This window comes from Rhodanobacter sp. Soil_C_14, from assembly GCF_057657335.1.
In genome coordinates, this window is the sequence record NZ_JBDGIQ010000005.1 from 1 (window position 1) to 55998 (window position 55998).

Annotated in this window: 55 protein-coding genes and 1 tRNA gene (1 of these 56 only partly in view); 35 read left to right on the forward strand and 21 right to left on the reverse strand. The window is 67.3% G+C overall.

Annotation, left to right across the window (positions count from 1 at the left end; translation table 11 throughout):
* The first annotated feature begins 263 nt into the window (after positions 1–263).
* Entirely contained in the window at positions 264–947 is a 684-nt protein-coding gene (locus AC3A56_RS12545; protein ID WP_056715871.1) for a rhomboid family intramembrane serine protease, read from the forward strand.
* A gap of 4 nt (positions 948–951) precedes the next feature.
* Here the strand turns inward: AC3A56_RS12545 and AC3A56_RS12550 are convergent, their stop codons facing one another.
* Together AC3A56_RS12550 and tfpB are read right to left on the reverse strand one after the other, a co-directional pair.
* The gene (locus AC3A56_RS12550) at positions 952–1680 is read right to left on the reverse strand and encodes a glutamine amidotransferase (protein ID WP_487770562.1); all 729 of its coding nucleotides are present in this window, start codon (positions 1678–1680) and stop codon (positions 952–954) included.
* A 24-nt stretch (positions 1681–1704) separates the two neighbouring features.
* Positions 1705–3525 (reverse strand): type IV pilus assembly ATPase TfpB, encoded by a 1821-nt coding sequence (tfpB, locus tag AC3A56_RS12555; RefSeq protein ID WP_056767897.1) that lies wholly within the window; start codon positions 3523–3525, stop codon positions 1705–1707.
* 93 nt (positions 3526–3618) lie between these two features.
* Here tfpB and glyQ point away from each other — a divergent pair, with 93 nt between their 5' ends.
* The gene (gene glyQ / locus AC3A56_RS12560; protein WP_056715876.1) at positions 3619–4542 is read left to right on the forward strand and encodes a glycine--tRNA ligase subunit alpha; all 924 of its coding nucleotides are present in this window, start codon (positions 3619–3621) and stop codon (positions 4540–4542) included.
* Positions 4539–6686, forward strand: a complete 2148-nt coding sequence (glyS, locus tag AC3A56_RS12565; RefSeq protein ID WP_056767900.1) for a glycine--tRNA ligase subunit beta — start codon at positions 4539–4541, stop codon at positions 6684–6686. The genes glyQ and glyS overlap by 4 nt, the downstream gene beginning before the upstream one ends.
* 56 nt (positions 6687–6742) lie before the next feature.
* Here the strand turns inward: glyS and AC3A56_RS12570 are convergent, their stop codons facing one another.
* A complete protein-coding gene (locus AC3A56_RS12570; RefSeq protein ID WP_487770563.1) occupies positions 6743–7318 on the reverse strand; it encodes a helix-turn-helix domain-containing protein in 576 nt (191 codons plus the stop codon).
* 317 nt (positions 7319–7635) lie between these two features.
* On the opposite strand from AC3A56_RS12570, the gene AC3A56_RS12575 reads away from it, so the two are divergent.
* Positions 7636–9510 carry an MFS transporter gene (locus tag AC3A56_RS12575; RefSeq protein WP_487770564.1) on the forward strand — a complete coding sequence of 625 codons (1875 nt, stop codon included), beginning with the start codon at positions 7636–7638 and terminating at the stop codon, positions 9508–9510.
* A 9-nt stretch (positions 9511–9519) separates the two neighbouring features.
* Here AC3A56_RS12575 and ampE read toward each other — a convergent pair whose 3' ends face one another.
* The 9 genes from ampE to AC3A56_RS12620 form a co-directional block, all read right to left on the reverse strand.
* Positions 9520–10389: a regulatory signaling modulator protein AmpE gene (ampE, locus tag AC3A56_RS12580; protein ID WP_056715894.1), complete on the reverse strand. Its 870-nt coding sequence runs from the start codon at positions 10387–10389 to the stop codon at positions 9520–9522.
* A gap of 72 nt (positions 10390–10461) precedes the next feature.
* Positions 10462–11154, reverse strand: coding sequence for a hypothetical protein (locus tag AC3A56_RS12585; protein WP_487770565.1), 693 nt, complete (start codon positions 11152–11154; stop codon positions 10462–10464).
* A 66-nt stretch (positions 11155–11220) separates the two neighbouring features.
* A complete protein-coding gene (gene nudC / locus AC3A56_RS12590) occupies positions 11221–12195 on the reverse strand; it encodes an NAD(+) diphosphatase (RefSeq protein WP_487770566.1) in 975 nt (324 codons plus the stop codon).
* A gap of 11 nt (positions 12196–12206) precedes the next feature.
* A complete protein-coding gene (gene erpA, locus AC3A56_RS12595; protein WP_007806944.1) occupies positions 12207–12575 on the reverse strand; it encodes an iron-sulfur cluster insertion protein ErpA in 369 nt (122 codons plus the stop codon).
* Between the two features lie 46 nt (positions 12576–12621).
* Entirely contained in the window at positions 12622–13059 is a 438-nt protein-coding gene (locus tag AC3A56_RS12600) for a bactofilin family protein (protein WP_056715899.1), read from the reverse strand.
* A complete protein-coding gene (locus AC3A56_RS12605) occupies positions 13046–13801 on the reverse strand; it encodes a DUF6776 family protein (RefSeq protein WP_056767913.1) in 756 nt (251 codons plus the stop codon). The genes AC3A56_RS12600 and AC3A56_RS12605 overlap by 14 nt, the downstream gene beginning before the upstream one ends.
* 101 nt (positions 13802–13902) lie before the next feature.
* Positions 13903–14373 (reverse strand): bacterioferritin, encoded by a 471-nt coding sequence (gene bfr, locus AC3A56_RS12610; protein WP_056715904.1) that lies wholly within the window; start codon positions 14371–14373, stop codon positions 13903–13905.
* Positions 14374–14506: 133 nt separating this feature from the next.
* Positions 14507–14692, reverse strand: coding sequence for a (2Fe-2S)-binding protein (locus AC3A56_RS12615; RefSeq protein ID WP_487770567.1), 186 nt, complete (start codon positions 14690–14692; stop codon positions 14507–14509).
* A gap of 102 nt (positions 14693–14794) precedes the next feature.
* Positions 14795–15352 (reverse strand): RNA pyrophosphohydrolase, encoded by a 558-nt coding sequence (locus tag AC3A56_RS12620; RefSeq protein WP_056715907.1) that lies wholly within the window; start codon positions 15350–15352, stop codon positions 14795–14797.
* A gap of 179 nt (positions 15353–15531) precedes the next feature.
* Between AC3A56_RS12620 and AC3A56_RS12625 the strand changes: the two genes are divergently transcribed.
* The 14 genes from AC3A56_RS12625 to glmU all read left to right on the forward strand — a co-directional run bounded on the left by AC3A56_RS12625 (position 15532) and on the right by glmU (position 26658).
* A tRNA-Met gene (locus AC3A56_RS12625) sits at positions 15532–15608 on the forward strand.
* 221 nt (positions 15609–15829) lie between these two features.
* The gene (queD, locus tag AC3A56_RS12630; protein ID WP_056767916.1) at positions 15830–16186 is read left to right on the forward strand and encodes a 6-carboxytetrahydropterin synthase QueD; all 357 of its coding nucleotides are present in this window, start codon (positions 15830–15832) and stop codon (positions 16184–16186) included.
* A 236-nt stretch (positions 16187–16422) separates the two neighbouring features.
* Positions 16423–16809 (forward strand): phasin family protein, encoded by a 387-nt coding sequence (locus AC3A56_RS12635; RefSeq protein ID WP_204109948.1) that lies wholly within the window; start codon positions 16423–16425, stop codon positions 16807–16809.
* A gap of 260 nt (positions 16810–17069) precedes the next feature.
* Entirely contained in the window at positions 17070–17435 is a 366-nt protein-coding gene (locus AC3A56_RS12640; protein WP_056715914.1) for an ATP synthase subunit I, read from the forward strand.
* Positions 17436–17438: 3 nt separating this feature from the next.
* On the forward strand, positions 17439–18257 hold the full coding sequence (gene atpB, locus AC3A56_RS12645; protein WP_056715915.1) for a F0F1 ATP synthase subunit A: 819 nt from the start codon (positions 17439–17441) through the stop codon (positions 18255–18257).
* 68 nt (positions 18258–18325) lie between these two features.
* On the forward strand, positions 18326–18619 hold the full coding sequence (atpE, locus tag AC3A56_RS12650) for a F0F1 ATP synthase subunit C (RefSeq protein WP_007807016.1): 294 nt from the start codon (positions 18326–18328) through the stop codon (positions 18617–18619).
* A 104-nt stretch (positions 18620–18723) separates the two neighbouring features.
* Positions 18724–19194: a F0F1 ATP synthase subunit B gene (locus tag AC3A56_RS12655; RefSeq protein WP_056715917.1), complete on the forward strand. Its 471-nt coding sequence runs from the start codon at positions 18724–18726 to the stop codon at positions 19192–19194.
* A gap of 3 nt (positions 19195–19197) precedes the next feature.
* Positions 19198–19731 (forward strand): F0F1 ATP synthase subunit delta, encoded by a 534-nt coding sequence (locus AC3A56_RS12660; RefSeq protein WP_056715920.1) that lies wholly within the window; start codon positions 19198–19200, stop codon positions 19729–19731.
* Positions 19732–19880: 149 nt separating this feature from the next.
* Positions 19881–21431 (forward strand): F0F1 ATP synthase subunit alpha, encoded by a 1551-nt coding sequence (atpA, locus tag AC3A56_RS12665; RefSeq protein WP_007807021.1) that lies wholly within the window; start codon positions 19881–19883, stop codon positions 21429–21431.
* Between the two features lie 127 nt (positions 21432–21558).
* A complete protein-coding gene (atpG, locus tag AC3A56_RS12670; protein WP_056715922.1) occupies positions 21559–22476 on the forward strand; it encodes a F0F1 ATP synthase subunit gamma in 918 nt (305 codons plus the stop codon).
* Positions 22477–22558: 82 nt separating this feature from the next.
* Entirely contained in the window at positions 22559–23971 is a 1413-nt protein-coding gene (gene atpD / locus AC3A56_RS12675; protein WP_056715925.1) for a F0F1 ATP synthase subunit beta, read from the forward strand.
* Positions 23972–24095: 124 nt separating this feature from the next.
* A complete protein-coding gene (locus tag AC3A56_RS12680; RefSeq protein WP_056715927.1) occupies positions 24096–24521 on the forward strand; it encodes a F0F1 ATP synthase subunit epsilon in 426 nt (141 codons plus the stop codon).
* Between the two features lie 167 nt (positions 24522–24688).
* Positions 24689–25219: a hypothetical protein gene (locus AC3A56_RS12685; RefSeq protein WP_487770568.1), complete on the forward strand. Its 531-nt coding sequence runs from the start codon at positions 24689–24691 to the stop codon at positions 25217–25219.
* A gap of 71 nt (positions 25220–25290) precedes the next feature.
* Positions 25291–26658: a bifunctional UDP-N-acetylglucosamine diphosphorylase/glucosamine-1-phosphate N-acetyltransferase GlmU gene (gene glmU, locus AC3A56_RS12690; protein WP_487770569.1), complete on the forward strand. Its 1368-nt coding sequence runs from the start codon at positions 25291–25293 to the stop codon at positions 26656–26658.
* 39 nt (positions 26659–26697) lie between these two features.
* Here the strand turns inward: glmU and AC3A56_RS12695 are convergent, their stop codons facing one another.
* On the reverse strand, positions 26698–27690 hold the full coding sequence (locus AC3A56_RS12695; protein ID WP_487770570.1) for a chorismate transformation FkbO/Hyg5 family protein: 993 nt from the start codon (positions 27688–27690) through the stop codon (positions 26698–26700).
* 92 nt (positions 27691–27782) lie between these two features.
* Between AC3A56_RS12695 and AC3A56_RS12700 the strand changes: the two genes are divergently transcribed.
* The 9 genes from AC3A56_RS12700 to fabG all read left to right on the forward strand — a co-directional run bounded on the left by AC3A56_RS12700 (position 27783) and on the right by fabG (position 41430).
* Entirely contained in the window at positions 27783–28052 is a 270-nt protein-coding gene (locus AC3A56_RS12700) for a phosphopantetheine-binding protein (protein ID WP_056715942.1), read from the forward strand.
* Between the two features lie 102 nt (positions 28053–28154).
* A complete protein-coding gene (locus tag AC3A56_RS12705) occupies positions 28155–28871 on the forward strand; it encodes a COG4648 family protein (RefSeq protein ID WP_487770571.1) in 717 nt (238 codons plus the stop codon).
* The gene (locus AC3A56_RS12710; RefSeq protein WP_487770572.1) at positions 28868–29173 is read left to right on the forward strand and encodes an ApeI family dehydratase; all 306 of its coding nucleotides are present in this window, start codon (positions 28868–28870) and stop codon (positions 29171–29173) included. Before AC3A56_RS12705 ends, AC3A56_RS12710 begins: the two co-directional genes overlap by 4 nt.
* A complete protein-coding gene (locus AC3A56_RS12715) occupies positions 29170–30126 on the forward strand; it encodes a lysophospholipid acyltransferase family protein (protein WP_056767934.1) in 957 nt (318 codons plus the stop codon). Before AC3A56_RS12710 ends, AC3A56_RS12715 begins: the two co-directional genes overlap by 4 nt.
* Entirely contained in the window at positions 30053–30709 is a 657-nt protein-coding gene (locus AC3A56_RS12720; protein WP_487770573.1) for a LolA-related protein, read from the forward strand. Before AC3A56_RS12715 ends, AC3A56_RS12720 begins: the two co-directional genes overlap by 74 nt.
* 2 nt (positions 30710–30711) lie before the next feature.
* Positions 30712–33030 carry an MMPL family transporter gene (locus tag AC3A56_RS12725; protein WP_487770574.1) on the forward strand — a complete coding sequence of 773 codons (2319 nt, stop codon included), beginning with the start codon at positions 30712–30714 and terminating at the stop codon, positions 33028–33030.
* Positions 33014–33490 carry a hotdog family protein gene (locus AC3A56_RS12730; RefSeq protein WP_487770575.1) on the forward strand — a complete coding sequence of 159 codons (477 nt, stop codon included), beginning with the start codon at positions 33014–33016 and terminating at the stop codon, positions 33488–33490. The genes AC3A56_RS12725 and AC3A56_RS12730 overlap by 17 nt, the downstream gene beginning before the upstream one ends.
* Positions 33491–33902: 412 nt before the next feature.
* Positions 33903–40643: an autotransporter-associated beta strand repeat-containing protein gene (locus AC3A56_RS12735; protein ID WP_487770576.1), complete on the forward strand. Its 6741-nt coding sequence runs from the start codon at positions 33903–33905 to the stop codon at positions 40641–40643.
* A gap of 49 nt (positions 40644–40692) precedes the next feature.
* A complete protein-coding gene (gene fabG, locus AC3A56_RS12740) occupies positions 40693–41430 on the forward strand; it encodes a 3-oxoacyl-ACP reductase FabG (RefSeq protein ID WP_056767948.1) in 738 nt (245 codons plus the stop codon).
* A gap of 4 nt (positions 41431–41434) precedes the next feature.
* Here fabG and AC3A56_RS12745 read toward each other — a convergent pair whose 3' ends face one another.
* Genes AC3A56_RS12745 through AC3A56_RS12760 form a run of 4 tightly spaced genes read right to left on the reverse strand, consistent with a single transcriptional unit; the run spans position 41435 to position 45780 of the window.
* Positions 41435–43015 carry an NAD(P)/FAD-dependent oxidoreductase gene (locus AC3A56_RS12745; protein ID WP_487770577.1) on the reverse strand — a complete coding sequence of 527 codons (1581 nt, stop codon included), beginning with the start codon at positions 43013–43015 and terminating at the stop codon, positions 41435–41437.
* A 28-nt stretch (positions 43016–43043) separates the two neighbouring features.
* Positions 43044–43802, reverse strand: a complete 759-nt coding sequence (locus AC3A56_RS12750) for a glycosyltransferase family 2 protein (protein WP_056767955.1) — start codon at positions 43800–43802, stop codon at positions 43044–43046.
* On the reverse strand, positions 43799–44590 hold the full coding sequence (locus tag AC3A56_RS12755; RefSeq protein WP_487770578.1) for a beta-ketoacyl synthase chain length factor: 792 nt from the start codon (positions 44588–44590) through the stop codon (positions 43799–43801). The genes AC3A56_RS12750 and AC3A56_RS12755 overlap by 4 nt, the downstream gene beginning before the upstream one ends.
* A complete protein-coding gene (locus tag AC3A56_RS12760; RefSeq protein ID WP_487770579.1) occupies positions 44587–45780 on the reverse strand; it encodes a beta-ketoacyl-[acyl-carrier-protein] synthase family protein in 1194 nt (397 codons plus the stop codon). Before AC3A56_RS12760 ends, AC3A56_RS12755 begins: the two co-directional genes overlap by 4 nt.
* Positions 45781–45928: 148 nt before the next feature.
* Here AC3A56_RS12760 and AC3A56_RS12765 point away from each other — a divergent pair, with 148 nt between their 5' ends.
* Positions 45929–46633, forward strand: a complete 705-nt coding sequence (locus tag AC3A56_RS12765; RefSeq protein ID WP_487770580.1) for an ElyC/SanA/YdcF family protein — start codon at positions 45929–45931, stop codon at positions 46631–46633.
* A 113-nt stretch (positions 46634–46746) separates the two neighbouring features.
* Positions 46747–47655, forward strand: coding sequence for an oxygen-dependent coproporphyrinogen oxidase (gene hemF, locus AC3A56_RS12770; protein ID WP_487770581.1), 909 nt, complete (start codon positions 46747–46749; stop codon positions 47653–47655).
* 89 nt (positions 47656–47744) lie between these two features.
* Here the strand turns inward: hemF and AC3A56_RS12775 are convergent, their stop codons facing one another.
* On the reverse strand, positions 47745–48404 hold the full coding sequence (locus tag AC3A56_RS12775) for a DUF4097 family beta strand repeat-containing protein (protein WP_487770582.1): 660 nt from the start codon (positions 48402–48404) through the stop codon (positions 47745–47747).
* A 146-nt stretch (positions 48405–48550) separates the two neighbouring features.
* Here AC3A56_RS12775 and gpmA point away from each other — a divergent pair, with 146 nt between their 5' ends.
* From gpmA to AC3A56_RS12790, 3 genes are all read left to right on the forward strand, one after another.
* A complete protein-coding gene (gpmA, locus tag AC3A56_RS12780) occupies positions 48551–49294 on the forward strand; it encodes a 2,3-diphosphoglycerate-dependent phosphoglycerate mutase (RefSeq protein ID WP_056767969.1) in 744 nt (247 codons plus the stop codon).
* 2 nt (positions 49295–49296) lie between these two features.
* A complete protein-coding gene (locus AC3A56_RS12785; protein ID WP_056714452.1) occupies positions 49297–49668 on the forward strand; it encodes a cupin domain-containing protein in 372 nt (123 codons plus the stop codon).
* Between the two features lie 96 nt (positions 49669–49764).
* The gene (locus tag AC3A56_RS12790) at positions 49765–50307 is read left to right on the forward strand and encodes a CcdC protein domain-containing protein (RefSeq protein ID WP_487770583.1); all 543 of its coding nucleotides are present in this window, start codon (positions 49765–49767) and stop codon (positions 50305–50307) included.
* A 15-nt stretch (positions 50308–50322) separates the two neighbouring features.
* Here AC3A56_RS12790 and zapE read toward each other — a convergent pair whose 3' ends face one another.
* Both zapE and AC3A56_RS12800 read right to left on the reverse strand, forming a co-directional pair.
* Positions 50323–51444 carry a cell division protein ZapE gene (zapE, locus tag AC3A56_RS12795; RefSeq protein WP_056714455.1) on the reverse strand — a complete coding sequence of 374 codons (1122 nt, stop codon included), beginning with the start codon at positions 51442–51444 and terminating at the stop codon, positions 50323–50325.
* Between the two features lie 34 nt (positions 51445–51478).
* Entirely contained in the window at positions 51479–52168 is a 690-nt protein-coding gene (locus AC3A56_RS12800; RefSeq protein WP_056767978.1) for an alpha/beta hydrolase, read from the reverse strand.
* A gap of 48 nt (positions 52169–52216) precedes the next feature.
* On the opposite strand from AC3A56_RS12800, the gene AC3A56_RS12805 reads away from it, so the two are divergent.
* Positions 52217–52807 carry an acyl carrier protein phosphodiesterase gene (locus AC3A56_RS12805; RefSeq protein WP_487770584.1) on the forward strand — a complete coding sequence of 197 codons (591 nt, stop codon included), beginning with the start codon at positions 52217–52219 and terminating at the stop codon, positions 52805–52807.
* A 283-nt stretch (positions 52808–53090) separates the two neighbouring features.
* Here AC3A56_RS12805 and AC3A56_RS12810 read toward each other — a convergent pair whose 3' ends face one another.
* Entirely contained in the window at positions 53091–53612 is a 522-nt protein-coding gene (locus AC3A56_RS12810) for a c-type cytochrome (RefSeq protein ID WP_056767984.1), read from the reverse strand.
* A 473-nt stretch (positions 53613–54085) separates the two neighbouring features.
* Here AC3A56_RS12810 and AC3A56_RS12815 point away from each other — a divergent pair, with 473 nt between their 5' ends.
* Together AC3A56_RS12815 and AC3A56_RS12820 are read left to right on the forward strand one after the other, a co-directional pair.
* Positions 54086–55339: an efflux RND transporter periplasmic adaptor subunit gene (locus tag AC3A56_RS12815; protein ID WP_056714487.1), complete on the forward strand. Its 1254-nt coding sequence runs from the start codon at positions 54086–54088 to the stop codon at positions 55337–55339.
* 101 nt (positions 55340–55440) lie between these two features.
* On the forward strand, positions 55441–55998 hold the start of the coding sequence (locus AC3A56_RS12820) for an efflux RND transporter permease subunit (protein ID WP_487770585.1). The gene runs 2682 nt beyond the window's last position; the window shows 558 of its 3240 coding nt (coding positions 1–558); the start codon lies at positions 55441–55443; its stop codon lies off the right edge, out of view.

Sequence of the window (55998 nt, forward strand, 5' to 3'; positions counted from 1 at the left end):
TGCAAGAGTAGGTCACCGCCAGGGGCTTTATCCTGAAACACCCTCACCGGAAACGGTGGGGGTTTTTCTTTGGTGCTATTGCAGTGGCGACCGCAACAGGTCACCGCCAAGGGCCTTATCCTAGAAGGCCTCCCCCATCGGGGAGGCCTTCGTCTTTGAGACGTTTGAAGGATGGTTTTGCCATTGGGGCCAACGTTGCCGGGCCACTCCATCGCCTATGATGAAGCCCTTCTCCAGTCAGCGCCTCACGCCAGGAGCGGCTTTTGTTCATTCATGTGGAAACGCGGCGCCGTCCCCGCTGGCATTGGGCCACTCTCCTGGTGGTTTCGTTTTGCGTCTTATGTTTTGTGGTTCTCGCGCTGACGCCGCCGGCGCAGCGGATCTCTCTGCTGCTTGAATGGGGCACGATTCCGGCGAACATCTTCGATCCCCACGAGGCGCTGCTGCCGCAGCTGACCGATCCGGCCCTGTTGCGGCTGTTCACCGCACTGTTCATTCACGTCACCTGGCTGCACTTGCTGAGCAACCTGCTCTTCCTGGTGATCTTCGGATTGCCTGGAGAGCGCGCACTGGGATCGTTTCGCTTCCTGCTTCTGTTCGTGGTGGGCGGCATCGTGGCGAATCTGATTGGCGCACTGTCGCTCGCCGGCGTGCGGCTGCCAATCATCGGCTGCAGCGGAGCCGTCTCGGCCGTGGTCGGCACCTACGTGGCACTGTTCCCGCGGGCGCGGCTGGGGCTGGTGCTGCCACTGGGTCTCTATCTGGAATTTGTCCGGGTCCCCGCCTTTCTGCTGATCGGCATCTGGGTGTTGCTGCAACTGCTGTTCAGCTATGCCGGACCCAGCTACGGCGCCTACGTGTGGTGGGCGCACATCGGCGGATTCCTGTTTGGCGTGATGTTCGCCCTGTTCGCACGCGAAGGCATAGCGCGTCGCCTGCGGGGCTGATGTTTCAGAACGCGCCGCCATTCTGCAGATGGGTGTTGGCGAACTGGCGCAACAGGCGCCGAGCGAGCGGCGTGGCGCCGACTTCGCCGAACACGCGTTTCGGATCGCTGCCTTCGCGATGCATGTCGGAGTGCTTGCGCCGGATGTAGGCGCGCATCACCTCGGCGTTGAACTCCGGATGGAACTGCACACTCAGCGCGTGCGGACCATAACGCAGCCACTGATGCGGGTCCCTGGCCGAGCGGGCGAGCACGGCTGCTTCCGCCGGTGCTTCAAGCACACTTTGTTCGTGCGTGGTATGCGCCCGAAAGTGTGGTGGAAGGCCGTGTGCCAGCGAGTCGCGCTTGCCGGCGTCGGTGAGCTCGATGAGCTGGGTACCTATTTCGCGCCCCCCTGGAAGGTAACCCACCGTGCCGCCCAAGGCATGGGCCATCAACTGATGGCCATAGCACACGCCGAACAGCGGCAGGCTGACATCCATGGCATCACGGATCCACTCCGCGGTGAGTTCGCTCCAGTGCGCCCGTTCGGTGACCATGGCTGCCGAACCGGTGATGATCGCCCCAGCGACTTCCTTCGGTGTTGGCAGGGCTTCGCCGTTGGCGACATCGACAACTTGCAGCTGCCGTGGCTGCAGGCCGGCGCTCAGGCGGAACCAGTGCGGAAAGTCGCCGTGGCGGGCACGGATGGGATCCGGGGCACGGCCGGTGCGGATGATCAGGACGGGTTTCATGCAGGGATGAGGCTCGGGCTGTAGTCAGGGCTGTCCGTCTTCGAACGCGTCGATCGGCGGCAGCACGGTGAGAATTTCCTGCACGGTGGTCAGGCCGGCCGCTACCTGGTCGGCGGCGGAGATGCGCAACGGGCGCATCCCCTCGGACAGGGCGGCCTGGCCGAACCCGCTCAGGTCGAATTGGGCCGAAATCATCCCGCGCAGGCGGGGCGACAGTTTCAGCATCTCGTAAATGCCGGTGCGGCCGAGGAAGCCGGTATTGCGACATTCCAGACATCCGACAGGCTGGAACACCTGCGCCGGCAGTGGCAAATCCCAGCCATGGACGAGTACGTTCCAGGCGTGGGGGTCCTGCACGCTGGCCCGTTTGCAATGCGGGCAGAGGGTGCGCACCAGTCGCTGCGCCACCACTCCGGTAAGGGTCGACTGGATCAGATAGTGAGGAACGCCCAGGTCGAGCAGGCGCGTGACCGCGCTCGGCGCATCGTTGGTATGCAGCGTGGACAGCACCAGATGCCCGGTCAGCGAGGCCTGCACGGCCATTTGGGCAGTCTCCAGGTCGCGGATCTCGCCGATCATGATGATGTCCGGGTCCTGTCGCAGCAGGGTCCTGACGCCGGCCGCGAAATCCAGGTCGATCGCCGCATGCACCTGCATCTGGTTGAACTCCGGCGAGACCATCTCGATCGGATCTTCCACGGTGCACACGTTGAGCTCGGGCGTGGCCAGATGCTTCAGCGTGGAATACAGCGTGGTGGTCTTGCCCGAGCCGGTCGGCCCGGTGACCAGCACGATGCCGTGCGGTCGTTCGACCATGCTTCGCCAGTTCGCACCCTCGACAGGCGAGAAGCCCAGTTGCGCGAAGTCCTTCACCACCAGGTCGGGATCGAAGATGCGCATCACCACCTTCTCGCCGAACGCGGTGGGCATGTTCGAAATGCGCAACTCGACTTCGCGTCCGGAGGAAGAGCGTGTCTTGATGCGGCCGTCCTGCGGGCGGCGCTTCTCGGCGACGTCCATGCGCGCCAGGATCTTGATTCGGGCGGTGACTGCGGTCATCACCGGCGAGGGCAGCTCGAAAACCTTCTGCATGATGCCGTCGATGCGGAAGCGGATATGGCCCGTTTCGCGGCGCGGCTCCAGGTGGATGTCGGAGGCCCGCTGCTCGAACGCGTACTGCAGCAGCCAGTCGACGATATGCACCACGTGGCGATCGTCCGCACCGACTTCGCCGCTCTTGCCCAGTTCGACCAGTTGCTCGAAGTTGAGGATGGCCGACGAGGCGTCGCTGCCGTTCTTGGCATCCTGCGCCAGCTGGATCGAGCGCTGGACGCCGTAGAACTCCTGCAGGTAGCGATTGATGTCGATGGGACTGGCCACCACCCGCCGGATGTCCCGGCGCAGCATCTGGCTCAGGTCCGGCGCCCAGCCCGACTCGAACGGTTCGCAGGTGGCGAACGTCACTTCGCCGGGTGCGGCCGCGATCGGCAGGATGCGATGCCGCTTGGCATAGGCCTGGCTGACCACCTGGGTCGCCGCCGCGACATTGATCTTCATCGGGTCGATCTTCAGATACGGCAGCCCGGCATGGCCGGCCAACCATTCGGTCAGGCCTTCCAGACTCAACGGACGGCCCGGATCGCGCTGGTTGATCAGTTTGGCGTTGGCGATCACCACCAGCGGATGCAGCTCCACCGTGCTGCGACCGGCCCGGTTACCGATGCGAACCTGCTTGGCGTCGTCGGCCAGCAGGTAGCCATCGACGACCAGGGCTGCCAGCAGTTCGTCCAGCTCCAATCGACCCCGGCGGCCAAGCAGTGAAGCGATTTGCGGTGAAGCGGCCATCCGGCGGTATCCCCCATGCATTTCCGGGCGCAGCCCAGTGCGAAAGCAAGCTGCAGCTATACTAACGCGCTTTAATCCAGGTCACGGAAAGCCATGTCCGCACGCACCTTCCAGGATGTGATCCAGACCCTCAACCGCTATTGGGCGGCGCAGGGCTGTGTGCTGTTGCAGCCGCTCGATACCGAGGTCGGCGCCGGCACCTTCCATCCCGCCACCTTCCTGCGGGCGCTGGGTCCGGAACCCTGGGCGGCCGCCTATGTGCAACCGTCGCGTCGCCCCACCGATGGTCGCTACGGCCAGAATCCCAATCGCCTGCAGCATTACTATCAGTATCAGGTGGTGATGAAGCCCAATCCCGAGAACATCCTGGAGTTGTACATCGGCTCGCTCAGGGAGCTGGGACTGGATCCGCTGGTGCATGACCTGCGCTTCGTCGAGGACAACTGGGAGTCGCCCACGCTCGGTGCCTGGGGGCTCGGCTGGGAAGTCTGGTTGAACGGCATGGAGGTGACCCAGTTCACCTACTTCCAGCAGGCCGGCGGCCTGGAGTGTCGTCCGGTCACCGGCGAGATCACCTACGGCCTGGAACGGCTGGCCATGTATCTGCAGAACGTGGACAACGTCTACGACCTGATCTGGACCGATGGCCCGCGCGGCACGGTGACCTATGGCGACGTGTTCCATCAGAACGAGGTCGAGCAGAGCACCTACAACTTCGAACACGCCAACGTGCCCGAGTTGTTGCGCTGGTTCGATGTCTGCGAGGCCACCGCCAATCAGCTGATCGCCGCCAACCTGCCCTTGCCGGCGTACGAGCAGGTGATGAAGGCCAGCCATACCTTCAATCTTCTCGATGCGCGCCGTGCGATCAGCGTCACCGAGCGCCAGCGCTACATCCTGCGCGTACGCACGTTGTCGCGCGGCGTCGCCGAAACCTATGTGGCGCAACGCGAGAAACTCGGCTTCCCGGGTCTGAAGCAGACTCCCATTGCGGGCCACAAGGAGCAGGCTGCATGAGCGCCGCCAAGTCACTGCTGATCGAGCTGGGTACGGAAGAATTGCCGCCGAAGGCGCTCGACGAATTGTCCGCCGCGTTCCAGCGCGGGATCTGCGACGGATTGGCCAGGCGCAGCATCGGCGCCGCGCTTGACCAGGCGCAAGCCTATGCCTCGCCACGTCGTTTGGCCGTCCATATCCCCGCTGTGGTCGTGGCCCAGCCGGAGCAGGCGATCGAGCGCCGGGGTCCTGCGCTGAGCGCCGCGCTGGATGCCGAAGGCCAGCCTTCGAAAGCCCTGCTGGGGTTTGCGCAGTCGTGCGGCGTCGGTGTGGACGAGCTGGAGAAACTTGAAACGGACAAGGGCAGCTGGTTTGTCTGGCGCAGCGTGAAGCCGGGCCAGCCGGTGGCGGCGTTGCTGCCGGAAATCGTCGACGAGGCGCTGAAGGCATTGCCGATCCCGCGCCCGATGCGCTGGGCCGATCACGATTACAGTTTCGTGCGACCAGCCCATTGGCTGGTGATCCTGCACGGGGCCGAGATCATCGATGGCGAAGTTCTGGGGCTGCGCAGCGGGCGCAAGTCACGCGGTCATCGCTTCATGCACCCGCAACCGGTGCACGTGGCCGATGCCGACGGCTGGCTGGATGCCATGCGTGCCTGCAACGTGCTGGCCGATCCTCGCGAGCGACGCCAGCGCATCCAGGACCAGATCCAACAGGTGGCGGGCGCCACCGGCGGGGTACCCCGACTGGACGACGCCCTGCTTGACGAACTGGCCAACCTCACCGAATGGCCGGTGGCGATCGCCTGCACCTTCGAACGCGAGTTCCTCGCCGTACCGCCCGAGGCGCTGGTCACCACCATGGTGGGGAACCAGAAGTTCGTTCCGGTGTTCGACGCCAGCGGCAACCTCACCGAGCATTTCATCGGCATCGCCAACGTCGAAAGCACGAACCCTTCCGAGATCCGCAAGGGTTACGAGCGCGTGATCCGGCCGCGCTTCGCCGACGCCAAGTTCTTCTGGGATGAAGACCTGAAGACTCCGCTGGCCAGCTACCAGGAGCAGCTCAAGGGAGTCACCTATCAGCAGGCGTTGGGCAGCCTGTGGGACAAGAGCGTGCGCGTGGCGGAACTGGCGCGGATCATCGCCAACCGGACCGGTGTCGACGCCGGCGCGGCCACGCGGGCGGCCAGCCTGGCCAAGTGCGACCTGCTGACCCGCATGGTCGGTGAGTTCCCCGAATTGCAGGGTGTGATGGGGCGCTACTACGCCAGCCACGACGGCGAACCCGCGGTCGTGGCCGAGGCGCTGGACAGCTATTACCAGCCACGCTTCGGCGGTGATCGCATTGCCGCGGACAAGCTGGGCCAGGTGCTGGCGGTGGCCGAACGGTTCGATACCCTGGCGGGCATCTTTGCCGTCGGCATGAAGCCCGGCGGCAACAAGGACCCGTTCGCCCTGCGCCGCGCCGCGCTGGGCCTGGCGCGCACCCTGATCGAAGGTGGCCTGGAGCTGGACTTGCGCGGAAGCTTCATCGAGGCACTGGAGCTGATCCCTGATGCAGCCCTCGCTGCAGGTCTCAAGCCAGGCAAGGACGGCAAGCCGCCGACACTCAACGCCGCCCAGCGGCGCGCCATCCTGCTCGATGAACTGTACGACTTCGTGCTCGATCGGCTGCGTGGCTATTACGCCGAGCAAGGCTTCGACCATAACCAGTTCGAGGCCGTGCTAGCGGTGCAGCCTGCCAGCCTGGCCGACTTCGATCGGCGCTTGCGGGCTGTTGCCGAGTTCGGTCGCCGCGCCGAGGCGATGAGTCTGGCTGCCGCCAACAAACGCGTTGGCAACATCCTGCGCAAGCAGGCCGAAGAGGCGGGCGCACCGTCGATCGGGCGGATCGTGGACCCGGCCCGCTTCGAAACCGACGCGGAACGCGAGTTGGCCGATGCCCTGGCCTCGGCGCAACGCGACAGCGCCGCTGCGCTGGATGCCGGAGACTATGCCGCTGTCCTGGCGCGCCTGTCCCATCTGCAGGCGCCCGTCGATGCATTCTTCGAGAGCGTGCTGGTGAATGCCGACGACCCCGCCGTGCGCGCCAACCGCCTGGCGCTGCTCAACCAGTTGAAGACGCAGTTCGGCGCGATCGCCGATATCGCGCTGCTTTGAAGGTGTTGTAAAAAAACATGGCAGCCAAGGGCTGGGCTGCCATGTTTTTGACTGGATCAGGCTGTCTGGCGGACCTTGCGGATACGTTCGGCAAGCTGCCGGTTGAACGCCACCATCGCCAAGGTATCCACATGCGAGCCGCTGGGCCCCAGGATGTCATAAAGCCTGGTTACCAGATCGGCATTCTCGGACAACGAGAGAGGGTTGTCGGCGAGGTCCAGCTCGGACTGCAGGATACGCACAGCGGTATTCAGGCGCTGTGTGTCGACCTTACCGTGGTCGAAACCCACTATTCCTGTCTCCGGTCGGGCGTGCGTCCGGTGCGGGCTCATCTCTTCCGAACTGACTTGCTCTTCGAAGCTTGGCTGGCCGGGATCGATCTGCAGCGAACCTTCACCGGCAACAAGCCACACCAGTGAGATTCCAAGAGTGCGCGCCAAGGTGACACAGCGTGCACGGGAAGGATCCGTGTTTCCGTCACGCCAGCTGCGTACGACTCCTTCCGAGAATCCGCACATTCTGGCGATTTCGGTCGCGCTGCCTACTCGCTGAATCAGCAATTTGATGCGGGAAGCAAACGTGCTTTCGGTCTGGATCTTGGGCGGGATTGTGGCGGAGATTTGCGTGTTCACGGACGGAACCGATTCAAGTGTGGTGGGAGGCATTGCGAACCCCAACAAGGTTGTGCGCTGGCCTGAATAATTTGCCGTACCGCAACAACTTACACCAAATCCATGGCTGGGAGTGAGCTGCGCGAATCGGGAGCTTTGGAATTGGAGGCGAAGTTCCGGGAAAAGTTCACTTGGTTCCGAGAGCGGCCCGCGGGTCGCCCGCAATCGGATGTTGGTATCCCGTCGGTTATTCATTGTCTGCGGCGCCCACGCCGGCAATAATCGTTTCGGCGACCGCGAGGTCAGGGCTGTTTCAAGATCTTCTTCCAAGGCATCGCATGAGCCAATTCGCATTGCTGGGCAAGCGCCGCTTCGCGCCGTTCTTCTGGACCCAGGCGCTGGGTGCCTTCAACGACAATGCGTTTCGCAATGCGCTGGTGATGCTGGTGGCCTACCAGATGGGCCTGAGCGATCGCGTCGCCTCGATCTACACGAATCTTGCGCCGGCGCTGTTCATCATTCCGTTCTTCCTGTTCTCCGCCACCGCCGGACAGCTGGCCGAAAAGTACGAGAAGACACGGATCATCCGCTACGTGAAGCTGTTCGAGATCGGCGCGATGGTGCTGGCCGCCTATGGCTTCTACACACACCACACTTCGTTGTTGCTGGTGGTGCTGTTCATGATGGGCATGCACTCGACCATGTTCGGGCCAATCAAGTACGCGATCCTTCCCCAGGCGCTGAAGCGCGACGAACTGGTCGGTGGCAATGGCCTGGTCGAGATGGGCACGCAGATGGCGATGCTGGTGGGCATGATCGCCGGCAACTCGCTGATGCTGGTGGCGGGTATCGGTCCGTTGCTGGCCTCGGGCGCGACCATCGCGGTGGCCGTGGCGGGCTATCTGGTCTGCCGCAGGATTCCGCCTGCGCCGGCGACCGCGCCGGAGCTGAAGTTCAACTGGAACATGTTCAGCGAAACGGCCCGCGTGCTGGCGATAACCCGGGCCGACCGTGCAGTGTTCAACGCGATACTGGGCATCTCCTGGTTCTGGTTTTTCGGCACGGTCCTGATCGCGCAGTTGCCGATCTATACGCGCGAGACGCTGGGTGGCGATGGTTCGGTCAATACACTGGTGCTGACCCTGTTCTCGATCGGCACTGGCGCCGGGGCGTTGCTGTGCGAGCGCATGTCGGGACGCCGGGTGGAAATCGGCTTGGTTCCACTGGGCGCTTTCGGGCTGACCGCGTTTGGTGTGGACCTGTACTTCGCGCGTCATGGCGTGGCCACGGTGCGCGGACTGGACTGGCTGGGCTTCCTGCATTCGGCCGGAAGCTGGCGGATCGCGCTGGACCTCACCCTGATCGGCGCGTTCGCGGGTTTCTACGTGGTGCCGCTGTTTGCCTACGTGCAGGCGCGCGCGCCGCGCGAGAAGCTGTCGCGGATCATCGCCGGCACCAACATCCTCAACGCCTTGCTGATCGTGCTGGCGTCCGGCTTCGGACTCGGCCTGGGCTTGCTGGGCTTCGGCGCGTCGCAGATCTTCCTGGCGGCCTCGCTGCTCAACGTGATGGTGGCCTGGTACATCTTCACCCTGGTGCCCGAGTTCGTGATGCGCTTCATCACCTGGGTGCTGGTGAACACCTTGTACCGGGTGCGCGTGGACGGCAGTGAAAGGATTCCCGAGGAGGGTCCCGTTCTGCTGGTGTGCAACCACGTCAGCTTCATGGATCCGCTGCTGCTGATGGCCAATCTGCGCCGTCCCATGCGTTTCGTGATGTATTACAAGATCTTCCGGATCCCCGTGCTCAGCTTCGTGTTCCGTACGGCCAAGGCGATCCCGATCGCCGGTCACCGGGAAGACTCTGCCGTGCTGCAAGAGGCCTACGATGCGATCGACACCGCGCTGGCCAATGGCGAGGTGGTCTGCATCTTCCCCGAGGGTGGACTCACCGGTGATGGCTCGATAGCGCCGTTCCGGGCGGGCGTCGAGAAGATTCTCGCCAGGCGGCCCGTGCCGGTGGTGCCGATGGCCCTGCGCGGCCTGTGGGGCAGCGTATGGAGCCGGCGTGACTCGATGCTGGGCCGTTCCCGCCTGCCTCGCCGTTTCCGCGCACGAGTGGAGCTGGTGGTCGATGCGCCACGGCAACCGGAGAACGCCGGCGTCGCGGCACTGGAGGCGCGGGTTCGTGAGTTGCGCGGCGACCTGGCCTGAACGAGTCGCTCAACCCACCCAGCTGCCGATCACCACCAGCGCCACCACGCTCAGCCACGCCAGCAACGCCCGCAACAGGGCGCCCTGTAGCCGCCGCAGTTCGCCCAGCGGATCGCTGTGTTCCTCGGCGTAACCGTCGCCCGCCTCGATGTCGGTGACCACGTCGGCCCTGGCTGCAGCGCCCAGAAAGCCGGGGCCGCTGCTGTACCAGCTGGTTGGCGCCGCCTGGCTGTGCCAGCGGCGCCACGCGTCGATCACGGCATCCCAATGGCCGACCACGGCCAGGGTGAAAGTCAGCAGCTGTGCCGGCAACCAGTCCAGCGCATTGGCGACCTGGTCGGCAACGCGCCGGGTGGTCGTGTCGAGATGCAGCGAGTCGTTGCGGCCCAGCGTCTGCCCCAAGCGGTAGAGCAGGGCGCCCACGGGCCCGAGCAGGAAAAACCAGAACAGCACCGCGAAACGCCGGCGCAACGCGGCGTAGGCCACGGCCTCGCCGAGCGCGGGAGCGTTCCAGGCGACCGGGTTGCCATCGTCGGCCAGAGCCTGTGCCGCTGCCTCGCGGCTGGCGTCGTCCGGGGCGCGCAGAATCGCCTCCAGATCCACTTCGAACTCGCGCGGACCGAAGCAGTACAGCAGCACGGCCAGCGCGAACAGCAAGCGCAACAGTTCGCCCAGCGGCGACCATCCCAGCATCCACACGACCAGCACGCACAGCGCCGCGGGCAGCAACAGAGCCACCGCCACCCGGGCCGCGCCGCTGGTGTCACCCAGCTGGGCTATCCAGCGGCGGAACCAGCCGTCACCGCGCCAGCGCGCCAGTTGCGGCGCGACGTGCAGCAGACCAAGGGCGATCAGGACGACAAGCAGACGAATGGCCATGGGGAAGCAGCTTCGCAGGGACTGGGGCCATTGTATGCGACTGCCCGTGCGCCTCGGTGCCTCGTCGTGCGTTCAATCGCCGAAGATGGCCTGATGCGAGATCGCTTCGACGGTGTGGTCGTCGGCCGTACGCGGAACCTGCGGGCCGCACCCATCAGCCTCCAGCGCGCGGTCCATCAACTGAGCGGTGACGAACTGGATGGTGCTGTGCTCCATCTTCATGCGGACGTACTTGCAACGGCTGGCTCCGGCCATCCTGCGCACCACCTGTTGCAGGCCTGGCTTGTCGTCGAGGGAAATGCCACGAATGCGTGCGATGTCCGTTCCGGGAAGGCGTACCTGGGTGGGCGGTGATCCCGTACCGCTGCGGCCACCCTGGATCGGCGACTGATAGTCGTCCGCAACCGGCGACGCCCCGATCATCCTGGCTGCCGGAGCCGGCTCCGCTGCCTGGACCGGCGTGGCCGTGGTGAGCGCAAGCGGTGGCGAGGCCGGCCGCGCCTGGCGCGAGCGCCGCGGCATCGGTCGCGCGGAGGTATGCGCGCGAATCTGCGTCACCAGCCGGATTCGCAGCACGTCCTGGTCTGAGGGCGGCGCGTGTGAATGGGGCGGGCGTGGCGCGACCGGCCCGAACAACAACGCCAGCAGACCAAGATGCAACGAGATCACCAGGCCGAGAATGCCTCCGCGCCGAAGCGCTGCCCACCAGTCAGGGCGATGGGCGGGCTTTTCCCGCACCTGCAGAGGGGTGCTTCCATGCGCCATGTCCGATTCCCTGATGAGGTGCGGCGAATCAGACCGCCAGCGCGTCACCAAGTTCTCGGCGGGGGCTCAAGGTGTCGCGGCCGCCTCCAGCAGCGCGGCCAGATCCAGGCCGGCACGACATTGCAGCCAGTACGTCAGCAACTGGTAGGACACCGACAGCGGCGTGGACGGGAGGAAACTGCCGTCGGAGATGCCATCGACGATCTGCTGCGGAGTGAACCAGCGGGCATCTTCCAGCTCGTGATCGCGCCGAGCGATGCGCCTTGAGCGCGCCGTGGCGATGAAGCCGACCATCAGCGAGGCAGGCATCGGCCACGGTTGCGAGGAGTGGTAGCGGACCTCGTCGACGATCACGCCGGCCTCCTCGGCCACTTCGCGGCGCACCGCATCCTCCAGCGCCTCGCCCGGCTCGACGAAACCGGCCAGCGTGGAATAGCGCCCCGCGGGCCAGCCCGCCTGGCGCCCGAGCAGGCAGGCGCCCTCGTGCTCGACCAGCATGATCACGGCCGCGTCGGTGCGCGGGAAATGCAGGCGCGCGCACTCGGCGTTGGTGCATTGCGCGCGATGCCCGGCGGCCACCAGCAGCAGCGCCGCGCCGCAGTGTGTACAGAATCGCGTCTCGCGTTGCCAGTGCGACAGACCCTTGGCGTAGGCAAACAGTCCGGCTTCGTCGGCATCCAGCAGCAGGCCGGCGCTGCGCAGGCTTTGGCGACGTGCGTCGAGGGCACGCTCCAGTTCATCGATGCGCCCGGGATCGTCCGCCACCAGCAGGAAATGCGGGCGCTCGTACGCCATGCCGAGCAGGCTGGCCCGCGTGTCCCCCAGCCAGCGCTCGCGTTCGTCGACGTCGAGCCAGCGCAGCCGGTCGCCATCGCGGCGCAGGAAGGCTTCGCCCGCGGCATCCAGCAACAGATAACGCGCCGCAGGCGAGCGGGCCTGCTCGACGATCCACGTCGATTCGTCGCGCGACTCGGCGACCCGGTCGAGCACCAGGCTGAGCCCGGCGAAGGTGTTGGTGGGGGCAAGCCAGGCCCGGTCCATCGGCAACTTCCTCAGGCGGAGAACGAGGAGCCGCAACCGCAGGTGGTTTTCGCGTTCGGGTTGCTGATCACGAACTGCGCGCCGCTGAGGTTCTCGGCGTAGTCGATCTGCGCGCCGCCCAGATACTGCAGCGACAGCGGATCGCACAGCAGGGTGACACCGTCACGCTCCACCGCCAGGTCGTCCTCGGCCTGGGCTTCGTCGAAGGTGAAGCCGTACTGGAAGCCCGAACAGCCGCCACCGGAGATGTAGACGCGCAGCTTCAACGCCGGATTGCCCTCTTCGGCAATCAACTCATGCACCTTGTGCGCGGCCGCTGCGGTGAAGATCAGCGGCGTGCCGCTGCTCTGGTAGTCAGGGATCGAGACGATGGTTTCCATGGCTTTCGAAGTGGGGGCGTGGCGGGGTCTGCGCAAGCATAGCGCGTCAGGCGGGCACTGCCTCGTCCACGCCGGCATCCTGGGCCGGCGCGGGCAGGTTGCGCTGGGCCTCCTCGGCCTGGCGCGTGATGCGTCCGTTGACCTGAGCGCCGGCGGCCATCTCCAGGGTGTGGTAACGCAGGTCGCCATCGATACGCGCCTGCGGCGCCAGTTCCAGTCGCACGCTGACGTTCACGTCGCCGGTCACGTGGCCGTTGATCACCGCCTGCGGCACGTGGATTTCGCCATGCACCTGGCCGTGCTCGCTGAGGGTGAACATGGTGTCCTCGCCTTCGCCGATCACGCTGCCTTCGATGCGCCCATCCAGGTGCAGTGCGCCACTGAAGCGCACATCGCCGCGAATCGACGTGCCACGGGCAATCAGGCTGGTTTCGTTGTGGCTGTTGTTGCGATCGTTGCGGTCGCTGCGTCTACGGTTGAGCATCGTGATCCCCTTGTGCGGTCGTGATATTGCCACTCAGCGCGTCGCCCCAGGCGACGGCGCGGTTCACCGTCTCCCCGTCGGCAGGCTTCACGCTGATGCGCAGTCGTGTCGGGCGGAAATCCGCGGGCAACACGATCGTGCCGTGCAGTTGCTGGAAATAGGTGAAGCGGAACGGCATGCCGTCCTTTTGCGCGGCGTCGCCCAGTGCGTTCCAGTCCAGCCGCGTCACCTTGTCGCCGCGCAGGCCTTCCACGCTGACCAGGGCATTGCCGGAAACCTCGTCGCCCCGCTTGGCGTTCTGGGTCAGGCTGAGGCTGAGGTTCCAGCCGCGTGAACCGACGATCGGCTGCAGCTTCACTTCCTGCAACTTCAGTCCCTGCCGCTGGGCATCGCCGCCGACCAGCCGCGAGTAGAAGCCGAGGTCGGCGCGCAGGCCGTTGAGTTCCTCTTCGCGCTGGGCCAGCGTGCCCCGCAGCGAACGCGTGGCCACTTCATTGACCTGGGCCGAGCGCTGCAGATTGGCCAGCTGCTGCTTCAGGTCGTCGATCTGACCGAGCAGGGCGCGTTGTTGCCGGTTGTCCACCACAGCCGGTGCGTTGGCGTGCCGGCCGAACAAGGCTACGACAAGGCCGACCACCAGCAGGCTGGCCAGCCATGCCAGGGCCAGCCACCACCAGCGTCGGCGATGGCCGGTATCGTCGTGGCGGCGCACGACGAAACGTGGTGGCGGTCGTGAACCCATGCGGCTGTTCCGGGGAAAACCCAAGGTATAGCCCCGGCGTGATGAAAGCGTCAAGGAACGGCAGCACGAATCGGGCGGCGGCTCGTCCCGGTGTGACGGCGTCAGCTGGTCATCTTGTTCTGTAGATAACGCTCCGCACCGATATCCCTGATCAGGCTGAACTGGGTCTCCAGCCAATCGATGTGCTCTTCCTCGTCGTGCAGGATGTCCTTGAACAGGTCGCGGCTGATGTAGTCGGCGATGCCTTCGCTGTAGGCGATGGCCTCGCGCAGGTCCTTCACAGCCGCCAGTTCCAGGTCCAGGTCGCCCTGCATCGACTCGATCGCGTTCTCGCCGATGCGCAGCTTGCCCAGGTGTTGCAGGTTCGGCAGACCATCGAGGAACAGGATGCGCTCGATCAGGTGATCGGCGTGCTTCATCTCCTCGATCGACTCCTTGTATTCATGCGCGGCCAGCTCGCCATAGCCCCAGTCCTTGAGCATGCGGTAATGCAGGAAATACTGGTTGATCGCGGTCAGCTCGTTGTAGAGCACCTTGTTGAGGAATTCGATGACCTTCGCATCACCCTTCATGGCTTCCACTCCTCTCGAAAATCAGTCCCGACTATACAAACTCCGCGTTGGCGGCGACGGAATGAGAATGGAACGCCTTTGCCCGGCGTGCGGAGCGGACTCCGGCCGGGTTGCGCATGAAACGAAGGGGGAATCAGGCCGTGACGAGCGGCAACTGGCAGATCACCTGCGAGCGCGCCTGGTCGAACGTGGCGCGTGCCTCGGCATTGCAGCAACCGCAGCAGTCCGAGCAGCCGGTACGCGCCTGCAACTCGGCGAACGTCTGTACGCCGGCAGCCGCCTCGCGGCGGATGTCGTGATCGGTGACGGCATTGCACATGCAGATATACATGACGCGTATGAGAACGCGAATGCGAACGATTGTCAACAAGTGGGCGGCCGCCGATTGCCCGGAATTCAGCCGAGCGTCCGTTCAACCGGTTCAGGCCACCGCGCGACCGCCCTGCGGCCTGGAGGGTGTGTCGGGCTCGTCGCGCGGCGGCAGGGTGCCCAGCTGCACGCTGAACAAGTCCTCCACCAGTGGCGCGAAATGGCGCAGCGCCCGTGCGTACACGTCGCGCTTGAAGTTCACCACGTGCGCCGCGGGGTACCAGAAATCCACCCAGCGCCAGATGTCGAACTCCGGCTTTTCGCAGGCATCCAGCTTCAACGCTTCCTCGCCGCCGACCAGCTTCAGCAGAAACCACACCTGCTTCTGACCGATGCAGGTCGGCCGCTGGTGGTGCCGCACGTAGCGACTCGGCAGGCGGTACTTCAGCCAGCCGTGGGTGGCGGTGATCACTTCCACGTGATGCGCCGCCAGCCCGGTCTCCTCTTCCAGTTCGCGATACATCGCCTCCAGCGGCGTCTCGTCCGAGCGCATGCCGCCCTGCGGGAACTGCCAGCCGTCACGATTGACCCGGCGCGCCCAGAACAACTGCCCGTCTGCATTCAGCAGCACGATGCCGACATTCGGGCGGTAGCCATCTACATCAATCATGTCGCCTCCTGGAGCCGAACGACGCAGTTTTCCTGCACGCCACGCCGAATTCCTGAAGCCGATTCAACCACAGCCCGCGAAGCAGCGGCAAGCCGCAGGCTTGAACCTTCGTCCCCGGCCCACTACACTTCCGCGCCCCGCCCGTGATCGTTCCGATCCAGCCTGGCGGAATTCCTCAAGGCTATGTAGCTCAGCTGGTTAGAGCACAGCACTCATAATGCTGGGGTCGGTGGTTCGAGTCCACCCATAGCCACCAAACACCTCTCTTTGCAAATCGCGGAAGTCGGTCGCAGACCTTGCACAGCCAAGGTGCCCGACTGCACCTGGCGCCTGCGTGTCCTACCTGCGTTCCGGCCAGTCATGCTGTTTGATGGAAGATGGTGCATGTTTGCAGGGTCATTGCAGCGCCAGGCGGGTTCGGAATGTCGTCCTTCTACTGATGCTGGGCGGCTTTCCCGAGGGCTGTACAATCCGCCGATGAACATCTTCAAAGTCTTCACCCTCGAAGCCGCTCACCGCCTGCCCAACGTGCCGGAGGGGCACAAGTGCGCGCGGCTGCATGGGCATTCGTTCCGGGTCGAGTTGCATCTGACCGGCGAGCTCGGGGTGGAGTCGGGGTGGGTGATGGATTTTGGCGACGTCAAAGCGGTGTTTCAGCCGATTTACGATCAGCTCGATCATCACTATCTCAATGACATCGAGGGGCTGGAGAATCCGACCAGCGAGCGGCTGGCGGTGTGGATCTGGGATCGGCTGAAGCCCGCACTGCCGCTGCTTTCCGAAGTGGTGGTGCATGAAACCTGCACGTCGGGATGTCGATACCGGGGCATGTGAGCCGGCCCCGTCACCGGGCCCGCGCCAAGCTCTGCAGTCTTCGGTCGGGGCGGAGTTGACTGGGCTCGGGATGATCGCTTTGACGCGGCGCGATGTGGTTCATGGCGACTCCAACAGATCGTTTTTCCAGAACATTTCCCCGCTGGTCTGGTCGTCGACCGGAAATATATATTGCACTGCACAAAATCTTTCGCTAGAATGGCTGCCACTACCCCATCCTCAACGAGGACCAAGCCATGACGCAGCAGTTCAACAACCAGCTTTTCGCTTTCACCAAGCAGTTCACCGACAGCGCGTTCAAGGCGCAGTCGCTGGCCTTGAAGGGCCTGGAGACGGTCGCCGAGCTGCAGCTCAAGGCGCTCGAGGAGCAGTCCAAGGTCTCCGCCCAGTTCGTCGCCGAGGCGATGGAAACCCGCGACATGGACGGCCTGCGCAGCCTGTGGGAAAAGGGCAGCAGCCTGAGCCGCGAGAATGCCGAGCGCGCCGTGGCCGTTTCGCAGGAAGTGATCGCCGTGACCCAGAAGACCGCCGAGTCGCTGAATGCCCTCGTGCAGGAACAGCGGCAGGCTGCCAATGACGCGGTCGCGGCGCCGGTGGCCGCCAAGAAGGCTTCGGCCAAGTAATCCAGCGGTATCGTTGCGCTTCACGCGGCGTGAGCAGGGCCGGACTTTTGTCCGGCCCTGCTCGTGTGTGGCTTCGAAAGATTTTGTGGCGTGGCCGGTGACGGCTCCACAATTCAATGCGTTAAGTGCGCCGCGGGACACGATGCCGCAGCTTCCACGGCTTGTCCCTGCAACTTTTCAACTGCTATACTTTTACGGATTGGATCGTGGCCCGCAGCTGTATCGGTGCCGCCTGCTGCAGGCCGCGCGGAGAAGCTACGTTGCTCAACAGTCTTGCCTCCGGTCGACGCATCGCGCTGCGCATTGTCCTGCTGCAGTTGCTGGTGGCGTTGCTGGTCGGCCTCGTGTTTCTCGCATTGGGACCGCGTGAAGCGGTTTCGGCTGCTGCGGGCGCGACGATGGTGGCGCTGGGTACCGCGCTGATGTCGGCGCGATTCTTCAGCGGCGTGACGGGCGCGGGTCAGGCGTTGGGCCGGTTGCTGACGGGCGTGTTCCTGAAATGGATCGTGATCGTCGGAGGGCTGATCGTGATCCTGTTCCAACTCAAGTTGCCACCGCTGGCCGCCATCACGGGGTTGGCGGCGGCTTACGCGGTTTATCTGCTGGCGTTCAGATTCAAGGGTTGATCCATGGCAAGCGAGCCGACTGGCGGTCTTACCGAATACATCCAGCACCATCTCAAGCACCTGACCCCGCATACCAGCGAGGGCGGGTTCTGGGCGGTGCACGTCGACTCGGTCACCGTGTCGCTGGTGCTGGGCGTGTTGTTCTGTCTGTGGTTCTGGCTGAAGGCGCGCAAGGCGACGGCCGGAGTGCCGGGCAAGGGCCAGGCGTTCGTCGAGATCATCCTCGAGTTCGTCGATGGCCAGGTCAAGGACGTGTTCCATGGTGATCGCCGCGTGCTGGGGCCGCTGGCGCTGACCGTGTTCGTCTGGGTCTTCCTGATGAACGCGATGGACCTGCTGCCGGTCGACCTGCTGCCGTGGATCACCGAGAAGTTCGGCATCGGCCACTTCCGCGCCGTGCCCACCGCCGACATCAACATGACGTTCGCGATGTCGCTGACGGTGTTCGTGCTGATCATCTTCTACAGCTTCAAGGCCAAGGGCGCCGGCGGCTACATGAGCGAGCTGTTCACCGCACCGTTCGGCAAGCACCCGCTGCTGTGGATTCCCAATTTCGCGCTGAACCTGGTCGAGCTCGCCTCCAAGCCGGTGAGCCTGGCGATGCGACTGTTCGGCAACATGTATGCAGGCGAGCTGGTGTTCATGCTGATCGCCGGCCTGTTCAGCGCCGGTGCCGGCCTGGCGGGCTGGGCGCTGTATGGTGCGGGCATCATCGGCTACACGGTGTGGGGCATCTTCCACATCCTGATCATCTCGATCCAGGCGTTCATCTTCATGGTGCTGACGATCGTGTACATCTCGATGGCGCACGATCACCACTGATCGGCGTTCTCGAATCATCTGCTGCAACCGCTTTGTCTATTCCAGTTTGAATTTCTCAGGAGACTACCGTGGAACATCTCGTCCAGTTTGCACAAATCCAGGGCTTCACCGCCATCGCGCTCGGCCTGATCATCGGTTTTGGTGCGCTCGGCGCCTGTATCGGTATCGGCATCATGGGTTCGAAGTTCCTTGAAGCCGCCGCGCGTCAGCCGGAGCTGGTGCCGCTGCTGCAGGGCCGCATGTTCCTGCTGGCTGGTCTGATCGACGCCGCGTTCCTGATCGGCGTGGCGCTGGCGATGTACTTCGCCGTGGCCAACCCGCTGTTGGGCAAGGTGCTGTCCGCCGCCGGCGCGGGTCAGTAAGAAGCACCCTCGCGATGGCGCCCATCGAGGCGCCATCGCGTATCTGGCGCGGGTTTCCCTGATTCCCGCGTTTGTCTTGTTCCGTATTTACAGGTAACGCAGCGATGGATTTCAACGCGACCTTGATTGGCGAAATGATTTCGTTCGCCATCCTGATCTGGTTCAGCGTCCACTTCATCTGGCCGCACATCAACAAGGCCATCGAAGATCGCCAGGTCAAGATCGCCGAAGGCCTGAATGCCGCCGAGCGCGCCCATGCCGAGCTGAAGAGCGCGGACGTGAAGGTGGCTGGCGAGATCAAGCAGGCCCGCCTGCAGGCGTCGGAGATCATCGACAAGGCCCAGCAGCAGGCCAATCAGATCATCGACAAGGCCCGTGGCGAAGCGATCAGCGAGATCAACCGTCTGAAGGCCGCGGCGCAGGATGACATTGCGTCGATGGCGCAGCGTGCGCGCGACCAACTGCGTGAGCAGGTCGGTGCGCTCGCGGTGCAGGGTGCCAGCAAGATCGTGCAGCGCGAGGTGGATGCCTCGACGCACAAGGCCCTGCTCGACCAGCTTGCGGCCGAGATCTGATCGATGGCCCAGGCAATCACCCTCGCCCGTCCGTACGCCCGCGCCGCCTTTGAGGTGGCGCACGCGTCCGGCACGCTGGCTTCGTGGTCGCAGTCGCTGGCGTTTGCTGCGGCGGTGGCGGGCGATGCGCTCGTGGCCGGCCTCGGCAATGATCCGCGGGTGCTGCCGGCTCAGCTGGTGGCGCTGCATCTGCCGGCCGGCATGGCGGTCGATGCGCCGTTCGGCCAGTTCCTGACCGAGATGGCCGAGCAGCGCCGCCTGGTTCTGCTGCCCGAAGTGGCCGAGTTGTTCGAGATGCTGAAGCGCGAGTCCGAATCGCAGCTGCTGGTCAAGGTGACCAGCGCGATGAGCCTGGACGCCGCGCAGTCCGAACAGCTCAAGGCGTCGCTGAAGCGCCGCTTCAAGCGCGAGATCGAACTGGAAACCTCGGTCGATGCCTCGCTGCTGGCCGGCGTGGTGATCGATACCGGCACGGAAGTGATCGACGGTTCGGCGCGTGGACGTCTCGCGCAGCTGGCCGGTGCGTTGAGCCAATAAGTTTCACGCGAAGTCCGTTTCGCGAAGAGCAAAACCGGCCATCCATGGCCGGACAAATTGATTAAACGCGAAGTCCATTTCGCGAAGGGCAAAACCGGCCATCCATGGCCGGACTCTTCAACAAAGCTTTCGATTTTGGGATAACAACCATGTCCAGCAGCACACTGAATCCGTCCGAGATCAGCGAACTGATCAAGAGCCGCATCGAGCAGTTCAAGCTCGGCGCGGAAGCGCGCAACGAGGGCACGATCATCAGCGTGTCCGACGGCATCGTGCGCATCCACGGCCTGGCCGACGTGATGCAGGGCGAAATGATCGAACTGCCGGGCAACGCGTTTGCGCTGGCGCTGAACCTCGAGCGCGACTCGGTCGGCGCGGTGGTGCTGGGCGAATACCAGCACCTGCGCGAAGGCGACACCGCCAAGACCACCGGCCGCATCCTCGAAGTGCCGGTTGGCCCGGAACTGCTCGGCCGCGTCGTCGACGCGCTGGGCAACCCGATCGACGGCAAGGGCCCGATCAACGCCAAGCTCAACGCCGAAGTCGAGAAGGTCGCGCCGGGCGTGATCTGGCGCAAGTCGGTCGACCAGCCGCTGCAGACCGGCTACAAGTCGGTCGACGCGATGATCCCGGTCGGTCGTGGCCAGCGCGAGCTGATCATCGGCGACCGCCAGACCGGCAAGACCGCGCTGGCGATCGACGCGATCATCGCGCAGAAGGGTTCGGGCATTAAGTGCATCTACGTGGCGATCGGCCAGAAGCGCTCGTCGGTGGCCAACGTGGTGCGCAAGCTGGAAGCGCACGGCGCGCTGGCGCACACCATCGTGGTGGTCGCCTCGGCCTCCGAGTCGGCTGCGCTGCAGTACGTGGCGCCGTATTCGGGTTGCGCGATGGGCGAATACTTCCGTGATCGCGGCGAAGATGCGCTGATCGTGTACGACGATCTTTCCAAGCAGGCCGTGGCGTATCGCCAGATCTCGCTGCTGCTGAAGCGTCCGCCGGGCCGCGAAGCGTATCCGGGCGACGTGTTCTATCTCCACTCGCGTCTGCTCGAGCGCGCATCGCGCGTGTCCGAGGAATACGTCGAGAAGTTCACCAACGGTGAAGTGAAGGGCAAGACCGGTTCGCTGACCGCGCTGCCGATCATCGAGACCCAGGGCGGCGACGTTTCGGCGTTCGTGCCGACCAACGTGATCTCGATCACCGACGGCCAGATCTTCCTGGAAACCGACCTGTTCAACGCCGGTATCCGTCCGGCCGTGAACGCCGGTATCTCGGTGTCCCGCGTCGGCGGTGCCGCGCAGACCAAGATCGTCAAGAAGCTGTCCGGCGGCGTGAAGCTGGCGCTGGCGCAGTTCCGCGAGCTGGCCGCGTTTGCACAGTTTGCTTCGGATCTTGACCCGGCCACCCGCGCCCAGCTGGACCGTGGTCAGCGCGTGACCGAGCTGATGAAGCAGGCGCAGTACGCGCCGCTGTCGATCGCCGAGCTGGCGCTGTCGGTGTACGCGGCCGAGAAGGGCTACCTCGACGACCTGCCGGTGAACAAGGTGCTGGCGTTCGAGAAGGGCCTGCACGCCTTCATGCACCAGAACCACGAAGAGCTGATGAAGAAGATCGTGGCCACCGGCGACTGGAACGGCGACATCGAAGCCACCTTCAAGGCCTCGCTGGACGAGTACAAGAAGACCGGTAGCTGGTAAGAGGAGCCGGGAACAGGGAATAGAGAATCGGGAATAGGAAGAGCCACGGCGCATCGCGCTCCGCTTTGAACCATTCCCCATTCCCCATTCCCCATTCCCCCGAGTGAGCAAAGCGAGCGAGTAAAGCATGGCCAGCGGACGCGAAATCAAAACCAAGATCAAGAGCACGCAGAACATGCGCAAGGTGACGCGCGCGCTCGAAATGGTCTCTGCCGCGAAGATCCGTCGTGCGCAGGACCTGATGAAGGCTTCGCGTCCGTACGCCCGCTCGATGCGCAAGGTGATCGCGCACGTGGCCCAGGCCAGCACGGATTTCAGCCATCCGTTCCTGACCCAGCGCGACAACGTGGCGCGGGTCGGTTTCATCGTGGTGTCGACCGACCGCGGCCTGTGCGGCGGCCTCAACTCCAACCTGTTCCGTCGCCTGCTGCCGGCGATCGTCGAGTGGCAGAAGCAGGGCGTGCAGGTCGACGTGGTCGCGGTGGGCCAGAAGGCGGTGGCGTTCTTCCGTCGGCTCAAGGGCGTGAACCTGATCGGCAGCGTGACCCATCTGGGCGAGAAGCCCAAGCTGGAGCAGCTGGTCGGCGTGATCAAGGTGATGATGGACGCCTATACGTCCAACGGTCTGGATCGCGTGTTCCTCGCCTACAACGACTTCGTCAACACCATGACGCAGAAGCCGACCATCGACGCGCTGCTGCCGCTGCCGCTGGTGGCCACGGAAATGGAAGCCCATCAGGCGGCCGGCGAGTCGGCTTACGCCGGCGTGAAGCTGGAAGCGAGCCACGACTGGGACTACATCTACGAGCCCGACGCGCAGACCGTGCTGGAGCACGTGCTGGGTCGCTACATCGAGTCCGTGGTGTACCAGGCGGCCCTGGAGAACCTGGCCAGCGAGCACGCCGCCCGCATGGTCGCGATGAAGAGCGCGTCGGACAACGCGAACAAGGTGATCGGCGAATTGACGCTGGTCTACAACAAGGCCCGCCAGGCCGCGATCACCCAGGAAATTTCCGAAATCGTTGGAGGAGCTGCTGCGGTGTAACCGCGGCAGCTCTTGAAAAAATTCATGGCGACGCGAAGCGGCGCCGCAACAAACCTAAAGAGATTCATCCGGAGCTATCAGCATGAGCCAGGGCAAAGTTGTTCAGATCATCGGCGCGGTCGTCGACGTGGAATTCCCCCGCGATCAGGTGCCGCAGGTGTATGACGCACTGAAGATCGACGGCACCGAGATCACGCTGGAAGTCCAGCAGCAGCTCGGCGACGGCATCGTGCGCACGATCGCGCTCGGTTCCACCGAAGGCCTGAAGCGCGGCCTGCAGGCGCGCAACACCGGCGAAGGCATCAAGGTGCCGGTCGGCAAGGCGACCCTCGGCCGCATCATGGACGTGCTCGGCAACCCGATCGACGAAGCCGGCCCGATCGGCGAGCAGGACCAGTGGGTCATCCACCGCGAAGCGCCCAGCTATGACGAGCAGGCGGCGGCGACCGACCTGCTGGAAACCGGCATCAAGGTCATCGACCTGGTCTGCCCGTTCGCCAAGGGCGGCAAGGTCGGCCTGTTCGGCGGCGCCGGCGTCGGCAAGACCGTCAACATGATGGAGCTGATCAACAACATCGCCAAGGCGCACTCGGGTCTGTCCGTGTTCGCCGGCGTGGGCGAGCGTACCCGCGAGGGCAACGACTTCTACCACGAGATGAAGGACTCCAACGTCCTGGACAAGGTCGCGATGGTGTACGGCCAGATGAACGAGCCGCCGGGCAACCGCCTGCGCGTCGCGCTGACCGGCCTGACCATGGCCGAGTACTTCCGCGACGAGAAGGACGAGACCGGCAAGGGCAAGGACGTGCTGCTGTTCGTCGACAACATCTACCGCTACACGCTGGCCGGTACCGAAGTGTCCGCGCTGCTGGGCCGCATGCCGTCCGCCGTGGGTTACCAGCCGACCCTGGCCGAGGAAATGGGCGTGCTGCAGGAGCGCATCACCTCGACCAAGACCGGCTCGATCACCTCGATCCAGGCCGTCTACGTGCCCGCCGATGACTACACCGATCCGTCCCCGGCCACCACCTTCGTGCATCTGGACTCCACCGTGGCGCTGTCGCGCGACATCGCCAGCCTGGGCATCTACCCGGCGGTGGATCCGCTGGCCTCGACCAGCCGCCAGCTCGATCCGCTGGTGATCGGCGAAGAGCACTACAACGTCGCCCGCCGCGTGCAGGGCACGCTGCAGCGCTACAAGGAACTGAAGGACATCATCGCGATCCTCGGCATGGACGAGCTGAGCGAAGAGGACAAGCAGGCGGTGTCGCGCGCGCGCAAGTGCGAGCGCTTCTTCTCGCAGCCGTTCCACGTGGCCGAAGTGTTCACCGGCTCGCCGGGCAAGTACGTGTCGCTGAAGGAAACCATCCGCGGCTTCAAGATGATCGTGGACGGCGACGTCGACCACCTGCCGGAGCAGGCGTTCTACATGGTCGGCGGCATCGACGAGGCGATCAAGAAGGCCGAGGACATGGGCGCCAAGAAAGCCGCCTGAGGCGGCTTTCGGGAATCGGGAACAGAGAATGGGGAATCGGCAAAGCAAAAGCGCCGGTTCCTACCGCTCCTGACCATTCCCCATTCCCGATCCCCCATTCCCTTCGAGCGTAGCGAGAAAAGCCATGACCCAAACCATTCGCGTCGACATCGTCAGTGCCGAAGCCGAGATCTTCTCCGGCGACGCGACGATGGTCGTTGCCACCGGTGAGCTCGGTGAGCTCGGCATCACGCCGCGCCACGCACCGCTGATCACCCGCCTGAAACCCGGTCACGTCGACGTGCTGCTGGACGGCGGCGAGCGCCAGCAGTTCTGGGTCTCCGGCGGCATTCTGGAAGTGCAGCCGCAGGTGGTCACCGTGCTGACCGACAGCGCGGCCCGCGCCGCCGATCTGGACGAGGCCTCCGCGCAGCGCGCCAAGCAGGAAGCCGAGGCGGCCCTGGCCAATCGCACCGACGCGATGGAAATTGCCGAGGCGCAGGCCAAGCTGGCCGAAGCGATGACCCAGCTGCAGGCACTGGAACGTCTGCGCAAGAATCTGAAGCACTAGCCGTCTGATTGACGCGGGCTACCGAAGCGACAGAAAGCGCCGGCCTCGTGCCGGCGCTTTCGTGTGTGGAACAGATGAATCCGGGGCAGCCATGCCGTGTGGCGGCAGTATATATTACACGTGTAATCTGATAGCTTCCGAAGCCTTGTCCATGGCAGGAGCCCATCATGATCCGATTCGCGCGCAGGTTGTCACTGGCCGTTCTGGCCGCATGGCTGGCCGGCTGTGCCAGCACGTCCCGGATTGCGTCGCCGCCGCCCAGTGGCGATGCCTCATGGCGGATGGTGGCGCCGCCCGGCACGGTGCGCTACCAGTTGGCGATGGGCGAGGTGTCCAGCGGCGCGACGCCGCTCCGGCGCGTGAAGCCGGCGTATCCGCCGGGCTTGCTGGCCATCTGCCCGCCGCCGCAGGAGGTGCCGGCGCTGTTGATCATCGATGACCAGGGCGCGGTGGCCGAGGTGCGCGTGAGCGCCGAGCAGCAGGCCGATGCAAGCCGGCACGCCTTCATCGATGCGGTGCGTGCCGCCGCGCGGCAGTGGCAGTTCCAGCCGCTGAGCATCAGCCGCTGGGCCGCGGACGCCGACGGCAACAGCCATGTGGTGGACAGCGGCACCCGGCCATTCAGCCTCACCTATGTCTTCCGCTTCGAATGCCACGCGGGCCAGTCCTCGGTTTCGGCCGCGGCGGCGCAGCCCTGAGTCATGCCTGCCGGCAACGGCGCCGAACCGGCTGCTATGCTTTTCGATCGAAACACGTCAGGGCCGACAGCATGAATCACGCACCACTCCACGTCATCATCCTCGCGGCAGGCGCCGGCACGCGGATGAAATCCAGCCGCCCCAAGGTACTGATGCCGTTGGCCGGCAGGCCGTTGCTGGCGCATGTCATCGAGGCCGCGCGGGCGTTGCAGCCGGCAGCGTTGCACATCGTCTACGGCCATTGCGGCGAGCAGGTGCAGGCGGCGTTCGCCGACCAGGCCGACCTGCGCTGGGCACTGCAGGCCGAACGCCTGGGCACCGGCCACGCGGTGGAGCAGGCGCTGGGCGAGGTGCCGGACGACGCGCGCGTGCTGGTGCTGTATGGCGATGTGCCGATGACCCGCGTCGAGACGCTGCGGCAACTGGTGGAAGCCGAGGGCGGCTTCAGCCTGCTGACCATGCGGCTGGCCGAGCCGCGCGGCTACGGCCGGGTGCTGTGCGACGGCAATGCCCGCGTGCGGGCGGTGGTCGAGGAAAAGGATGCCGACGACGTGCAGCGTGCGGTGAACCTGGTCAACACCGGCATCCTGATCGCCGGGGCCGGCGCCTTGCGCGGCTGGATCGGGCGGCTCGATCGCAACAACGCGCAGGGCGAGTATTACCTCACCGACATCTTCCGCATGGCGGCCGAGGAGAACCATCCCGCGTTGAGCGTGGAGTGCGCCGATCCGGTCGAGGCCGCCGGCGCCAACAATCCGCTGCAGCTGACCGAACTGGAGGCGGCTTTCCGCCAGCGCGCCGCGCACGCCCTGCTTGGCGACGGCGTGCGGCTGGCCGACCCGCTGCGCATCGACGTTCGTGGCGTGGTCACGGCCGGACGCGACGTGGAGCTGGACATCGACGTGATCCTGGAAGGCGACGTTGCGCTGGGCGATGACGTGCGCATCGGCGCCTTCACCCGCTTGCGCAACGTGCAGCTGGCGGCCGGCACCGTGGTGCAGTCGCACTGCGACCTCGATGGCGTGGTCACCCGCGGTCCCTGCACGATCGGCCCGTTTGCGCGGCTGCGCCCGGGCACCGAGCTGGATGTCGGCGTGCATGTGGGCAATTTCGTCGAGACCAAGAAAACCCGTCTCGGCGAAGGCAGCAAGGCCAACCACCTCACCTATCTCGGCGACACCGAGGTGGGCCGTGGCGTCAACATCGGCGCTGGTACCATCACCTGCAACTACGACGGCGTGAACAAACACCTCACGCGGATCGGGGACGGCGCCTTTATCGGCTCGAACAGCTCGCTGGTCGCGCCGGTGTCGATCGGCGCCCAGGCCACCATCGGCGCCGGCTCGGTGATCACCCGCGACGCGCCCGATGGCGAGCTGACCGTGGCGCGCGGCAAGCAGCAGACTTATGAGGGCTGGAAGCGGCCGGTGAAACGGTAGTCGGTCGGAACGGGGATATGCTGGCCGTTCCTCCGTTCCTCAGACATACCGCCAGCCGTCGATCTCGAACAGCAGTTCGCTGCGGCAGATGTCGCCGTGCAACAGCAGCACCGGCACGCCGGGCAGCCGACTGCCGAGAAACTCGCGCACCCGCGCGGCGTCGCCGCGATGGCGAACATACGCCTTCAGCGGCGAGTGGCTGTCGAACCCGCTGGCCAAGCCGGCATTGGCCAGCAAGGCGTCGAGATTGACCATGGTTTCGGCGAGCTGGGCGTCCAGGTCGTGCTGGTGCGCCGACGCATGGCCGACCACGGCGGCCGTGCCGGAAATGGCCAGCACATCGCCGGCCGGCAGGCTCATCGCGCGGGCGAAACTGGGCGGGGTCCGGCCGTACTGGCGGGGGTAGCGCCAGGCGCTGACCTGGCGCGGGTTCTCGACTTTCTGGCCGGGGCGATCGCAGGCCAGCAGGTAGACCTGCAAGCGATGCGCGTCGCCGTGGTGACCGATCGCCGTGGCGGCCGGAAAACCTTCGCTGAAGAAATCGCCCATGCCGCTGGCGCGGCCATCGCAGAAATGCTTGTAGTGCTCGGCGTCGCCATCACCGTGGTTGATGGCCCCGAGGTAGTTCCACACGCGCTGCACGTGATGCTCCGCCCGCGCGGCTACCAGCTGGTGCAGCTGCCGATAGGCCAGCTCCGCGGTGGCTGTGGCGCCGCCATGCTCGCGCTCGTCCAGCTCGATCGAGGCAAACAGCCAGCCACCGCCGGCCGCCCAGTGCATCGCACCGTCGCGACCGCTGCTCACCGACGCATCGACCTGCCACAGCTCCAGCGGTGCCGGGCCATCGAACGCTTCCAGCGGTACCTGCAGATAACGCGGATCCCCGCTGCGCGGGGCGTGTTCGCCGAAGCCGAACACCGCCAGCGTGCCGGGTTCGGCAAGCACCGCGGCGGGTTCGGCCATGCGATAGGAAACCCGCGGCGCGCGGCGCGCCAGCGAGTCGATTTGCGGGTTTTCACTTCCCTGAACCATTCTCGACAACCGGGGACGACAAGGGCGCTATGTTACACTCCGCGCCCACTGCCACCGGGGGGAGGCAATGAAAACACCGTACGGAATCGAGCATGGCAGAGCAGACCGCAGCGCAACACGAATTGGCCACCCTGGTGGTGGAATGCCTGAACCTCGAGTCCGTCACGGCGGAGCAGATCGAGCCGGATGCACCGCTGTTCGGCGGCGAACTGGGGCTGGATTCGATCGACGCGCTGGAGATCGCCCTGGCCGTGTCCAAGCACTACGGTTTTCAGTTGCGCTCGGACAACCCGGAGAACCGGCAGATCTTCACCAGTCTGCGCAGCCTGTCCGACCACGTCGAGCAGCATCGCGCCGGCTGAGGTTGGCCGACGTTCGCAGTTGCTCCGCCATGGTTTCGTCACGCGGTCTTCCCGTGGGGATGGCAGGGTGGCCATCCGGATGAAGCTCACGCGGAACCTGGCATGACGGCATCCCCTCCATCGTCCGACCATGCGCGGCGCCTTGCGCTGTGCCTGTTGCCGGCGTATCCCCTGCTGGCGATCGCCGGTGCGGTGAGCCATCGACAGATTTTCGCGCTGCTGGCGCTGGCGCTGCTGCTTACCGTCCTGCTGCTGCCCGCCATGCTGGCGCGACGAGGTGCGGCATGGCTGTCGTGGTGCGCCGTGCTGGCCGGCCTGCTGCTGGTCTGGATGGGCGGATTCGCCGGCCTGCTGCTGGAAGCGGTGCCGGTGCTGATCAATGTGCTGCTGGCGATCTGGTTCGGCCGCACCCTGGCCACCGCCGAGCCGCTGGTGGAACGCTTCATCATCGCCATCGAAGGGGCCGAGCGATTGCGGCAGCCGGGTGTCGCGGCCTATGCTCGACAGCTCACCTGGTTCTGGACCCTGTTGCTCGGCGCGCAGGCGCTGGTGCTGACCGTGTTGCTGCTGTGTGCCGATCACGGCGGCCTGCTGCAGCGCTTCGGCGTCGCCTCGCCGCTGCAGGTGCCCGAGCGCTGGGCGGCCGCATGGCTGCACCTGGGTTGCTACGCGCTGCTGGGCGTGGCGTTCCTGCTGGAGTATCTCTACCGGCGCTGGCGCCTGCGCCATCTCAGCCATCCGGGCCTGCACGACATGATGCTGCAACTGGCGCTGCACTGGCCGCAACTGGTGCGCGGCAAACGGGTGATGCCGTCATGAGCGAGCGCTTCGAACAATGTGTGCGGATCGACGCGGCGCATCCTGCACTGCCGGGGCACTTCCCCGGCCATCCGCTGGTTCCCGGCGTGGTCTTGCTGGAACAGGTTGCGCTGGCGCTGGGCCGCTGGCGGGGGCAGCGTCTGGCGCGGGTGCTCGAGGCGAAATTCGTGGCACCGCTGCTGCCCGATGAAACGGCCATGTTGTGTCTGACCGGGGGCGCGACGGAAGGCTCGCGGGCCCGCTTCGAAATCCGTCGCGACGGTTGCTTGCTGGCGCGCGGCGTGGTCGAGGGATCTCCATGAGCAACGACGAACACTGGCAAAGCCGGCCCGAGGGCGGCGGCCGCTTCGCGATCTGGCTGATCCGCAGCATCGCCCTGTACGGCGGCCGCCGGCTGGGCCGGTTGTGCCTGTATCCGATCACGCTGTATTTCTACCTGCGTCGCGGGCCCGAGCGGCTGGCCTCGCGGCAGTACCTGGAACGCGCGCTGGGCGGCCCGGTGTCATCGTGGCAGGTGCTGAAACACATCCATTGCTTCGCCGCCACGATCCTGGACCGGATCTTCCTGCTCGCGCATGGCGAGCAGCCGTTCGAGATCGAGACCGAAGGCCTGGAGTTGCTCGACGAGCGCTACGCGCGCGGTCATGGCGTGCTGCTGTTCGGTTCGCACCAGGGCAGTTTCGAAGCCCTGCGCGCTGTGGGTGCGCGCAGACCCGACATGCCGCTGCGGGTGGTGCTGGACAAGCAGAAGACGCCGGCGATGACCGAGCTGCTGGAAGAGCTGGCGCCGGAAGTGGGCAAGTGCGTGATCGATGCGGCGCAGGATGGCACCAGCATCGCGCTGGCGATGGCCGAAGCCTGCCGCAGCGGTGCGCTGGTGGCGATGCTGGCCGATCGTGGTCGCGGCCATGAGGTGCTGCGTCGTACCGAGTTCCTCGGTTCGTCGGCGCCGTTCCCGATCAGCCCGTGGCTGCTGGCGCATACGCTGCAGGTGCCGGTGGTACTGTGCTTTGGCCTGTATCTGGGCGGCAACCGCTATCGGCTGGTGTTCGAGCCATTCAGCGAACGGGTGGAGATTCCGCGGCATGATCGAGGCCCGGCGCTCGATGCGCTGATTGCCCGCTACGCGAAACGACTGGAGCACTACATTCACGTCGCTCCCTACAACTGGTTCAATTTCTATGATTTCTGGCAAGACGCACCTCCTGCTGCCGAGCCTGCTGCTGACGCTGTGCGCGAGCGCGTCGGCGTCTGAGCAGGCGCCTGCGTCTTCCCCGGCGCATGCGCTGATCGCCGCGCTGGGCCAGCCGGCGCCCGCGCATACGGCGTTCGCCGAGGCGCGTTTCCTGCAGGTGTTGCAGCAGCCGCTGGTGGTGTCCGGCGAGTTGTCGTGGCTGGGCGGCGACCAGTTGCAGCGGCGCGTCGACCAGCCGCAACGCGAGACTTCCACCATCGCCGACGGCGAGGTCACCCAGCAGCGCGAGGGCAGGAGTGCGCGGCACTTTTCGCTGAAGCGCGCGCCGCAGCTGCAAGTGTTGCTGGACAGCTTCGTGGCCCTGCTCAGCGGCGACGCGGCGCGTCTGCAGAAGTCCTTCGAAATTACCCAGACGGGCAAGGCCGACGGCGCCTGGACGCTGACCCTGGTGCCGCGCGACGCGCGCGTGGCGAAGACTGTGGCCAGCATCCGCATCGACGGCGTCGGCAAGCAGTCGCGCTGCATGCACATGCAGGAGGCCGACGGTGATCTCGCCGTCGACCTGCTCGGTCCGCTGGCCGCGAAGATGCCCGCCGATCCGACCCGCGAGGCGCTGCAGGCGCTGTGCCAGGGCGCGCCCTGAGCATGCGCCGCGGTGCCCGTGCGACCTTGCTGGTCGTGTGGTTGCTGGCGCTGGCCGCGCTGGGCTGGATGGTGGCGCAGCGGCTGAAGATCAGCACCGACCTGCGCAGCTTCATGCCCGCGCCGACCACGCCCGACCAGCGCCTGCTGATGGAGCAGGTCGGCGAGGGCCCGGGTTCGCGACTGCTGCTGCTGTCGATCAGCGGCGCCTCCGACGAAAAACTGGCCGCGTTGAGCCAGGGTCTGCTCGCTGCGCTGAAGAAGGACCCGCGCTACAGCCAGGTGGTCAACGGCGGATTCGATCTCGGCGCGCTGGACAGCAGCCTGTTGCCGTACCGCTTCCTGCTCTCGCCCACGCTGGACACGCAGCCGCTGGACGAGGCCTACCTGGCCGATCAGCTGCAACAGCGCCTGGACGATCTGTCCTCGCCCGCCGCCAGTCTGCTGAAGGGCCTGCTGCCTCGCGATCCCACGCTGGAAGTGCTGAAGCTGGCCGAGTCGTGGGCGCCGGCGAAGTCGCCCGAAGTGCGTGAAGGCGTGTGGTTCTCGCCGCAGGACGAGGCGCTGCTGCTGGTGCAGACGGTGGCCGCGGGCTTCGATCCGGGTGCACAGGAACAATCCATCGACGGCATCCGCCAGGCCTTCGCCGCGCTGCCGGGCAGCGCGGCGGCGAAGCTCGATCTCAGCGGTCCGGGCTATTTCAGCGTGGTCGTGGGCGCGCAGACGCGGCACCAGGCCGACTGGATCGGACGCATCTCCACCGTGGGTTTCATCGCGCTGCTGCTGCTGGCCTATCGCAGTTTCAGTTCGCTGCTGCTGGGCGCGCTGCCGATCGCCAGCGCGGCGCTGGCCGGCATCGCGGCGCTGACCCTGGCGTTTCCCGACGTGCACGGCATCACCCTGGCGTTCGGCTTCACCCTGCTCGGCGTGGCGCAGGAGTACCCGATCCGCGTGCTCAGCCATCGCCGCGCCGGTGAGGATGCGGTGCAGAGCGTGCGCGCGTTGTGGCCGCTGCTGCTTACCGCGATTGCGTCGGCGTGCATCGCCTACCTCGCGTTCTACGCGTCCGGCGTGAACGGCCTGAAACAGCTGGCGGTGTTCACCATCGTCGGCCTGCTGGTGGCCGGCTTCAGCACGCGCTACTTGCTGCCGCACCTGCTGCCTCGGCGTGTGCGCGACGTGGCCGGTATGGCCTGGCTGACGCGGGCGCGGCGCTTCGTCGACCAGCTGCCGCGGCCGCGCTGGATCCCGTTGCTGGTCGCCGTCGCGATCGTGGCGATGCTGGCCCTGGCGCGTGGTTCGTTCTGGCAGAACAACCTGGCCGCGCTGACCCCGCTGCCGCAGGACCTGCTGCAGCACGACGCACGCCTGCGCGAGGCGCTGGGCGCGCCCGACGTGCGCTACCTGCTGGTGCTGCAGGCGCCGACCGAGCAGGGCGTGCTGGCGTTGTCGGAGCAGCTGCAGCCCCAAGTCGACGCGCTGGTGGCAAAGCATGCCGCCGATGCGCTGGAACTGCCGTCGCGCTACCTGCCCAGCGTCGCGGTGCAACGCGAGCGGCAGGCGAAGCTGCCTGATCGCGCCACGCTGCAGCGTGCACTGGATGAAGCGCTGCATGGCCTGCCCTTCCGCGCCGACCTGTTCCAGCCCTTCGTCGACGACGTGGAAACCGCACGCAGCCTGCCGCCGCTGACGCCCGAGCGCTACGCGCAGACCCCGCTGGGCCAGCGCCTGGCCGCGATGCTGGTCGAGCGCGACGGTCACTGGCTGGGCCTGGGCACGGTCAGCGGCGTGCACGACGTGGCCGCGCTGCGGTCGCTGGGCGCCGGCAGCCAGGGCAGCGTGCGTCTGCTGGATCTGAAGGCCGCCTCCGAATCGCTGGTGGTCGACTACCGCACGCGCATCCTGCAGGCACTGCTGGCGGCCAGCCTGCTGCTGGTGCTGACGATCAGCTTCGCGCTGCGCAGCGTGCGCCGCGCCTGGCATGTGCTGGCGCCGATGACCCTGGCCACCTTCCTGGTGCTGGCGGTTGAGCGGGTGATCGGCATCGAGATCTCGCTGTTCCACTTGGTGGCGCTGATCCTGGCCGGCGGGCTGGGCCTGCACTACGCGCTGTTCTTCGAGCGCGATACCGGCGACCCCGCCGAACAGCGGCGTACCCTGCACGCCACCATCGTCTGCGTGCTGTCCGCGCTGCTGGTGTTCGGCATGCTGGCATGGGCCACGATCCCGGTGCTGCGCGCGATCGGCCTCACCGTGAGCCTGGGCGTGGCCTTCCACTTTTGCCTGTCGATCCTGATGGCACCGCATGCTGCCGAAGAGTGATTGGGAAAAGCTGATTCCACATGCGGGCACGATGTGCCTGCTCGACGCCGTGCTCGCGTGGGACGCACGCACGATCCACGCGACCAGCGCCGGCCATGCGCGCGCCGACAATCCGCTGCGTGGCGAACACGGCCTGCATGCGGTGCACCTGGCCGAATACGGCGCGCAGGCGATGGCCGTGCACGGCGCGCTGCTGGCCCGCGCGCGTGGCGACGAACAGGTGCGGCCGGGCATGCTGGTCAGCCTGCGCGACGTGCAGTTGTTCGAGGAGTACGTCGATCAGCTGGACGGTCATCTGGACGTCCATGCCGAATGCCTCTACGCGGACGATGGCGGTGCGCAGTATGTGTTCCGTGTCGAGCATCGCGGTCGCATGCTGGCCCATGGGCGCGCGGCCGTCATCCATCCGTCGATCGCGCCGTCGATCGCGGATGCGGGAGCCGCCGGCCCGCTGGCGTGACCCGGGTCGGCGTCACCCGGCGGAGTCCGCACCGCGCGTGATCGAAACGCAATACGGCGATGATCAGGTTGCCCGGCGAGCCGGTTGACCGCCATCGCGATTGAACATCGCAAGCCATCTTCGCTTATGCTTTGCGGTGCGCCCGGCGTCACGCTGCCCGCGGTGCCGAGTGACCAAGGGAGATCCTGCGCAATGGACATGCTGACGGGCGACTGCCGGACGAAAACCGCAAGCGCCGCGACCCCGCAGCGCCCGCCCTTGCGTCACGCACATCCGATCGACTCTTTCCGGGCCGGGCCACGCCGACCTGTACGCCCGCCGTCGCCCCGTCGCGGCGTTATCCCCGTTTCTTTCTTCCGGTGACCGCATTGATGCGACCGCCGCCCCGTTCTCTTGCCAAGGACCTCGCGCCATGAACCATACCTACCGTCTGATCTGGAACCGCGCCCTGCGCGTGATGCAGGTGGCTTCGGAACTGGCTGTCACGCCACATCGGAGTGGAGCCACCGCCGCGGCCACGCGCGCCCGCACGCCGCACCGCCTGCTGGCGGTGGCTTGCGCCGCGGCGCTGTCGGTCAGCCTGGTTCCGCTGCCGGCATGGGCCACCGTGGGCGGCAGTCTGGGCGGTGCGGGTGGCGCGGGCGGCGGTGCCTACGGCGGCAGCGGCGGCAACGGCAACGGCACGGGTGGCCAGGGTGGCAGCGGTCTGGCGGGCGATGCCGGCAGCAACGGCAACGGCGGTGATGGTGGCCACGGCGGCTCGGCCATCAGCGCCGGCGGTGCCGGCGGCAGCGTGGGCGCCACCGCCATCGGCAACACCTCGATCAGCGGCGGCGACGGCGCGGACGGCCAGACCGATCCGGGCGTCACCTTCATGAGCGGTGGCGGCGGCGGTGGCGGCGACGGCGTGTACGCCGCAGGCACCAGCCTCGCTCTCGGTGTCGGCCTGGGCATCACCGGCGGCAATGGCGGCAACGGCGGCGACGGTGACCGCATCGGCGGCGGCGGTGGTGGTGGCGGCGCCGGCCTGGTCGTGTTGAGCGATGGCAGCACGTTGGGCAACGCCGGCAGCATCACCGGCGGCAACGGCGGTAATGGCGCCACCGGCCAATGGAGCGGCGGCGGTGGCGGTGGCGGCGACGGCATCCTGGTGGCGGGCGCGAACGGCAACCTGACCAACAGCGGCCAGATCACCGGCGGTGCGGGCGGCGCTTCGGGCGGTCCGGGCAGCTTCAGCGGCGCCGCTGGCGAAGGCGGCGCCGGTGTCGACCTGGCCGCTGACGGCAGCGAGGTCACCAACAGCGGCGACATCGCCGGCGGCGACGCCTTCACCATCGCCGGCGCCGGCATCGTGGGTGGCAACGGCAGCCAGGTCACCAACCAGGCCAGCGGCAACATCATGGGTGGCGCTACCCTCAACAGCGGCACCACTGGTGGCCACGGCATCACGGCCACCACCAGCGGTGCGGCGAGCTTCGTCATCGACAACGCGGGCAGCGTGAGCGGCGGCGTGGGCGCCCAGGCCGCTCCCGGTTTCAGCGGCAACGGCGTCGGTGGCAGCGGTATCCAGGCCACCGGCAACGTGACCATCGGCAACAGCGGCCGGATCGCAGGCGGCACCGGCGGCTCCGGTGGCGGTGGCGGCACCGGTGGCATCGGCATCGCGGCCACCGCTGCCAGCGGCGAGCAGATCGGCATCACCAACCGCACCGGCGGCATCATCGAAGGCGGCTACGGCGGCGTGTTCCATCTCGGCAACATCGGCGGCCAGGGCATTCATGCCAGTGGCAACGTGAGCATCGTCAACCAGTCGGGCGCCTCGATCCTCGGCGACGAAGGCGGCCTCAGCGACATCAGCACCACCGGCGGCACCGCGATCGTCGCCGTCGACGGCGTCAGCATCGACAACAGCGGCACCATCGCGGGCACTGGCGGCATCATCGCCGGAACCGCCGTGATCGCGAACGCGACCAGCATCGTCAACCGCGCGGGCGGCACGATCCAGGGCGGCAACGGCCAGGGTGCCAACGCCGGCGCCGCGGCCATCGTCGCCAACGGGCAGACATCGATCGACAACAGCGGCAGCCTGGTGGGCGGCGTCAGCTCCGACGATGGCACCCAGGGCATCGCGGTGCTGCTGTCCGGCGGCGGCAATTCCCTGCTGCTGCGCGCGGGCTCCAGCATCACCGGCGCCGTGATCAGCAGCAGCGGCACCGGCGTGGGCGGCGACAGCCTCATCCTCGGCGGCGACGTCGATGCCGTTGGCGGCAACACCTTCGACATCGGCTCCGTCTTCGGCTTTGCCAGCCACCGGAAGAGCGGCGCCAGCACCTGGACGCTCAGCGGCAACGGCTCTGTGGCGCAAACGTGGTCGATCACCGGAGGTACCCTGGTCGGCGACAGCAGCAGTCTGGTCGGCAATATCGACGACGGCGCGGCGCTGGTCTTCGACCAGGCCAGTGACGGCAACTACGCGGGCCTCGTCAGCGGCGCCGGCAGCCTGACCAAGACCGGCACCGGCACGCTCACGCTGAGTGGTGCAAACAGCTACAGCGGCGGCACCTTCATCAACGCCGGCACGCTGTCCGTTGCCGCCGACGGCAACCTGGGCGACAGCGGCGGCGCGGTGAGCATCGGAAATGCCACGCTGCAGGCCGGCGCCTCGTTCAGCTCGTCGCGTGCCATCGAGATCACCAATTCCGCCCACATCGACAGCCAGGGTTTCGACGTCACCCTGGCCGGTCCGATCACCACGGCCAGTTACGGCAACCTCATCAAGGACGGCGCGGGGACGCTGACCCTCACCGGCCACGCCAATTCGTACCAGGGCACCGGCATCGAGGCAGGCACGCTGGCGCTGTCCGGCGACGGTGCGATCAGCGGCACCCTGAACATCGCCAGCGGCGCCTTCTTCGACCTGTCGCAGACGAACGCGGGAACCCAGGTCGCGACCCTGTACGGCGACGGCACCGTGGCGCTGGGCGCGCAGACGCTCACCATCAGCCTGGGCGCCTCCAACTGGAGCTTCGGCGGTGTGCTGGCAGATGGCGGCATCGCCGGTGGCACTGGCGGCAGCGTGGTGTTTGCCGACGACCGCGGCAGCGCCACCTTCAGCGGCATCAGCACCTATACCGGCAGCACCACCATCGCGGCCGGCACCTGGGCACTGACCGGCGCAGGCAGCATCGCCGCATCCAGCGGGCTGACCGACAACGGCATCTTCGACATTGCCGGCACCAGCGCCGGCGCCAGCATCGCCAGCCTGGGCGGCGGTGGCGCGGTGACCCTGGGCAGCCAGACGCTGACCCTGAGCGATGCCCACGACAGCTTCGCCGGGATCATCGGGGGCAATGGCGGCCTGGTGCTGGCCGACGGCCGCCAGGTGCTGAACGGCGTCAACACCTACGCCGGCCTCACCGAGCTGCGCGGTGGCACCCTGCTGGTGGGCGACGCCGCGCACGCTTCCGCCGCGATTGTCAGCGATACCCAGGTGGACAGCGGCGCCACGCTGGGCGGCCACGGCCGCATCGACGGTGATGTCGCGCTGCAGTCCGGCGGACACCTGGCCCCGGGCGGTTCCATCGGCACGCTCAGCATCGGCGGCAATCTCGGCGCCGCATCCGGCAGCGTGCTGGATTACGAGTTCGGCGCCCCCGGCGCGGACCTGCATACCTTCGGCGCGGGCGACAGCGTGCAGGTCGACGGCGACCTCACGCTGAACGGTGCCGTGCTCAACGTCGTCGACGCCGGCGGCATGGGCGCCGGCCTCTACAACGTGTTCCGCTGGGGCGGCGCCCTGGTCGAGAGCAACGGCGGTCTTGCCTTCGGCACCACGCCGGCCGGCAGCATCCTGCAACTGCAGACGCTCCTCGCCAGCAAGCAGATCAACCTGCTCAACACCGCCGGCCTGACGCTGAACTTCTGGAACGCCAACGGCCAGGCCACGGCCACCCGGATGGGCGGCGGCAGCGGTACATGGTCGACGACCGCGCCGTTGTGGACCGATGCCATCGGCTCCGTCGACGCGGCGATGCAGCCGCAGCCGGGCTTTGCCATCTTCGGCGGCGATGCAGGCACGGTGACGGTGGATGGCGGCAACGGCGCCGTCACCGCCAGCGGCCTGCAGTTCGCCAGCGATGGCTATGTGCTCGGCGGCGACACGTTGACCCTGGTCGGCGGCCAGGGCGCGACGCCGGTGATCCGGGTCGGCGACGGCAGCAGCGCCGGCGCGGACTGGACGGCCACGATCAACAACGTGATCGCCGGCAGCGACGGCCTGGACAAGGCCGACGCCGGCACCCTGATCCTGGCCGGCAACAACACCTACACCGGTGGCACCACGGTCAGCGGCGGCACGCTGTCGGTGTCCGCCGATGCCAACCTCGGTGACGCCGGCGGCGCCCTGGTGCTCGATGGCGGCGTGCTGCAGGTGACCGGCAGCAGCTTCGCCAGCACCACGCGCGCATTGTCGATGACCGCCGCTGGCGGCGGCTTCGACATCGTCGATGCCGGCCACACCTTCACCGTGGCGCAGGCATTGGACGGCAGCGGCAGCCTGCGCAAGCTCGGTGCCGGCAGCCTGCTGCTGGGCGGCGCCAACAGTTACAGCGGCGGCACCGTCATCGAGGCCGGAACCCTGCAGGTCGGCGACGGCGGCACCAGCGGATCGCTGGGCAGCGGTGCGGTGACCAACAACGGCACGCTGGTGTTCGACCGGAGCGATGACGTGGGCGTTGCCGGCGCGATCTCCGGCAGCGGCGCACTGGTCAAGGATGGCGCCGGCGTGCTCACCCTGACCGGCGCCAACAGCTACGCCGGCGGCACCACGATCCGTGCCGGCATCCTGCAGGTCGGCGATGGCGGCACCGGCGGTTCGCTGGGTAGCGGCGCCGTGACGAACGACGGCACGCTGGTGTTCGACCGGAGCGACGCCGTGGGCTTTGCCGGGGTGATCTCCGGCAGCGGCGCGCTGGTCAAGGATGGCGCCGGCGTGCTCACCCTGACCGGCGCCAACAGCTACGCCGGCGGCACCACGATCCATGCCGGCACGCTGCGCGGCGACACGGTCAGCCTGCAGGGCGACATCGTCGATCATGGCGTGCTGGTGTTCGACCAGGCGACCGATGGCAGCTACGCGGGCCAGCTTTCCGGCAGCGGCAGCCTGCACAAGCTGGGTGGCGGCAGCCTGCTGCTGGGCGGCGCCAACAGTTACAGCGGCGGCACCGTCATCGAGGCCGGAACCCTGCAGGTCGGCGACGGCGGCACCAGCGGTTCGCTGGGCAGCGGTGCGGTGACGAACAACGGCACCCTGGTGTTCGATCGGAGCGATGCCGTGGCGTTTGCCGGCGCGATCTCCGGCAGCGGCGCGCTGGTCAAGGATGGCGCCGGCGTGCTCACCCTGACCGGTGCCAACAGCTACGCCGGCGGCACCACGATCGGTGCCGGCACGCTGCGCGGCGACACCGCCAGCGTGCAGGGCGACATCGTCGATCACGGCGCGCTGGTATTCGACCAGGCGGTCGATGGCAGCTATGCCGCTGCCCTTTCCGGTGGCGGCAGCCTGGGCAAGACCGGTGCCGGCACCCTGACCCTGAGCGGCGACAACCATGGCTTCAGCGGCGACGCCGAGGTCCTGGCCGGTGGCCTGGCGGTGGACGGAACGCTGGGCGGTTCGCTGGCCATGGACGCCGGCACGCGCCTGTCGGGCAGCGGCACGCTGGGCAACCTGGACCTGGCCGGCACGCTGGCACCGGGTCATTCAATCGGCACGCTTTCGGCCAGTGGTGACGTGACGATCCGCAGCGGCGCGTCCTATGAAGTGGAGACCAACGCAGCCGGTAACAGCGATCTGCTTGCCGTGACCGGACACGCCACGCTGCAGGGCGGTTCCGTGCTGAACCTGGCCAGCGACGGCAGCTACACGACGCAGACCACCTACACCATCCTCACCGCCGCCGGCGGTGTCGAGGGCCAGTTCGGCGCGGTCACCACCACGCTGGCCTTCCTCGATCCCAGGCTCGACTACCTGGCCAACGCGGTGCAGCTGACGCTGAGCCGCAACGACGTCGACTTCTGCGCGGTGACGGTCACCGCCAACCAGTGCGCCACCGGCAATGCGGTGGAACACCAGGGTGGCGGCGGGCTGTACGACGGCTTGCTGAGCCAGGACGTGACCACCACCCGCGCGGCACTCGGCCAGTGGTCGGGCGAATCGCTGGCCTCGACCCGCACCGCGCTGCTGCAGGACAGCCGCTTCGTGCGCGAGGCGATGGGCGACCGCCTGCATCGCGCGGACACCGCGCAGGATCATGCCCGCGCCGTCGGCGCCAGCGCGGGTTCGATCTGGATGCACGGCTGGAATCATTCCGGCCACGCCGATGGCGACGGCAATGCATCATCGATGCAGGGCCATGGCAGCGGCATCCTGCTCGGCGTGGATGCGCCGATCGGCGACTGGCTGCGTGCCGGCATCACCGCCGGCGAAGGCCAGGATGCGCTGGACGTCACCGCGCTCGACAGCTCGGCCTACGTGAAGAACCGGCACCTGGGCATGTACGCCGGCGGCCGCTGGAACGGCTGGTCGCTGGATGGCGGCGTGGCCGAAAGCTGGCACGACATCCGCAGCACGCGCCACGTCGATGCCGTGTTGCCGGGGACCTTGCGCGCCGACTACCACGGGCGTACCCGCCAGGCGTATCTCGAAGGCGGCTACCGCTACACCGGCGCGCACGGCAGCGTGCAGCCGTTCGTGAACCTGGCGCACGTGGCGGCATACACCGGCCAGGTCGATGAGCGAGGCAGCGTCACCGCCTTGCGCAGCGCGGGCGAAACCACCGAGGTCAGCCTCGGCACGCTCGGCGTGCGTGGCCTGTGGCAACTGGCGGACGGCGCCGCGACGCCGGTGTCGCTGTACGCCACACTCGGCTGGCGACACGCATTCGGCGACCTGGTGCCGCTGGCGCAGCAGCGTTTCGCCGATGGCGAACGCTTCACCGTCAGCGGCGTGCCGCTGCGGGCGAATGCCGCGTTGGTGCAGCTCGGCATCGACGCCGGCTTGTCCCGGCACACCAGCCTGCGTGCCGGATATGACGGCGTGCTGGCCGGTCGTGAAAGCGACCATGCGGTGCGGATGACCCTGCAAGTGACGTTCTGAAGGGGGCCACGCGCTGCGCTAGACTCGCGCTTTTGAGCGGACGAAAGTCATGAGCGAACCTGCGAGTCTGCGCCGCGCGCTGGTCACCGGCGGCAGCGGCGAACTCGGTGGCGCGATCTGCCAGGCGCTGGCCGCGGCCGGCTGGCAGGTGATCGTGCACGGCCACCACAGTCTGACCCGCGCCGAGGGCATCGCGGCCGCGATCGTCGCCGCGGGCGGCCGTGCGCAGGCGCTGGCATTCAACGTCGCCGACGCCGAGGTGACCCGCGCCGCGCTCGACACGCTGCTGGCCGAAGGACCGATCCACGCGGTGATCAACAACGCCGGCATCCATGACGACGCGCCGATGGCCGGCATGAGCGACGAGCAGTGGCATCGGGTGATCGATGTCTCGCTGCACGGCTTCTTCCACGTGACCCAGCCGCTGCTGCTGCCGATGGCGCGGCAGCGCTTCGGCCGCATCGTATCGGTCAGCTCGGTGGCCGCCCAGCTGGGCAATCGGGGACAGACCAACTACGCGGCCGCGAAAGCCGCGCTGCACGGCGCCAGCAAGTCGCTGGCGCGCGAGATGGCTTCGCGCGGCATCACCGTCAACGTGGTGGCGCCCGGCGTGATCGAAGGGCGTATGGCCGACGCGGCGTTTCCGCCCGAGCGCATCCGCGAGGTGGTGCCGGCGCAGCGCGCGGGCAAGCCGGAGGAAGTCGCCGCCCTGGTCGCCTTCCTGTGCTCGGACGCGGCCGCCTACATCAACGGCCAGGTGATCGGCGTCAACGGCGGCATGGGCTGACCGGCTACGCCACCGCCCTGAACAGCGGTGGGCGCGGCTGGCCCGACATCGGTGCGTGCAGGCGCGGGTCGCTGGCGCTGGCCTGCAGCACCAGCGCATCGGCCACGCCATCGAGCATGCGCACGTTATGGCGCAGGCGGGCGCGGACACCGGCTTCGTCGAGCGGATCGTGCAGGGTCGCATTGAGTTCGCCGAACCATGCCAGCGCGCACTGGTCGAGCATCTCGCGCCGGCTGTGGCTGCCGGCGGCGGCGTGCCAGTGGCGGAACAGCGACTGCATGCGGCTGTTCAGCGCCTGCGCCTGCTCCAGCTCCGCGCGCATTTCGCCGAGGAACGCCAGGTCGGTGAGCCGCTGCTGGAACACCAGCTGGCACAGCACGCCCCAGTAGTACGCGTAATCCCAGATCACCTTGGCCGACAGCACCTCGGGGTTGCCGAACAGCGGGTACTGCTTGCGGAACAGGGTCAGCGTGCTGTCGTAGAACGAGAGGTACAGCTTTTCGTAGAAGTGCGCGTAGGGCGCGAGGTTGTGGCCGGCGCGGTCATGACCGATCAGCCCGGTGATGTAGGTGTTGCTGATCGCGATGAAGTCGCTGCCGGGCGAGTAGAACGGATCGAGGAAGCTGCCCGCCTCGCCGGTGAGCGCCCAGCGATCGGCGCTGAACAGCCGGCTGCTGCTGAACGAGTAGTCGCGCAGGAAGCGGAAGTCGAGCAGGCGATCGCGCTCGGCGGCGATCGCGCGGCCCATCGCCGGCTGCTTTTCCTGCAGCCATCGCAGCGCGTGCTCGAAATCGCGCATGCCGTCCAGCGGATGCATCGCCGCGTCGCAGACGATGCCCACCGAATGCGCGCCCGAGCCCAGCGGAATCAGCCACGCCCAGTAGCCGGCACCCATCAGGTGGTTGGTCGAGCGCCAGCGCTCGGCCGGCGTGCAGCGCGCGCCCCATTCGGCGTCGTCGCTCCAGCGGCCGATGTCCAGTCGGGTATCCATGCGGAACCACACCGCGTTGGCGTGGTGGCCGTTGTCCACGGTCAGTTGCAGCCGGTGACGCAGCAGGCCGGCGCGACCGGAGGCGTCGAGCAGCCAGCGTGCGGCGACGGTCTGTTCGCCCTTGTCGTCGGTGAAACGCACCTCGTGCGCACCGCCATGTTCGCCCAGGCTGAAACCCCTGACCGTGGCGCCGTCGCGAAAGTCGATGCCGCGCCGTCGCGCCTCCTCGCCCAGGAAGTTCTCGAAGATGCCCCGGTCGAGCTGGTAGCTGGGGATCGGCAGCACCCGGCTCACGCCCAGTTCGGTGGTGTTCTGGATGTCGTCGCGTCCTTCGGAAAAGAAGTAGCGCAGGCCGAACTTGCGGATGTGCGCCGCATCGAGGTGTTCGCGCAGGCGCAGCGTGTGGTCGAAGTAGTGCGCGCCGATCTCCACCGTGGATTCGCCGACCTTATGCGCGGCCACCGGCAACGGATGACGGTTGCGCTCCAGCACCAGGATGTCCATGTCCGGGAACTCGCCACGCAGCTGCAGCGCCAGGCAGAGGCCGGCCAGACCGCCCCCGAGGATGACCGCTTCGTGCTCCGTCCGGCTCATGCGATGCACTCCGTGGTGGTGCGGAAACTCAGTGCGTCGCACCGCCTTCGAAGAGGATCGGCGCGGCGCGCGAACGACGGTAGCTGGCCACGATCCGACCGTAATGGACCACGCGGCCGATCGTGTAGGTGGTGATGCGGGTGACGTCGCGCACCGGCTTCAGGTGGCTGGGCCGGAAATTGCCGTGATAGCGCGAGGCGATCGGCACCGAGACCACGCCCAGCCGCTTCTCGCGCGAGGCGGCGATCAGGATCGCCGCCTCGAACACGAAGTTCTCCGCCGGCAGGTCGACCAGTTCCAGCGCGGCGCGCGGATACCAGCGCTGGCCGCTCTGGGTGTCGGCGATCGGTTGCGCGCAGGCCCAGGAAATGCCCCAGTCGGCCACCGCGTTGGCGCGGCGGCGGCCCTTGGGCTGCTGTTCCTTGTCCAGCAGGCGCGCGCCGATCACGATGTGCTGCGGGTACTTCGTCGCCGCGGCCACGATGTGCGGAATGTCGGCAGCCAGGTGCTGGCCGTCGCCGTCCATGGTCAGCACGGCGTCGTAGCCGAGCTTCACCGCCTCGCGGAAGCCGTGGCGCAGCGCTTCGCCCTTGCCCTTGCGCTGCTCGTGGCGCAGCAGGGTCACCGGCAGCGTGGCGACGATGTCCGGCGTGCGATCGTCGGAGCCGTCGTCGATCACGATCACCGGTGCACCGAGCGCCAGCACGGATTCGACCACCGACTGGATCGCGGCCTCTTCGTTGAGGCAGGGAATCAGCACGCACCAGCGCGGGTTGACGGTGTTCAAGCGACGTTCTCCATGTCGATCTGCAATCCCAGTTGCGCGGCCGCCTCGACATGGCAGCTGCCATCGCCCAGCGCCAGCCGTGCCAGCAACGGCAGCGCGGCGGCCGAAGGGTTGGCCTGGCGCCAGCCGGCCAGCGGTTCGTCGAGTGTGCTCGAAGCCGCCGCGGTTGTCAGCGTCAGCCGCAGCCGGGCCAGGCTGCGCGGCCTGCGGGTCGGCGTCAGCAGCAGGGCGCTGCCGAACGGTTGCGCGCAGGCGGTCACTTCGAGCAGCGGGCCGGTGCCGATGTAATCGCTGCACACCAGCAGCACCGGGCGCTGTTCGCTGCACACCTGGCTGGCCGCCTCGAGCAGGCCGGCGCCGAAGCTGGCGCGTTGTGCCGCGATCGCGGTGGAAGGCGCATGGCAGCCGGTGGCGATCGTCCAGTAGCCCACCGCGGCGTTGTGCACCGAGTTGTGGAAGCGGATCGGCGACAGCTCGGTCGGCACCTGGGCCAGCGTGGCGCACATGTAGTCGGTGATCGCCTGGTCGCCGTGCGAGGAGGCGAACACGCAGGCGACGCCGGCCGCATCCTGGCCGCTCATCGCCACCGCCTGGCCGGCGACCTCCACCGCCAGCAGCACGCTTTCCGGCGCGCGGCGGCGTTCGTTGGCGGGCAGGGTGGCGGCCGCGGGTCGGCGCGGCGGCGGTTCCGGCAGGCGGCCGGCGAGCATCTCGCGCAGGGCGGCGAAGTCGGCCAGCTGCGACGACCACACGCCGATGCCGTCGACCCAGACATCCAGCCCGCTCATGCGCCGAATCCTGCGCGGGCAAAGGCGAGGCAGGCGTTGTTGCCGCCGAAGCCGAACGAATTGCTGAGCGCCACCTCGACCGTCTGCCGCTCGTTGCGCCAGGCGAACTGCGCGCCGCAGGCGGGGTCGGGCGTGTCGCCGCCGAGGTTGCCGGGAATCAGGCCGTGTTCGATCGCCTGCATCGCGATGGCGGCCTCGACGATGCCGGCGGCGCCCAGCGTGTGGCCGGTGTAACCCTTGGTCGAGCTGGCCCGGGTGCGGGCGGGAAACGTCCGCGTCACCAGCGCCGCTTCCACCTCGTCGTTCTTCTGGCTGGCGGTGCCGTGCAGGTTGATGTAATCGACCTGCACCGCGGACAGGCCGGCGCGGGCCAGCGCATCGTCCAGCGCCAGTTCGGCGCCGAGGCCTTGCGGGTGCGGAGTGGACATGTGGTGGGCATCGCTGGCTTCGCCGTAACCGAGCAACTGCACGGCATCGGGCGCAGCGGCGGCACGTTCGAGCAGGGCGAAGCCGGCCGCCTCGCCGATCGAGATGCCGTTGCGGGCGGCGTCGAACGGTCGGCACGGCTCGCGCGAGACCAGCTCCAGCGCGTTGAAGCCGAACAGCACGCTGTCGCACAGGCTGTCCACGCCGCCGACCACGGCCGCGTCGACCAGGCCCAGGCGGATCAAGCGCTCGGCGCTGGCAAACACCTTGGCGCTGGACGAGCAGGCGGTGGAGACGGTGAGGCAGGGACCCTCGAGCTGCAATGCCGCCGCCACGAAGGCGGTCAGCGAGTGCGGCGCGTGCAGCGGCGGATAGAGCCGGTCGTCGCTGAAGCCGCCGTCGGCGTCGAGCTGGCGATAGGCCTCCTCGGTGGCGCCGATGCTGGCGGTGGAGGTGCCCAGCAGCAGGGCCACGCGCGCCGCGCCGTACCGTGCGCGTGCCGCCTCGACCTTCTGCATGAAGCCATCCTGGTTCAGGCCCAGCCAGGCCAGCCGGTTGTTGCGGCAATCCCACACCTGCAGGCTGGCCGGCAGGCGCACCTCTTCCACGCCGTCCACGCGGCCGATCCAGCACGCCAGCGGCGCGCTGCTGATGTCGTTCGGACGCAGGCCGCTGCGGGCAGTTTCCAGCGCGGCGAGCTGGGCGGCCAGTCCGCTGCCCAGCGCCGACGTGGCGGTATGGGCAGTGACGGCGAGAGGGGTCATCTTGGTGGGCATCTTCGAAAGCCTAACGGTGACCCGGCGGAATGCCTAGCCTGTGCATGCGAGCGCAGAGCGTGACGGCGACTGCATGAAGATGTCGCGAACAGGCGTGCGAAACTAGGCCGCATCGTTCCCGCCGCCCCGGTCCCCCGTGCAAGCCCATCCGCCGACCTCCCGAAGTCCCTGGCGCTACCTGCGCGATCGCGACGTGCAACGCGCGGCGCTGGTGACCTTGCTGACCCTGGTGCTCAGCGCGGGGCTGATCTGGCTGGGCTATCTGGTCCACGTGTGCCGGGTCGCCGCACGCAGCCCGCTGCAGCCGCCGCGGCGGATGATCGTGCTGGTGTTTGGTCGCCAGCTGGTGCGCGACGCGCCGGGTGCGGACTACCGGCAACGGCTGCGCCGCGCGCTGGCGCTGGTCGAACAGCGGCACACCGATCACCTGCTGCTGCTGGGCGGTTACAGCGGCGGGACGCAGAGCGAGGCGGCGGCCGGCGAGGACTGGCTGCGGCGGCATGGCCTGGCCGGCGCCGTGCGCATGGAACTGGAACAGGATTCGGTGGACTCGCTGGAGAACCTGCGCCACGCGCGCCAGCTGTTGCGGATCGACTCGGCCACCGGCGAGCTGCCGCCGGTGGCCCTGCTGACCAGTCGCTACCACCTCGCGCGCTGCGGCATGCTGGCCAGGCGGCTGGGCTTCGACGGACAGCCGGTCGCCGCCGAGTCCACGCTTTCGCTGCGGCCACGCACGCTTGGCCGCCTGCTGATCGAGGCCAGCTACCTGATGTGGATCGACGTCGGTGCGCGCTGGGCCGCGCTGACCGGCAACCGGCGGATGGCCGAGCGGCTGAGCTGACATGCGCGCGCCGCGCGCGCCCTGATCCAGCGCAGGCGTCCGCGGCGCCGCGTCGCAGCGCCCGCGCGGATCGCACTTGCTAAGCTGATCGCCTTACCGCAACGAGTCCCGTGATGAGCAGCCAGCAAGCCGACCGTGCCGAAACCTTCCTGCGCGAACTGCAGGACCGCATCTGCCGCGCGATCGAACAGGTCGATGGCGGCGCACGTTTCGAGGAAGACGCGTGGACCCGCGCCGAAGGCGGCGGCGGGCGCACCCGCGTGCTGCGCGACGGCGCGGTGTTCGAGCAGGCCGGGGTGAATTTCTCGCGCGTGTCCGGGCACAAGCTGCCGCCCAGCGCCACCGCGCATCGGCCGGAGCTGGCCGGCGGCAGCTTCGTCGCCACCGGCGTGTCGCTGGTGCTGCATCCGAAGAACCCGCACGTGCCGACCACCCATGCCAACGTGCGCTACTTCGAGGCCAGCAAGGACGGCGTGGAACCGGTGTGGTGGTTCGGCGGCGGCTTCGACCTCACCCCGTTCTATCCGGTGGACGAAGACGTGCGCCACTGGCACACGGTGGCGCGCGACCTGTGCCAGCCGTACGGCGCGGACGTCTATCCGCGTTACAAGCAGTGGTGCGACGAATATTTCTACCTGAAGCATCGCGACGAGACCCGCGGCGTGGGCGGGCTGTTCTACGACGATCTCAACGAAGGCGGCTTCGAGCGCTGCCTCGACTTCACCAGGGACGTGGGCCAGGGCTTCCTCGACGCCTACCTGCCGATCGTGGAACGCCGCAAGGCCACGCCGTACGGCGAGCGCGAGCGCGAATTCCAGCTGTACCGGCGCGGCCGCTACGTGGAGTTCAACCTGGTCTACGACCGCGGCACCCTGTTCGGCCTGCAGTCCGGCGGGCGCACCGAATCGATCCTGATGAGCCTGCCGCCGCGGGTGCGTTTCGAGTATGCGTACGCGCCGGAAGCCGGTTCCGCCGAAGCGGAACTGGCCGCCTACCTGAAGCCGCGCGACTGGCTGTCGTAGGAGCGGGAAATGAGTGAAGAGGAGTGAGAGAAAAGCCAGCGAACGTCCTGCTCTCTCTCACTTCTCACTCCTCTCCCCTCACTCCTGCCTTACGGCGTGGCGCCGCTGAACTTCACCGCCGTGGCGCCCTTCACCGGGCCGATCTGCGCGCTGTCGCTGACCTTCAGCACCACCTCGCGCTTGAACTCCAGCGTGCCCTGCACCACCGCGTGCGGGCCGATCACCACCACCGGCGTGTGACTGTTGCCGCTGAACCAGCTGTGGCTCTTGTCGACCAGGATGCCGCCCTCGACGCGCGAGTTCGCGCCCACGGTGATGTCGCCCGAAACGGTGCCGATGCCGCCGGCGACGTGGGCGGCGTCCAGCACGATCGCACCGTTGACGTTCTCCACCCGGCCGCCGACGTCGGCGCCCTGGTCCAGATGGATCGCGCCGTTGACCGCATCCACCTTGCCACTGACCCGGCTGCCTTGGCCCAGGGTGATCGAACCGTTGACCGTGTCCAGTTCGGTGGCCTGCGCCTTCGCGCCCAGTTCGACCGCGCCATTGACGGTGCTGGCTTCCTTCACCACGGCGTTGTCGCCGACGTGGACCGCGCCGTTGACCGTGCTGACGTCACCCGCCTGCTGGCCGGCTTCCACGCGCACCGCGCCGTTGACCTTGTCGATGTCGCCGTCGTGCGCGGCCGCCAGCAGCGGCAGGCCCAGCGCCAGCGTGCCGAACATCAGAAGGGTGGGGAATCGACGCATGACAATCTCCTTGAGTGGGTAGGTACCGGCATTGGGATGCCCCGCGCGGTCGGCAGGTTTAGCATGACCTGTGGCAGGGGCCGCGTTTGACGACAGCGGGGTCGGCCTGCACCATTCCCGCTTTATTCCCTTCTGTTGAGCATCCCATGCACAAGCTCGTCCTGATCCGCCACGGCCAATCGCAGTGGAACCTCGACAACCGTTTCAGCGGCTGGGCCGACGTCGATCTCACCGAGCAGGGCATGGCCGAGGCGCGCGAGGCGGGCCGGCTGCTGACCGAAGGCGGCTACAGCTTCGACGTGGCGCATACCTCGGTGCTCAAGCGCGCGGTGCGCACGCTGTGGGGCGTACAGGACGAGATGGGCCTGATGTGGCTGCCGGTGGTCACCGACTGGCGCCTCAACGAGCGTCACTACGGCGGCCTCACCGGCCTCAACAAGGCCGAGACCGCGCTGAAGTACGGCGAGGACCAGGTGAAGATCTGGCGCCGCAGCTACGACATCCCGCCGCCGCCGCTGGATCGCGCCGCCAACGAGTCGGTGCACGATCCGCGCTACGCGAAGCTCGACCCGAAGGACATCCCCGACACCGAATGCCTGAAGGACACCGTGGAACGCGTGCTGCCGTACTGGCACCAGGTGCTGGCGCCGGCGATCCGCGCCGGCCAGCGCGTGCTGGTGGCCGCGCACGGCAACTCGCTGCGGGCGCTGGTGAAGTACCTGGACGGCATCTCCGACGAGGCGATCGTCGAGTTGAACATCCCCAACGGCGTGCCGCTGGTCTATGAATTCGACGACGAGCTGAAGCCACTGCGCCACTACTACCTCGGCGACGCCGAGGCGATCGCCGCGAAAATGGCCGCGGTGGCCAACCAGGGCAAGGCCAAGTAGGCATGTCCTCCGCTGTCTCGCCGAAGGCTGCCGCGGCCGCACTGGTCGAATACTGGTCGCCGCGCGTGATCGGCGAACTGGACGACAGTTATCTGAAGGTGGCCAAGCTGCTGGGCACCTTCGGCTGGCACAGCCATGACGACGAGGACGAGCTGTTCCTGGTGCTCGACGGCCGGCTGCGCATCGAGCTGGAAACCGGTGCGATGGAACTGGAGCAGGGTGAGCTGTTCGTGGTGCCCAAGGGCACGCGCCACAATCCGGTGGCCGCGGCCGAATGCCTGATCCTGCTGATCGAACGCAAGTCGACCCTGCATACCGGCAACCAGGTCACCGAGCGCACGCGCTCGATCGCGCAGCAACTGGGCGATGCCTGATCCGCGCGACGGCCTGTCCGATGGGTGACATTCGTCAGTCGTCAGCCGGACCATGGCTGAATTAAGCTGCCGTCGACGCCTGCCAACGGAATGCCCATGCCTGCCCATCTGACCAGTTACCTGATCATGCTGCCGTTGCTGGCCTGGATGGTCTGGAAGCGCGTGAGCCGACAATTCGGCCGCCAGCCGATCCGGCGCAAGCGGATGATCGCCCGCATCGTGATCTTCGTGGTCCTCGGCGGCCTGATGGCGCTCAGCGGACTGCAGCGGCTGGCGCTGGCCGAAGGGTTGCTGGGCGGCGTCCTGATCGGCGGCGCGGTGGGCCTGGTCGGCCTGCGCCTGACCCGCTTCGAGATCGACCCGGTCAAGGGCGACTGCTACGTGCCCAATCCGTGGATCGGCGCCTTGCTCACCGCCCTGCTGCTCGGCCGGCTGGCCTGGCGCCTGTTCGAGATGTGGCAGATGCAGGCGACGGCGGGCGGCGCCGGGGCGATGCAGCCGATGGGCCAGGCACTGACCCCGTTGACGCTGCTGGTGATCGGCCTGCTGGTGGGCTACTACATCGTGTACTTCACCGGCCTGCTGATCCATCACCGGCGTTTCCAGCGCAGCCATCCGGGCATCGCGACCCCGCTGTGACGGGGGCGCGCGGGTTCATTCCGGCCGATGCGGCAGGGCCAGGTATTCCTCGCTCTGCATCTCGATCAGGCGCGACTCGGTGCGGCCGAATTCCGCGCGCAGCCGCTCGCCGTCGTACAGCTCGGTGATCGGCGCGGCGGCGGACAGCACCAGTTTCACGTGGCGGTCGTAGAACTCGTCCACCAATTGCACGAAGCGCTTCGCCGCGTCCTCGCTGTACACGGTGAACTGCGGCACGTTGGAGATGATGATCGCCGGGCCGGCCTTGGCCAGTGCGATGTAGTCGGCCACCGCCCGCGGGCCTTCGCACAAGGCGCCGAACTCGAACCACAGCACGCCGTCGGCTCGTTTGACGAAGGGAATGTCGCGGCCGTTGATGCGCAGTTGGCCATCCTGCTCCACTTCGTCACCGGCCTGGCTGGCGAAGATCTTTTCCAGCGTGCGATGCGCCTCGGCGCCCGGCGGCGTGAGGTAGACCGAGGCCTGGGTCAGCGCGCGCAGGCGCCAGTCGCGCGAAGAGGCCATCTCCACCACGTGGCATTGCCGTTCGATCAGCGCGATCGCGGGCAGGAAACGCGCGCGTTGCAGCCCGTCCCGGTACAGGTTCGACGGCGCGGTGTTGGAGGTGGTGACCAGGGTGACGCCGCGCTCGAACAGCGCGTCGAGCAGGTTGGCCAGGATCATCGCGTCGCCGATGTCGTTGACCAGGAATTCGTCCAGGCACAGCACCCGGCAGCGTGCGGCGATGCCCGCGGCGACCTCGACCAGCGGGCTCTGCCGCTCGCCGAGCTGGCGCAGGCTGTCGTGCACTTCGCCCATGAAGCGATGGAAGTGCCGGCGCAGCACCACGCCATGCGGCAGGCTGGCGGCGAACAGGTCCATCAGGAAGGTCTTGCCGCGGCCCACCGTGCCCCACAGGTACAGGCCCGGCACCGGCGCGGGTGGCTCGTCGTTGCCGAGCAGGGATTTCAGCCGGCCGAACAGGCCGCTGTCGCTGGCCGGTGCGGCGCACAGCGCCGCGTGCATGCGATCGAACTCGGGCAGCAGCGCCAGCTGGGTCGGGTCGGACTCCCAGCGGTGCGCGGCGACGCCTTCGTGATAGCGCGCGCTGGGCGCGAGCGAGGGGTTTTCACTCATGGAGCGGACAGGTCGTGAAGTGGGGATGCAGGTTTCAGTCGTTTCGCGGCGGCGGCAGCCAGCCAAGCACGGCGTGCTTGATCGCGCCGCGCAGGTCCATCAGGCGGCGATGGAAGAAGTGGCTGGTGTCGGGCATGCGGATCAGCTCGGGCTTGTGCTCCAGCGTGTCGATCCAGTCGAACACCGCCTGCGGATCGACCACCTCGTCGGCTTCCCCTTGCACCACCAGCCAGGGGCAGGTGGGCAGGGTGACCGGGCCGAACTCCCGCCGGCCCACTGGCGGGGCGATGCTCACCAGCGCGTCGGCACGCAGCCTCACCGCATTGCGCAGGGTCACGTAGCTGCCGAACGAGAAACCGCATAGCCACAAGGCATCGTGCGGCCGCCGCTGGCGTACCCAGGCCACCACGGCGGCCAGGTCTTCGCTTTCGCCGTCGCCCCGGTCGAACTCGCCGGCCGAATTGCCCGCGCCGCGGAAATTGAAGCGCACCGTGTCCAGTCCCGATTCGCGCAAGGCGCGTTCGGCCATGGTCACCACCTTGTTGTGCATGGTGCCGCCTTCCACGGTCAGCGGATGGCAGATCACCGCCACGCCACGGCGCGCGCAGGCCGGCTCGGCGACATCGCTGATGGTTTCCAGCTTGCCGACCGGGCCGTCGAGCAGGAAACTGGCGGCGACATCGGGAAAGGTGGCCGGTTCGGCGGGGAGTTCGGTGGGATTCATGCGCACGATGATAACCGCCGATCGGATCGCCTGCCGCGGAAGCCGCCGGTGAACCATCTGGCGCACGCCCTGCTGGCCGGTGACGACGAGGACCTGCAACTGGGCGGCATGCTCGGCGATTTCGTCCACGGGCAGCCGGACCCGGCGCTGTACGCGCCCCGGGTGATCACCGGAATCCGCCTGCATCGCGCGATCGACGTCCATACCGACGCCCACCCGGAGGTGCTGGCGGCCAAGGCCCTGCTGCCGTCGCCCTATCGCCGGTACGCGGGCATCCTGCTCGACATGTGGTTCGACCATTGCCTGGCGCGCGACTTCCCGCGCTGGAGCGGGCAGCCCCTGTTGCCGTATTCCGACGCGCTGCGCGCCCTGCTGTGGCGTGGCGATGCGCTGCTGCCCCCGGCCCTGCGGCGCTTCCGCGGTTACATGGATTTCCACCAGCTGCCCGCCGGCTATGCCGATCGCGCGGTGCTGGGCCAGGCGCTGGCGGGCATCGGGCAGCGCCTGAGCCGGGCCAACCCGCTGGATTCGGCGCTGCCGGTGCTGGTGGAACGGGAGGCGGAACTGCAGCGGTGCTTCGAGGTGTTCTTTCCCGAGTTGCAGAGGTTCGCGCGGGAGTGGGTGGAGGAGGCCGGGTGAGTCTCTTCTCCCTCCCCTGCGCAGCAGGGGAGGGTTGGGGTGGGGTGCTTTTGATCTTCCTCGTACTCCGAGGCTCCCCATCCCAACCTTCCCCCACGGGGGAAGGGGCGAACGAAAACGCCGCCCGAGGGCGGCGTTTGTAGACGGCTTGTTGGATCAGGCGGGGTCGCCTAGCTCAAAAGCGACCCCCTCCCAACCTCCCCCTGCTTTGCAGGGGAAGGGGCGAACGAAAACGCCGCCCGAGGGCGGCGTTTGCAGACAGCTTTTTGGATCAGGCGAAGTTTTACTTCGCCTGATCAGCGATCCAGTGCACCGCGTTGGTGACCTGTTCGTCGGTGAGCGCCGGGTTGCCGCCCTTGGGCGGCATGAAGTTGCCGTCGGGGCCGTGGTAGCCCTCGATCGCGTGCTTGACCAGCACGTCGATGCCCTGGGCCAGGCGCGGACCCCAGGCGGCCTTGTCACCCACCTTGGGCGCGCCGGCGACACCGGAGGTGTGGCAACTGGTGCACAGGTGATCGAAGATCGCCTTGCCGTCGGTGGTGCCACCGTAGGCCACCTGCGAGGCAGCGGCCTTGGCGGCGGCATCGGCGGCGGCCTGCATCGCGGCGCGGCCGGTGTTGCCGGCGTAGACGGCGCCAGCCGGGGCGATCCGCGCGGCCACCCGGGCCGGCTGCTCCGGATTGGTTTCCTTGGGCTCGTGCTCATGGATGGCCAGCGCCGCGAAGATCAGCACGACCGTCAACACGGCGAGCCCGCCGATCATGATCGAAAACTGGCGCAGGACGCTGTGGTCCGCCTTGCTCATGGAACCGCTCACGCACGTACTCCTTTCAGTGGGCACGGCGGAACGCCACCATGGCGGCCCCGACCTGCCTCGATTGCCTGTTGCTGTCACACCGGATCATGAACACCTCCACGCAGGGTGGTCCATGAGTGCGCGACGCTGATCAAGCTTGCCCCCGGCCCGGGTTCGGGGATCGGACAGGCAACCAGTCGGAGATTATAAACGAAGCGCGCGGCAAGTTTCAGGCTCCGGTGACGACGGACCCCGTGAACGGGGTCGGCGAAAACCGGGCGCAACCCCGCGCGAAAGCCATTACCCTGCCATCGGTCATGGCGCACCCATGTCAACCGGCATTGTTCATTTTCGTTGAACTGCCCCTATGCTTTCACCTCAAGAGTCGTCCGTCGGCGCAATCTGAAAGCACCGCCAGGCGGCAGATGCATGTCACGCTGCTGCGTGTCGCATGGCCGCACCGTTCAATCCAGGAGTTTTACATGTCGCGTTTTTGGAAGATCGCGTTGATCGTCATCGCCGTGATCGTGGTGGCGGCGCTGGGGTTCCGTCTGCTGCACAAGCCTGCTCCGGCTGGCCCCGCGTCCTCGGCCCAGGCGGCCGGCAAGGACCGTGGCGGCAAGGATGGCAAGAACGAGACGCCGCCGGTGCCGGTGACCGTGGTGCCCGTGGTCAAGCAGAACGTGCCGGTCTACCTGACCGCGCTGGGCACGGTGCAGGCGCTCAACACGGTCAGCGTGAGCCCGCAGGTCGGCGGCCAGTTGCTGAGCCTCGAGTTCACCGAGGGCCAGCCGGTGAAGAAGGGCCAGGTGCTGGCACAGATCGACCCGCGCACCTACCAGGCGGCCTATGACCAGGCCGTGGCGCGCCAGCGCCAGGACCAGGCCATGTTCGACACGGCCAAGAGCAACCTGGCACGCAGCCAGGACCTGGCCGCCAAGGGCTACATCTCCAAGCAGGACCTGGACACCTTGCGCAACACCGCCGCCCAGTACCAGGCCGCCGTGTCCGCCGATGCGGCCAGCCTGCGTGATGCGCAGGTGCAGTTGAACTACACCAGGGTGATTTCGCCGATCGATGGCCTGGCCGGCATCCGCGGCGTGGACCCGGGCAACGTGGTGACCACCTCGAGCACGATCGTGACGCTGACCCAGCTGCACCCGATCAACGTGATGTTCACCCTGCCCGAGCAGAACCTGGACATGGTGCGCAGCGCCGCCGGGAAGGACGCCGCCGCGCTGCAGGTGACCGCGCTGGATCGCACCGATGCCCATCCGATCGCCAGCGGCGGCGTGCTCAAGGTGATCGATAACCAGATCGATACCACCACCGGCACGTTCCGCCTGAAGTCCGAATTCCCGAACGCGAAGAACGAACTCTGGCCGGGCCAGTTCGTCAACGTGCAACTGCTGGTCAACACCGTCGATGGCGGCCTGGTGATCCCGGCGCAGGCGGTGCAGCGCGGGCCGGACGGCGACTATGTCTACCAGGTGCAGGGCGACAGCACGGTCAAGATGCAGGCGGTGGTGGTGGCCGGCGAAGTGGGCGACAGCCACGTGATGATCGGCAGCGGGCTCAAGGCCGGCGACCGCGTCGTCACCGAGGGCCAGTTCCGGCTGAAGCCCGGCAGCAAGGTCAACGCGCTGAAGCCGGGCGAAGTGCCGGCGGTGCCGACCGCCACCGAAATGGAAAAGGCCAAGCAGAACAGCAAGGGCGGTGGTCGCCGTCACGGCTGAGCAGCCAGCCTGCGCCGCCGCGACACCCGAAGTTGCGCGGCTGCGGCCGCGCGCCAGCCATGATCGCGGCTGAAACCGCACTTTAGACGTTACGGATAGCCATGGGATTCTCGACCCTCTTCATTCGCCGACCGATCGCCACCTCGCTGCTGATGGTGGCGGTGCTGCTGCTCGGCATCCTGGGCTACCGCCAGCTGCCGGTGTCGGCGCTGCCGGAAATCGAGGCGCCGAGCCTGGTGGTCAGCACGCAGTACCCGGGCGCCAGCGCCAACACCATGGCCTCGCTGATCACCACGCCGCTGGAACGCAACCTGGGGCAGATCTCCGGCCTGACCATGATGAGTTCGGACTCGTCCGCCGGGCTGTCCACGATCATCCTGCAGTTCTCGATGGGTCGCGACATCGACATCGCCGCCCAGGACGTGCAGGCGGCGATCAACCAGGCCAAGGGCACCCTGCCGGGCAACCTGCCGTATCCACCGGTGTACAACCGGGTCAACCCGGCCGATGCGCCGATCCTCACCCTGAAGCTCACCTCCGACAGCCGCCAGCTGCGCGACGTGAACGACCTGGCCGACTCGATCATTGCGCAGAAGCTGTCGCAGGTGCAGGGCGTGGGCCTGGTCTCGATCGCCGGCAACGTGCGGCCGGCGGTGCGC

What these genes read in the sequence shown, in the direction of transcription:
- AC3A56_RS12550 (WP_487770562.1), bottom strand. Translation starts at nt 1,680, where the DNA reads ATGAAACCCGTCCTGATCATCCGCACCGGCCGTGCCCCGGATCCCATC.
- tfpB (WP_056767897.1), bottom strand. Translation starts at nt 3,525, where the DNA reads ATGGCCGCTTCACCGCAAATCGCTTCACTGCTTGGCCGCCGGGGTCGA.
- glyQ (WP_056715876.1), top strand. Translation starts at nt 3,619, where the DNA reads ATGTCCGCACGCACCTTCCAGGATGTGATCCAGACCCTCAACCGCTAT.
- glyS (WP_056767900.1), top strand. Translation starts at nt 4,539, where the DNA reads ATGAGCGCCGCCAAGTCACTGCTGATCGAGCTGGGTACGGAAGAATTG.
- AC3A56_RS12575 (WP_487770564.1), top strand. Translation starts at nt 7,636, where the DNA reads ATGAGCCAATTCGCATTGCTGGGCAAGCGCCGCTTCGCGCCGTTCTTC.
- ampE (WP_056715894.1), bottom strand. Translation starts at nt 10,389, where the DNA reads ATGGCCATTCGTCTGCTTGTCGTCCTGATCGCCCTTGGTCTGCTGCAC.
- AC3A56_RS12585 (WP_487770565.1), bottom strand. Translation starts at nt 11,154, where the DNA reads ATGGCGCATGGAAGCACCCCTCTGCAGGTGCGGGAAAAGCCCGCCCAT.
- nudC (WP_487770566.1), bottom strand. Translation starts at nt 12,195, where the DNA reads ATGGACCGGGCCTGGCTTGCCCCCACCAACACCTTCGCCGGGCTCAGC.
- erpA (WP_007806944.1), bottom strand. Translation starts at nt 12,575, where the DNA reads ATGGAAACCATCGTCTCGATCCCTGACTACCAGAGCAGCGGCACGCCG.
- AC3A56_RS12600 (WP_056715899.1), bottom strand. Translation starts at nt 13,059, where the DNA reads ATGCTCAACCGTAGACGCAGCGACCGCAACGATCGCAACAACAGCCAC.
- AC3A56_RS12605 (WP_056767913.1), bottom strand. Translation starts at nt 13,801, where the DNA reads ATGGGTTCACGACCGCCACCACGTTTCGTCGTGCGCCGCCACGACGAT.
- bfr (WP_056715904.1), bottom strand. Translation starts at nt 14,373, where the DNA reads ATGAAGGGTGATGCGAAGGTCATCGAATTCCTCAACAAGGTGCTCTAC.
- AC3A56_RS12615 (WP_487770567.1), bottom strand. Translation starts at nt 14,692, where the DNA reads ATGTGCAATGCCGTCACCGATCACGACATCCGCCGCGAGGCGGCTGCC.
- AC3A56_RS12620 (WP_056715907.1), bottom strand. Translation starts at nt 15,352, where the DNA reads ATGATTGATGTAGATGGCTACCGCCCGAATGTCGGCATCGTGCTGCTG.
- queD (WP_056767916.1), top strand. Translation starts at nt 15,830, where the DNA reads ATGAACATCTTCAAAGTCTTCACCCTCGAAGCCGCTCACCGCCTGCCC.
- AC3A56_RS12635 (WP_204109948.1), top strand. Translation starts at nt 16,423, where the DNA reads ATGACGCAGCAGTTCAACAACCAGCTTTTCGCTTTCACCAAGCAGTTC.
- atpB (WP_056715915.1), top strand. Translation starts at nt 17,439, where the DNA reads ATGGCAAGCGAGCCGACTGGCGGTCTTACCGAATACATCCAGCACCAT.
- AC3A56_RS12655 (WP_056715917.1), top strand. Translation starts at nt 18,724, where the DNA reads ATGGATTTCAACGCGACCTTGATTGGCGAAATGATTTCGTTCGCCATC.
- AC3A56_RS12660 (WP_056715920.1), top strand. Translation starts at nt 19,198, where the DNA reads ATGGCCCAGGCAATCACCCTCGCCCGTCCGTACGCCCGCGCCGCCTTT.
- atpA (WP_007807021.1), top strand. Translation starts at nt 19,881, where the DNA reads ATGTCCAGCAGCACACTGAATCCGTCCGAGATCAGCGAACTGATCAAG.
- atpG (WP_056715922.1), top strand. Translation starts at nt 21,559, where the DNA reads ATGGCCAGCGGACGCGAAATCAAAACCAAGATCAAGAGCACGCAGAAC.
- atpD (WP_056715925.1), top strand. Translation starts at nt 22,559, where the DNA reads ATGAGCCAGGGCAAAGTTGTTCAGATCATCGGCGCGGTCGTCGACGTG.
- AC3A56_RS12680 (WP_056715927.1), top strand. Translation starts at nt 24,096, where the DNA reads ATGACCCAAACCATTCGCGTCGACATCGTCAGTGCCGAAGCCGAGATC.
- AC3A56_RS12685 (WP_487770568.1), top strand. Translation starts at nt 24,689, where the DNA reads ATGATCCGATTCGCGCGCAGGTTGTCACTGGCCGTTCTGGCCGCATGG.
- glmU (WP_487770569.1), top strand. Translation starts at nt 25,291, where the DNA reads ATGAATCACGCACCACTCCACGTCATCATCCTCGCGGCAGGCGCCGGC.
- AC3A56_RS12695 (WP_487770570.1), bottom strand. Translation starts at nt 27,690, where the DNA reads ATGGTTCAGGGAAGTGAAAACCCGCAAATCGACTCGCTGGCGCGCCGC.
- AC3A56_RS12700 (WP_056715942.1), top strand. Translation starts at nt 27,783, where the DNA reads ATGGCAGAGCAGACCGCAGCGCAACACGAATTGGCCACCCTGGTGGTG.
- AC3A56_RS12705 (WP_487770571.1), top strand. Translation starts at nt 28,155, where the DNA reads ATGACGGCATCCCCTCCATCGTCCGACCATGCGCGGCGCCTTGCGCTG.
- AC3A56_RS12710 (WP_487770572.1), top strand. Translation starts at nt 28,868, where the DNA reads ATGAGCGAGCGCTTCGAACAATGTGTGCGGATCGACGCGGCGCATCCT.
- AC3A56_RS12715 (WP_056767934.1), top strand. Translation starts at nt 29,170, where the DNA reads ATGAGCAACGACGAACACTGGCAAAGCCGGCCCGAGGGCGGCGGCCGC.
- AC3A56_RS12720 (WP_487770573.1), top strand. Translation starts at nt 30,053, where the DNA reads ATGATTTCTGGCAAGACGCACCTCCTGCTGCCGAGCCTGCTGCTGACG.
- AC3A56_RS12725 (WP_487770574.1), top strand. Translation starts at nt 30,712, where the DNA reads ATGCGCCGCGGTGCCCGTGCGACCTTGCTGGTCGTGTGGTTGCTGGCG.
- AC3A56_RS12730 (WP_487770575.1), top strand. Translation starts at nt 33,014, where the DNA reads ATGCTGCCGAAGAGTGATTGGGAAAAGCTGATTCCACATGCGGGCACG.
- AC3A56_RS12735 (WP_487770576.1), top strand. Translation starts at nt 33,903, where the DNA reads ATGAACCATACCTACCGTCTGATCTGGAACCGCGCCCTGCGCGTGATG.
- fabG (WP_056767948.1), top strand. Translation starts at nt 40,693, where the DNA reads ATGAGCGAACCTGCGAGTCTGCGCCGCGCGCTGGTCACCGGCGGCAGC.
- AC3A56_RS12745 (WP_487770577.1), bottom strand. Translation starts at nt 43,015, where the DNA reads ATGAGCCGGACGGAGCACGAAGCGGTCATCCTCGGGGGCGGTCTGGCC.
- AC3A56_RS12755 (WP_487770578.1), bottom strand. Translation starts at nt 44,590, where the DNA reads ATGAGCGGGCTGGATGTCTGGGTCGACGGCATCGGCGTGTGGTCGTCG.
- AC3A56_RS12760 (WP_487770579.1), bottom strand. Translation starts at nt 45,780, where the DNA reads ATGACCCCTCTCGCCGTCACTGCCCATACCGCCACGTCGGCGCTGGGC.
- hemF (WP_487770581.1), top strand. Translation starts at nt 46,747, where the DNA reads ATGAGCAGCCAGCAAGCCGACCGTGCCGAAACCTTCCTGCGCGAACTG.
- AC3A56_RS12775 (WP_487770582.1), bottom strand. Translation starts at nt 48,404, where the DNA reads ATGCGTCGATTCCCCACCCTTCTGATGTTCGGCACGCTGGCGCTGGGC.
- gpmA (WP_056767969.1), top strand. Translation starts at nt 48,551, where the DNA reads ATGCACAAGCTCGTCCTGATCCGCCACGGCCAATCGCAGTGGAACCTC.
- AC3A56_RS12785 (WP_056714452.1), top strand. Translation starts at nt 49,297, where the DNA reads ATGTCCTCCGCTGTCTCGCCGAAGGCTGCCGCGGCCGCACTGGTCGAA.
- AC3A56_RS12790 (WP_487770583.1), top strand. Translation starts at nt 49,765, where the DNA reads ATGCCTGCCCATCTGACCAGTTACCTGATCATGCTGCCGTTGCTGGCC.
- zapE (WP_056714455.1), bottom strand. Translation starts at nt 51,444, where the DNA reads ATGAGTGAAAACCCCTCGCTCGCGCCCAGCGCGCGCTATCACGAAGGC.
- AC3A56_RS12800 (WP_056767978.1), bottom strand. Translation starts at nt 52,168, where the DNA reads ATGAATCCCACCGAACTCCCCGCCGAACCGGCCACCTTTCCCGATGTC.
- AC3A56_RS12810 (WP_056767984.1), bottom strand. Translation starts at nt 53,612, where the DNA reads ATGAGCAAGGCGGACCACAGCGTCCTGCGCCAGTTTTCGATCATGATC.
- AC3A56_RS12815 (WP_056714487.1), top strand. Translation starts at nt 54,086, where the DNA reads ATGTCGCGTTTTTGGAAGATCGCGTTGATCGTCATCGCCGTGATCGTG.